We start from the raw sequence: 57,548 nt of genomic DNA, 5'->3' as shown, positions 1-57,548 counted from the left end.
ATAGGTTTTGAATTCCGGCTGCAACGCTTCACCGAATGCCACAGCTTTGGCTGCGATTACGTGCATAAGTGGGCCGCCTTGAATTCCAGGAAAAATGGTTTTATCGATTTTTTTCGCAAATTCCTCATTGCAGAGAATCAACCCGCCGCGTGGTCCGCGAAGTGTCTTATGCGTAGTCGATGTAACAAAATGGGCATGAGGGACAGGGTTAGGATGAGCTCCAGTAGCGACCAGACCGGCAATGTGTGCCATGTCGACCATCAGGTATGCTCCGACTTCGTCAGCGATTTCACGGAATTTAGCGAAATCCAATTTGCGCGAATAAGCACTTGCTCCAGCAACGATCATTTTCGGTTTGTGTTCCAATGCTGCCTGGCGAACTGCTTCATAATCGACCAATTGTTCTTCTTCTGTAACGCCGTACTCAACAAAATTATACTGCATGCCGCTGAAATTCACTTTACTGCCATGTGTTAAGTGGCCGCCATGATTAAGGTTCATCCCAAGGATTGTATCGCCTTTTTCCAAAACTGCTGTATAGACTGCCATATTGGCCTGTGATCCGGAATGCGGTTGAACGTTCGCATGGTCGCCGCCAAAAATTTCCTTCAGGCGGTCGCGGGCAATGTTTTCAACAACGTCCACAAATTCGCAGCCTCCGTAATAGCGTTTGCCCGGATAGCCTTCTGCGTATTTGTTGGTCAATACTGATCCTTGTGCATCCATTACGGCTTGTGAGACAAAGTTTTCAGAAGCGATCAATTCGATATTCGCTTCCTGTCTTCCTTTTTCTGCGTTCATCGCTTCATATACTGCTGGGTCTTGCGACTTAATCAATTCCATCTGTATATCCCTCCCGTGATTGAACAAGCTCACGATCATAGCTCGCACGTTCACCGCCGATCAATTTCGGCCGTGTTGTTGCAGCTGCTACAATCGCTTCACCTACTAGTTTAACAGAAGTTCGGAGAGGAACGGCAACTCTTTTCAAATGCATACCGATCATCGTTTGTCCAATGTCGATTCCTGCATGAGCCTGAATCTCTTCCACTACAACTGGATCGGCCATATTGCTGAATGCATAGGCACTCATCGAACCGCCCGCTTTTGCAACCGGAATAACCGAAACAGGTTCCCAGCCATATTTGATGGCTGCCTGCCGCTCCACCGTCAATGCACGGTTGATATGCTCACAACCTTGAAATGCCAAAAACAAGTGATGGCGTGACGCGAATTTCTCCAAAGGTTCAAACAGACTTTCGGCAATATCCAATCCGCCGCCTGTTCCAATCCTTTTTCCTGCTACCTCTGATGTCGAACAGCCGACTACAAACACTTGGCCTTTCCTGAACTCGATCTGCTGCTCCAATTCACTTAAAACCTCTTCAAGTTGCAATTGCCATAAAGTTTGCATGCCGACTCCTCCTTATTTTTCGAGGTCAGTAATTTTTTGGATCCGCTTGCCGTGTCTGCCGCCTTCAAATTCCTCTGTCAGCCAAGTTTGGGCGATTTCACGTGCAAGCCCTGGGCCAATGACGCGCTCACCCATTGCTAAAATATTTGAATCGTTGTGCCCTCTGGTCGCTTTTGCACTGAACACATCATGGACAAGTGCACAACGGATTCCTTTGACTTTATTCGCAGAAATGGACATGCCGATGCCGGTGCCGCAAATCAGAATACCGCGATCAAATTCTCCGCTCGCTACGCGATCAGCCACCGGCTTTGCATAATCCGGATAGTCGACCGAATCGTCTGTATGTGGTCCAAAATCCTGATATTCGATACCAATTTCGTTCATTAGGTTAACGATTTCTTTACGCAGGTTATTGCCGCCGTGATCTGATGAAATTGCCACTCTCATGATATACCCTCTTTTCTTGAAATCAAATTTATTGTTCAGCAAAAGCGCCAATGTCGAATTATGCGAATTTCGATTACGCTTTTAATCAATTCTAACATTTTTACGCAAAAAAGACAGGCACAGCCTCGAAAGGCCTGCCTGTCTTTTTCATTCAGTTGACTTTATCGATTAATTTATCAATCAAATGCTTAAGTTCCTGGAAAGTCTGCTCGTAAAGTGCCAGTGGCCCGCCATAGGGATCACTGATATCTTCTGTCGAGCCTTCCGTAAATTCCTTCAGCGTATAGAGCTTTGTCGCCACTTCAGGATATGCCTGCATAAGCGTCACTTTATGGGAGGAAGTCATGGTTAAAATCAGTTCGGCCCATTGCATATCTTCCACATCAAGCGGCTTTGAGATGTGCGCAAAAGAAATTTGCTGCTGCTCCAGTACAGCTTGGGCATTTTTAGAGAGAGGCGCGACTCCGGCATAAATACCGGCAGAACGAGCTTCGATTTCCGGCAGGTTCCGGGCTGACAAGATGGCTTCAGCCATCGGACTTCGGCATGTATTGCCTGTACAGACAAAAAGAATTCTCATACAGCATCTCCTTTCAGCGATTCAGCTGAACCACTTATGGTCCGCCGCTTTTTCGAGTCTGTTCATCAAGGCATCATTCTCCTGCAATCCGGGTTCAACCGATGCCAAAATCAAATCAGCATCCGTTGAATCACATTTCCGCAAACTGGCATACAGGCTTTCCATCGACAGTGGAAAATTGAAATCAGCTGCAGGGTACTCGGTTTTGCTGAGAACAGCAACCGTTTTTCCTTTTTCCTGAATGTAGTCAATTGCTTTTTCAATCAATCCCTCTTCGTTTTCAATTAAATATAAAGGGGCAGTTGGTGCATAATGCATGTATTTCATTCCCGGTGATTTTGGAACATTGTTTTTGTTTCCGGACGAGGTTCGAACTGTTCCAATCACTCCTTCGATCTGCTCTTTCGAGACTTTCCCAGGACGCAAAATGACAGGCGGTTCGCAGGTCGTATCCAAAACTGTGGACTCAATGCCGATTTCCGTAGCGCCACCGTCCAGGATCAGCGGAATTCTGCCTTCCATATCATGATAGACATGCTCAGCCAAAGTCGGACTGGGCTTGCCGCTGGTGTTGGCACTCGGAGCAGCCAAAGGCAATTGAAGCTTGCGCAACAAACTTAAGGCAACCGGATGATTCGGCACACGGATGCCGACCGTTTCAAGGTCGGCAGTAACGTTTTTTGCGAATGCTCCCGGTCTCTCCTGCATGATCAGCGTTAATGCACCAGGCCAGAAAGCATCCATACATTGCAGCGCTTTCGGAGAAACTTCCTGTACATACTCCAGTGCCGTCTCTTTCGAATCAACGTGGACAATCAATGGATTATCCGCTGGCCGTCCTTTTGCTTCAAAAATTCTGCCTACAGCCTCCGCATTGGTGGCATCTGCGCCCAACCCATAAACGGTTTCAGTCGGAAAAGCGACAACTTCACCGGAAAGGAGGATTCCCACAGCCTGTGCATAACTTTCTTCTTCGTCCACATTATTATCCACAAAAATAATTTCCGTTTTCACATGAACAACTCCTATTTTTAAAGGTTTTTCACCTTTCTATCCACAATCAGTGGATAAACTCCACCGAATTGTGGGTATTTTGTGCATAAGTTAGTCTATTAACGCAAAAACCATTCGATCGTTTTTGTTGATATCTTTTTTACTATAGACTAAAGCATCCGGAAAAGCGTCTTTCAGCATTTTTTCAACTGCTTTTCCCTGTTGATAACCTATTTCGAAACCGATGATGCCTGGTTTATTGAGCATCTTCGGAAATTGCTTCGCCATCTTTTCATAAAGAGCCAAGCCTTCATTGTCGGCAAACAACGCATGATGCGGTTCGAAATCGCGGACACTGTCCGACAATCCAGGGGCTTCAGCATAAGCGATGTACGGCGGATTGGACAATAGTACATCCCATTTTTCGCCTTCAATCGGTTCAGCCAGATCCCCCAGCCGAAAATCGATGTCGGCATTTAAACGTTCAGCATTTTTCGCTGCCATATCCAGTGCCTTTTGCGAAATATCCGTCGCTACAACCTGTGCATCAGGCAATTCACATTTCAGCGTGATCGCGATAATGCCACTGCCCGTTCCAATATCGGCGATTGCCAGTTCTTTTTTCGATAGATGGCGATCAATCAGCTGCAGTGTTTCTTCTATTAACTCTTCTGTTTCCGGACGCGGAATCAATACATCCGAATTCACCAGAAAGTCTCTTCCGTAGAACTCTTCGCTTCCCGTCAAATGCTGGACTGGAATTCCTTTGGCATGCGATTCGATATTCGCCCAAAACCTTTCAAATTGCTGTTCACTGATTTCATCACGCATCGAAGAAATCAAACCCGAATACGACAGGCCCATTTCATGTTGAAGAAGAATGCGTGCCGCTCCTTCTTCGCGACCGTTCTCCTGTAAATAAGAAGAAGCCCTCTTGAGGGCCTCATAAACATACTTAAGCTTGGTCATTGTTCAGGCTTTCCATGCGCGCAGACTGCTCTTCCACAATCAAGGCATCGATGATTTCATCCATTTTCCCCTGCAAAATCTGGTCCAATTTCTGGATCGTTAAGCCAATGCGGTGATCTGTAACACGGTTTTGAGGGAAGTTATACGTCCGGATCCGTTCAGAACGGTCACCTGTTCCAACTGCGGATTTGCGGACTGCGTCGTATTCAGCTTGTGCTTCCTGCTGGAATTTTTCATAGACGCGGGCACGCAATACTTTCATCGCACTCGCTTTGTTTTTGATCTGTGATTTTTCATCCTGGCAGGTTACCACTGTATTCGTCGGAAGATGCGTCAGGCGGACAGCTGACATCGTCGTGTTGACCGATTGTCCACCAGCTCCGGAAGATGCATAGGTATCTGTGCGGATGTCGTTTTCATGTATATCAACTTCCACTTCTTCAACTTCCGGCAAACACGCCACCGTTGCAGTAGAGGTATGAATCCGGCCGCCCGATTCCGTTTCCGGAACCCGCTGTACGCGATGTGCGCCATTTTCGTATTTCAATTTTGAATAAGCGCCTTTTCCTGTAACCATAAAGACGATTTCCTTGAATCCGCCAAGGCCGGTCGGGTTTGAATCCATGACTTGGACTTTCCAGCCATTAGATTCGGCAAAACGTGTATACATGCGGTATAGGTCACCAGCAAACAAAGCCGCTTCGTCTCCGCCCGCTGCTCCACGAATTTCCATGATTACGTTCTTGTCGTCGTTTGGATCTTTTGGAATCAACAATTTGTGAAGGCGCTCTTCAACTACAGTAATCTGCCCTTCCAATTCATTGACTTCTTCTTTGACCATTTCGCGCATATCCGCATCCATCTTATCATCGAACATGGCTTTCGCTTCTGCCAATTGCGCAGTCAACTCTTTGTATTCGCGGTAAGTTTCGACTGTTTCCTGAAGGTCGGATTGTTCTTTGGAGTATTCGCGAAGTTTATTATTGTCGCTGATGATATCCGGGTCGCTCAATAATTCATTTAAACGGTCATATCTATCTTCCACTGATTGTAAACGATCAAACATGGGTGTCACCTCGAGTTCTATTTTTTTGTTGTTGTTGATTTGAAATTCCGCAAACCAGCTCCGCTTTCCTACGGGCTTGCGCCGAACTAACTCGGGCTATACGCCCGAGTGGATTTCGGCACTTCGCTATCCCGTGGGAGTCTCCACTGGTTTGCTCCATATCTTAATAAATGACGTTAATAATCAAAATCTTCACTAATGATTTAATGATAAGTCTACTGTAATTTTTAAATGGAGTTTCACTTTACATAATTGTTCACATGACTCTTAGAAGGAAGAGCGGAAGTTGGCGAAGGGCAAAGATCTGCTCCTGCATCGCTACGCTAGCTTCGTTGCAAACGAGTCAGGCACAGCCTGACTCGCTTCCTGCGGAAATAGCGCGAGCTGGAGCCACTGGACTGAGCACAGCGAGGGAAGCGGCAGAGGCCGTACCCGCGGAAAGCGTCCGCCTGTAGCAATTTCTTCAAAACCATCTCAATATTTATACTCTATTCACTTAACGGTAACGCCTGCCGGTACTTCGTGGTGATGGCGGCAGCGTGGTTCGTAGGCTTCTGATGCACCTACCAGGATTGTCGGGTCATCCGATCCTGCAGGCTTTCCGTCGATCAGTCGCTGGGTGCGGCTTGCGGGAGAACCGCAAACGGTGCAGACAGCTTGAAGTTTCGTCACTTGTTCGGCGATTGCCAATAATGCCGGCATCGGGCCGAACGGGCGGCCTCTGAAATCCTGGTCCAGCCCTGCCACGATTACCCGGAAACCATGATTTGCAAGCTTCTGGACATTTTCGATGATGTCTTCATCAAAAAATTGGGCTTCATCTATGGCAATGACATCAAATTCATCGGTAATGTACTCCCACATTTCGGTTGAACGGGAAATCGGCAGGGCAATCACAGTTGCACCATTATGGGAAACGACCGCTTCTTTGCTGTAACGGTCGTCGATTTTCGGTTTAAAGACAGCGATTTTTTGTTTGGCGAATTGGGAACGACGGACACGGCGGATCAATTCTTCTGATTTCCCGGAAAACATGCTGCCGCAGATCAATTCGACCCATCCAGTTTGTTTCATGACATACATAGGTGAGACCCCTTTCGAACTCTTGGTTGTTTTTTCATGCACGAATGTTTATAGAAATATGAAGCCCTTCCTAATTATATAAATTGAACTCAACTAACTATAGTAGCCGATATTCCGCAAAACAGCTCCGAAGACATTAGCCGTAGCTTGCGAGGACAATGTCTTTGCGACGTAGTGCGCAGCACGAAGGAGCACGGTTTTTAAAGCTACGCTATCGATAGGGATATAGCATAGCTGTTTTGCTCCATATCTCTAGAGATTTCTTTAACGCCGGCGCGGCACAGGAGCAGGCGAATGCCGAGCGGAGCAATAAGACGAGTGGTCTTCTCGGCTTATTGTGGGAGCCAATGAGGGACCAGGCATTCCTGGGACCTCATTGGCGACGAGCTTGCGCAGGAGCAATCGTCTTTGCTCTACCCAAAGCGCCGAAGCGGCTTATTTACGAGGATTCTTTAGTTCAACTTATATAGATGAAGTTTTTCTTTATCATACCAAAAATCATGCGATTGCTTGCTGTTTTTTGAAATATGTAAGGTGTTTTTCAGATAGAAGGCGAAAAAAAAATACCCGCCAGGCGTTTTCGCGCTAGGCAGGTATATTTTTATTTACTCGTTGATTTCTTCTTTTAGGCCGTATTTCTTGTTGAAACGATCTACGCGGCCATCTGCTGATGCGAATTTCTGACGTCCAGTGTAGAATGGATGACATTCAGAGCAAAGCTCAACGCTGATGTTTTCTTTTACAGAACCAGTTGTGAAAGAGTTCCCACATGAGCAAGTTACTGTAGCTTGTTTGTAATCTGGATGAATACCTGTTTTCATTGTAATTTTCTCCTCTCGCCCTGAACCATCTGGAACAGAGTTTACTCTATTTTACTATTGCCTTACACGGTTCTTCAGACCGTATATGCAATAGCTTTGCTTTGATTCACTCTCATAATCATAACAAATCCCCGTACCATTTGCAAGCAATTAAATCATCTTCTTATTGCTTCGGTGGGTCTTCATTTCCGTAGCCAATTGTTCAAAGAATTCTTCATTGGTATCCGTTTGGTTCATTTTTTTCAGGAAACGTTCGCCGAAGTCATGTGAATCCGAGAAGGTTTTCCGGATGGACCAAAGCTTTTCAAGCTGCTTCGGTTCGATCAGCAATTCCTCTTTGCGTGTTCCGGAACGGCGAATATCAAGTGCAGGGAAAATACGGCGCTCAGCCAAAGAACGGTCAAGATGCAATTCCATATTGCCTGTCCCTTTAAATTCCTCGTAAATGACTTCATCCATACGTGATCCGGTCTCTACTAAAGCTGTCGCTAAAATAGTCAAACTGCCGCCTTCTTCGATATTGCGGGCAGCTCCGAAAAAGCGTTTCGGCCGGTGGAAAGCTGCTGGGTCTATCCCTCCAGATAGTGTACGGCCACTTGGCGGAATAACCAAATTATATGCTCGTGCCAGACGCGTGATGGAATCCATCAAAATGACAACATCACGTTTGTGTTCAACAAGGCGCATCGCGCGTTCAAGAACCAATTCAGCAACCTTAACATGATTTTCAGGCACTTCATCGAAAGTTGACGACACGACATCGGCATCCACGGAACGCTCGATATCCGTCACTTCTTCCGGACGCTCATCAATCAACAGCACAATCAATTCCGCTTCCGGATGATTGGTCGTAATCGAATTGGCGATTTCTTTCAGCAGCATCGTTTTCCCTGCTTTCGGCGGTGCCACGATCAAACCGCGCTGGCCAAATCCGACAGGCGCAACCAAATCCATAATGCGCGTCGATAAATGCGCAGGTGTCGTTTCCAGGCGGATATGGCGGTCTGGATAAAGCGGCGTCAGCCCTGGGAAATGGACGCGTTCTTTTGCCACTTCCGGATCTTCGCCGTTTACCGCTTCCACTTGAAGCAAGCCGAAATAACGTTCGTTTTCTTTCGGCGGACGCACTTTCCCGGATACTTTATCGCCATTTCTCAAATCAAAACGGCGGATTTGGGAAGCGGAGATATAGATGTCCTGTGAACTCGGTGAATAGTTGATCGGACGCAGGAAACCAAAACCCTCCGATTGAATAATCTCCAAAACACCTTCCATAAAGAAGAAACCTTCCTGTTCCGCACGTGTTTTCAAAATCGCAAAAATCAGTTCCTTTTTGGTCAGCTTGCTGTAATTGCTCAGTTTGTATTCTTTTGCTAAATTATAAAGTTCTTTTAATGTCATGTTCTCCAATGCGGAGATCGTTATCGTTGCCATGTATCGGACACCACTCTTATTCGTATTATTTTTTGTAGATAAGTTGAATGAATGCAATAAATTTTCGCGGACTCGGGCTAAGCGATATGCAAAAAAAATTTTTTGATTCAACTTATAAGATTTGAGGATCAGCAGTGAATGATTGAGAAGATCGTAAAGAAGAAGTCCGGCAAGTTGCCGGACTCATTTTATGAAGTAGGATCGTTAATCGTTCATTACAAGATTCGGCTTTTTCTGCAGGCTGTGACGCCCTTCGATAAAGCGGATGGTTCCGGATTTCGCACGCATGACCAATGTATGGCTTTCGGCGAAACCGCCTTTCAGCTGGACGCCTTTTAATAGTTCGCCGTCTGTGACGCCTGTTGCCGCAAAAATGGCATCATCGCCTTTGACTAGGTCATCCATCATCAGGACTTTACTTACGTCAAGGCCCATATCGATGCAGCGCTGCGCTTCTTCTTCGTTCTGTGGAACCAGTTTCCCCTGGATCTCGCCGCCCAGGCATTTTAAGCCGACTGCAGCGATGACACCCTCGGGTGCTCCACCAGTTCCGAATAGGATGTCGACACCAGTTTGATCGAATGCAGTATTGATTGCACCGGCAACATCGCCGTCATCAATCAATTTGATGCGGGCTCCCGCTGCACGGATCTGATCAATGATCTCCTGGTGGCGAGGACGGTTCATAATGGTGGCCACGACGTCTTCGATGTTCTTGTTCTTGGCTTTCGCCACTGCACGAAGGTTGTCGATGACTGGCGCGTTGATGTCGATTTTGCCCACTGATTCCGGCCCAACCGCTATTTTCTCCATATACATATCAGGAGCATTCAGAAGGTTGCCGCGATCTGCAATCGCCAAAACTGCCAAAGCATTCCAGCCGCCTGCAGCGACAATATTTGTTCCTTCTAAAGGATCTACTGCAACGTCCACTTCCGGACCATTGCCAGTCCCCAGTTCTTCACCGATATACAGCATAGGAGCTTCATCCATCTCACCTTCACCGATGACGACAACACCACGCATCGGAATGGTATCAAATACCGTTCTCATTGCAGTGGTCGCTGCATCATCCGCTTCAATCTTCATGCCGCGGCCCATCCATTTTGAAGCAGCAATTGCTGCCGCTTCAGTGATACGCACTAATTCCATCGATAGACTTCGTTCCATACTATCAGTTCCTCCCGTTCAGCTATAACGCTATGTCTTCATTATTGTAGCACATATTTTTACGCTAAAAGAGAGTCAATTCGCGTCTTGGCTAAGGTCGGACTTCATGCTTGCCACCGGATCGATGGTCTCTCTCCGGATATCAGCGCCGAGGCCCTGCAGTTTTTCGATGATGGACGAATAGCCCCGTTCAATATGATAGATTTCACGGATTTCCGTTTCGCCTTCCGCCAATAATCCTGCAATGACCAATGCCGCTCCTGCCCGCAAGTCGGATGCAACGACAGTTGCCGATGTCAGCGGAGTCGGACCGGTAATAATCGCCGCTCTTCCTTCCACCCGCCCGCTCGCATTCATCCGGCGAAGTTCGTCGATATGCTTGAAGCGTGCCGAGTAGATGGTATCTGTAATCATCGAAGCTCCTTGGGCCTGAGTCATCAGCACAGAGAACGGCTGTTGAAGATCTGTCGCAAAGCCTGGATAGACCAGGGTTTTTACATCGATTGCATGCAAATCAACGGATTTTGGAATATAAATCGATTCTTCGCCTTCCTGAACATCAACGCCCATTTCACGCAATTTGGCAGTCAATGCTTCCATATGGAAAGGAATCACGTTATCGATCGTGACGCCATCCCCTATAGCAGCAGCCATAATCATGAAAGTTCCGGCTTCGATGCGGTCAGGAATGATCGTATGATTGGTGCCGTGCAATTCTTCCACGCCATCGATACGGATGACATTTGTTCCGGCTCCTTTGATTTTCGCGCCCATATTGGTCAATAAAGTCGCTACATCAATAATTTCCGGTTCTTTTGCCGCATTTTCAATCGTCGTCTGCCCTTTAGCCATTACAGCTGCGAGCATAATGTTTATTGTTGCGCCGACACTGACAACATCCAGGTAAATTTTAGCTCCACGAAGTTCATCTGCACGCAAATAAATGGCGCCATGTTCGTTCGTCACTTTTGCGCCTAACGCTTCAAAGCCTTTGATGTGCTGATCGATTGGACGGGGGCCTAAGAAACAGCCGCCCGGCAAGCCGATTGCTGCATGCTTGAAGCGGCCCAGCATCGCACCCATCATGTAGTAGGAGGCACGAAGCTTTTTCACATTGCCGTTCGGCAAAGGCATATCAATCATTTTTGTCGGATCGATATTCATCGTTCCGTCTTCGAATGTTACTTCTCCGCCGATTTCTTCCAAAATACTCTTCAGTGTCCAAGCGTCGGAAATTCCCGGCAATCCCTCAATCGTTACTGGCGAATTCGCCAAAATCGATGCAGGAATCAAGGCTACTGCACTATTTTTAGCGCCATTGACTTTAATTGTTCCGGAAAGGCGTTTGCCGCCCTTTATTTTATAAACATCCATTAAATTTCTCCTTTTTCTCCTTTTCGGACAGTTCGTTTCGTCCGAAAAGTTCCATTGCTTCGGCCTTTGGACTAGATGCCGATCACAATTTTAGTCTATCCCGCTTTTCAAACGGGGAAATCCACTGTTCTCTTTATTTTACGCCGTCTTCCACTGAACGTTTTTCCCAGTCAGCCAGGAATGCTTCGATTCCTTGATCTGTCAGCGGGTGTTTAAACATCTGGTGCATAACTTTAATCGGCATAGTGGCAATATGTGCACCATTCAAAGCAGCTTCTGTAACGTGCTGCGGGTGACGGATTGAAGCAGCGATGATTTCTGAAGAAATGTCATGGATGGCGAAAATCTCTGCGATTGTTGCGATCAAGTCCATTCCGTTATGTCCGATATCGTCAAGGCGTCCAAGGAACGGTGATACGTAAGACGCCCCTGCACGTGCTGCAAGCAATGCTTGGTTGGCACTGAAAATCAATGTGACATTGACTTTTTTGCCTTCTGAAGCAAGAACCGAGCAAGCTTTCAAACCGTCTGGAGTCATCGGCAATTTAACCGTAATATTCGGAGCAAGGTCTGCAAGTTCACGGCCTTCTTTAATCATGCCTTCTGCATCAAGTGAGATGACTTCGCCACTGATTGAACCGTCAACAAGTGCAGCGATTTCTTTCAGGCGGTCATGGAATGAAACATTCTTTTCTTTTGCAACCAATGATGGGTTGGTTGTAACACCCGATAGGATACCCCAGGCATGTGCTTCTTTAATTTCGTCAAAGTTTGCTGTGTCGATGAAAAATTTCATGGTTTTTTTCCTCCAGTATGACGGGAAAAAGAGAAGGCGCCTTGTGGACACTTCTCTCCCATCTTTTTTTGTCTCTTATTATGCTTTTCCTGAACTTCCAAATTCACGCATTTTGCCGATTACCGTCTTTTTGATTGCGTCGCGGGCTGGTCCCAGGTATTTGCGGGGATCATAGACATCCGGATCGCTGTTCAATTTGTCGCGGACTGCTTGAGCCGATGTAATCTGGCTTTCCGTGTTGACATTGATTTTCGATGTGCCAAGTGAAACAGAACGTTGAATATCCTTTAAAGGAATGCCTGTTCCGCCGTGCAATACAAGCGGCACGTCACACTGCTGAGAAATTTCTTCCATTTCTTCGAAGCCTAAATTCGGTTCTCCTTTATAAGGACCGTGGACCGAACCTAGAGCAGGGGCCAGGCAATCGATTCCGGTTTGTTCAACCATCTGTTTGCATTCCTGAGGATCTGCATAAATCACGCCATCTGCAATGATGTCATCTTCCTGTCCACCGACAGTTCCTAATTCCGCTTCAACGGAAACATTGTGCTTCCGTGCATATTCTACGACTTGTTTCGTGATTTCAATGTTTTCTTCAAAAGGATGATGGGAGGCGTCGATCATAACTGAAGTGAATCCAGCATCAATCGCTTCCTTACATTTTTCAAAGCTTGAACCGTGATCCAAATGAATCGCCACGGGAACGGTAATTTTATAATCATGCATCAATCCTTTGACAATATTAACAACTGTCGTAAATCCACCCATGTAACGGGCTGCACCTTCAGAAACTCCGCAAATGACGGGAGAATTCTCTTCTTGTGCGGCTTGAAGAATAGCTTGTGTGAACTCCAAGTTGTTTAAATTGAATTGACCGATTGCATATCCTTCTTGTTTTCCTTTTATCATCATTTCTTTCATTGAAACCAATGGCATTTAGAATTCCTCCTCAGCAATGTTTAAAGCGAATATCCTTTATACTATATCAAAAACCCAGTACTTACGCTACTTCTTCGTTGTTTACTCTTCTAATAACTGCTTAACGGCGTCACGCACTTCGAAGACATCAAAAGGCTTAGTGAAATAACGTTCCGCTCCCCAGTTCATGGATTCCTTAATGAGGTCAAGTTCACCGTAAGCCGTCATCATGATGACATGAACAGCCGACTGGTTTTTCTTCAAGCGCTTAAGGATCTCAATGCCATCCATACCGGGGATTTTCATATCCAACAGCACCAGATCCGGACAAACTTCCTGCACTTTTTCAAGTGCTTCTTTTCCGCTTCCCGCTGTAATCGCGTGGTATCCTTCTTTGCTGAATACTTCTTTCAACAACAGCCGGATTCCTGGCTGGTCATCGACAATTAAAATGGTTTTCAAGAAGAACCACTCCTTTATCTGCTATACTTTTTTCACGAGGTGAGTTTTATGGATCCATTAACTGCACAATTGACCCGATTGTTTGAGCGCCTGTCCAATCAGCAGCCTGCCATTGACGGCATTGCCGGTGTTTTGGCACAGGCCGCCGTTGCGGAAGGGACCATCTTCATCGCAGCCTTTGGTGAAATGAAAGCTGTGGTTGCCGCAGCATTGCATAGCGAAGTGCCGTTGATTGCTGCAGCCGAGTGGTCGCCGGCAAGCATCGTCACCAGTACCGACCGCGTCTGGATTCTGGCACCGAATAATGAGGGGGATGAACTTGCCGGGAGGTTAGCAGACGCCGGCATTCCATTCGCGTTTGTCGCATCCCATTCAGACGAAAGTGAATTGGCTGACGTCTTCCTTCCCTTAAGCAGCCACGAAGGCACCCTGTTACAGGACGACGGCTTGCCCCTGTTAGTTCCACACGCCATGGCCGCGCTCTATCTTTATTATGCGGTCAAGCAACAGATTGACCAACTTTTGAATGAATAAATTTATGCAAAAAGCCTTCCCATTTTCAGGGAAGGCTTTTGCCATTTATTTATTGGCAATGGATGCTTTTACAAATTCACGGAACAATGGCTGCGGACGGTTCGGTCGTGAAATGAACTCCGGGTGGAATTGGCATGCCACGAACCATGGGTGGTCAGCAACTTCAATAATTTCCACCAGGCGGCCATCCGGGCTGGTGCCTGTAAATTTGAATCCGGCATTCTCGAAAGCTTCACGGTATTCATTGTTGAACTCGTAACGGTGGCGATGTCTTTCGTAAACCAATTCTTCTCCATAAGCCTCATGCGCTTTCGAACCTTTTTCAAGTTTCGCCGGATACAAGCCAAGACGAAGTGTTCCGCCCAAGTCTTCGATGTCTTTTTGTTCAGGCAATAAATCAATGACTGGGTATGGTGTTTTAGCGTTCAATTCAGAAGAATGTGCGCCTTCCAGGTTCATGGTGTTGCGGCCGAATTCGACAGATGCCAATTGCATGCCCAGGCAAATACCGAAGAACGGTACATTGTTTTCGCGTGCGAATTGAGTAGCCGCGATTTTCCCTTCAACTCCACGGTCGCCGAAACCACCTGGAACCAGGATCCCATCACAATCTTTCAATTTTTCTGCAACATTGTCGGCATTGATGTGTTCAGCGTTGATCCAATCCACTTCGATTTCAGAATCAAATGCGAAACCAGCATGCTTCAAGGCTTCCACTACAGAAATATAAGCATCCTGCAATTCTACATATTTTCCGACAAGGCCGATGCGTACGCTGTTTTTAAGCGATTTTACTTTATCGACCAGCGTATTCCATTCCGTCATGTTCGCTTCAGGCGCTTCGATCCCGAAATGATCAAGGACGATTTGGTCCATATGCTGCTCCTGAAGGCGAAGCGGCATTTCGTAGATCACGTCAACATCGCGTGATTCGATTACTTCTTCCGGCTTAATGTCGCAGAATAATGCAATCTTGTCCTTCATGTCCTGTGGCACTGGGTGTTCTGTACGCACGACGATCAGGTTTGGCTGAATGCCGAGGCTGCGAAGTTCTTTTACACTATGCTGTGTCGGTTTTGTTTTCATTTCCTTAGCTGCTCCAAGATACGGAATCAAGGTACAGTGGACGTACATCACTTCATCGCGCCCAAGATCAGAACGCATTTGGCGAATTGCTTCGAGGAATGGCAATGATTCGATATCGCCTACGGTTCCGCCGATTTCCGTGATGACTACGTCCGCTTTCGCTGTTTTGGCAGCGCGCAATAGACGGTCTTTGATTTCGTTTGTGATATGTGGAATAACTTGAACCGTTCCGCCCAAGTAATCGCCGCGGCGTTCTTTTTGAATAACGGTCGAGTAGACTTTCCCGGTTGTTACGTTTGAGTATTTGTTTAAATTAATATCGATGAAACGTTCGTAATGGCCAAGATCCAAATCTGTTTCTGCGCCGTCATCTGTCACGAAAACTTCTCCGTGCTGATACGGACTCATTGTTCCAGGGTCGATATTGATGTACGGATCGAATTTTTGAATCGTTACATTCAACCCTCTGTTTTTCAATAAACGCCCTAACGATGCGGCTACAATCCCTTTACCTAGTGATGATACAACCCCACCGGTTACAAATATATACTTCGTCATGCCTGCTTCCTCCTCGAATGGTAAAAATAAAAAGCGCTCCACCTGCTGCATATGCAGGGGGAGCGCGTAAACTGTACGAATCATCTCTCCTATTTTAAGGAGCCCAGTAAAATCTTATCCAGTCTAGCCTCATAAGTCAAGGTGAAAAAATGTTCAGATTACTTCAAGTCATCTTCTTCATCGTCGTCTTCGTCGTCGTCTTCATCATCGATGATGTTGCCGTCGAGGTCTTCAACCAGAACGTCGACGTCTTCTTCGTCGTCGTCATCCGCATCGAAATCCAGGACTTCCACTTCAACCGGTGATTTAACCACTTCGTCCTCGTCGTCATCGTCATCGTCGTCTTCACCGAAGTCCTCAAACTCCAATTCATCTTCCAATGCCAATTCGTCCAAATCGTCAAAGCCTTCGTCGTCAGCCACTTTGGCTTTCTTCTTGCGTGCTTTAACGGTCGGCGCCGACTCTTCTTCAATCTGTTCAACCGGATACCATTCGCGAAGGCCCCAGCGGTTTTCGCCCAAAATCAAAAAGCGGCCATCAATATTCAGGTCAGTATAGAACTGCACAAGACGATCTTTCATTTCTTCTTTAGACAAATTCAGCAATTTTTCGATTTCCGCAACCAATTCTGCGTAAGTTCTTGTTTCGTGTGTTTCTTCCAGCATTGCATATGTCAAGTCAACGAATGACTCTTCTATCAGTTCTTCTTTAGATAATTCACGAATTTTCATTCCGTGCACGTCCCTTCTTCTTTCGTAACTTAATTCATTATATACAAACTACCTAGTCTCCGCTACCGTGTTTTCTTTTTTCTCGGATCTATTTGTCTCCATCCAAAATAAAACAAATAGAGCGCCAGAATCATAAATGGAATTGATCCCAAAGCTTTATTGTACAGGAAGAAAATCAGTATGACACAGATTGTGATGATTATGTAGTGGATAGCTTTGCGCATAGGATCCATCCTTCTTGGTTTCTGCGGTGCGTATTCTTCTATTATACAGAAAAAGAGCAGGGATATCGAATTGGCGTGTATAGTGAGGGATTGTTACGGGTTAACTTTTTGGAAATATTTTCTTTTATAAATAAGATACTAGATTTAATTTCTTTTTATCATATTTCCTTTTCCGTTTTCCTGCTGTTTGTGCGTATTTTTTCTTGAGCGTGCATATTTTTTTCTGAGCATGCGTATTTCCTGCTGAACGTGCATAACCTACTTAAAATCAACGAAAATCCAGTGTCTCAGCCTGCAAGTTAGATCTCTCTTTTCTTTTTCTTCTCAAAAAAGGTGATAAACCCGTCTTTTGACGGGTTTTCGCCTTCTTTCGTACTTTCATCCATCTGGCTCTTAGGTCTTAACTCAGCCGAACGACCATAAATTTTTTTGAGCGCCCATAAATTCCCGTGAACGACCACAAATCTGTTTGAACGCCCACAAATTCCTCTGAGCGCCCATAAATCTTTCTGAACGCCCACAAATTAAATCCATCTCGCTTTTTCGCCAAAAAAAGTAAGCGAAATCCGTTGGAAGACGGATTCCGCTTACTTTTATCGTGTTTTATACAGTTTTTCTTTATCCAAACCTTGATTTCGTGGGCGGATCCGCTTTTCCTTGTCCAGCTCCACCAGCCTGCTCCTCGGGTCGTAAGCTGCCTTGGCTGTGCGGCTGAAAACACGCCGCTTCGCCAAACCCTCTTACGCCTATCGGAGCAAAACGGCTGCTTCCGCTTTTCCTTGTCCAGCTCCACCAGCCTGATCCTCGGGTCGTAAGCTGCCTTGGCTGTGCGGCTGAAAACACGCCGCTTCGCCAAACCCTCTTACGCCTATCGGAGCAAAACGGCTGCTTCCGCTTTTCCTTGTCCAGCTCCACCAGCCTGATCCTCGGGTCGTAAGCTGCCTTGGCTGTGCGGCTGAAAACACGCCGCTTCGCCAAACCCTCTTACGCCTATCGGAGCAAAACGGCTGCTTCCGCTTTTCCTTGTCCAGCTCCACCAGCCTGATCCTCGGGTCGTAAGCTGCCTTGGCTGTGCGGCTGAAAACACGCCGCTTCGCCAAACCCTCTTACGCCTATCGGAGCAAAACGGCTGCTTCCGCTTTTCCTTGTCCAGCTCCACCAGCCTGATCCTCGGGTCGTAAGCTGCCTTGGCTGTGCGGCTGAAAACACGCCGCTTCGCCAAACCCTCTTACGCCTATCGGAGCAAAACGGCTGCTTCCGCTTTTCCTTGTCCAGCTCCTCCGCCCAGCCCCTCGGGGTCTTAAGACAACTCGGCTGTGCGGCTGAAAACACGCCGCTTCGCCAAACGCTCTTACGCCTATCGGAGCAAAACGGCTGCTTCCGCTTTTCCTTGTCCAGCTCCTCCGCCCAGCCCCTCGGGGTCTTAAGTCAACTCGGCTGTGCGGCTGAAAACACGCCGCTTCGCCAAGTCGCCTTAAGCCTGTCGGGGCTTTCATGGGCGGATCCACTTTTCCCACTACATATTCCGTCTATACTGCCCGCCGACTTCGTACAAGGCTGTTGTGATTTGGCCGAGGCTTGCGACTTTTACAGTTTCCATCAGCTCTTCGAAGATGTTGCCGCCGGTCTTGGCTGCCTGCTTGAGGCGCTCCAAGGCTTCGGTTGAGTCGTTGCGTTCCTGGAAGGCGCGCAGGTTGTTGATTTGTGTTTCTTTTTCTTCCACTGTGGCGCGGGCGATTTCCATCGCGTTGATGTCGTCGTCCGATTGCGGATTCGGGTTCAGGTAAGTGTTGACGCCAATGATCGGCAATTCGCCTGTATGTTTCTTCATTTCGTAATGCATGGACTCTTCCTGGATTTTGCCGCGCTGGTATTGTGTTTCCATCGCGCCCAGGACGCCTCCGCGGTCGTTGATGCGGTCAAACTCAGTCAGCACCGCTTCTTCCACCAATTGTGTCATTTCTTCAATGATGAACGCGCCTTGCAGCGGGTTCTCGTTTTTCGACAGGCCATGCTCTTTGGTGATGATCATCTGGATCGCCATTGCGCGGCGGACCGATTCTTCCGTTGGCGTCGTGATCGCTTCATCATAGGCATTGGTGTGCAGCGAGTTGCAGTTGTCCTGCAGCGCCATCAAGGCCTGCAATGTCGTGCGGATATCGTTGAAGTCGATTTCCTGCGCGTGAAGGCTGCGCCCTGAAGTCTGGACATGGTATTTCAGTTTCTGGCTGCGTTCATTGGCGCCATATTTATCGCGCATGACGACTGCCCAGATGCGGCGTGCTACACGTCCGATGACGGTATATTCCGGATCCAGCCCGTTCGAGAAGAAGAACGACAGGTTCGGCGCAAAGTCATCGATGTTCATGCCGCGGCTCAAATAATATTCCACGTACGTGAAACCGTTGGACAGCGTAAACGCCAATTGGGAAATCGGATTCGCGCCGGCTTCGGCAATGTGGTAGCCCGAAATCGATACAGAGTAATAGTTGCGGACTTTGTGGTCGATAAAGTATTGCTGGATATCACCCATCATGCGAAGCGCAAACTCGGTCGAGAAGATGCAGGTGTTCTGCCCTTGGTCTTCTTTCAGGATATCGGCTTGCACGGTTCCGCGCACAACTTGCAGCGTGCTTTCACGGACTTCCGTGAACTCTTCGACCGTCAATGTGCGACCCAGCTTTTCTTCGTTCAACTTGACCTGCTGATCGATGGCTGTGTTCATGAACATCGCCAAAATGATCGGCGCCGGTCCGTTGATCGTCATGGAGACGGATGTCGATGGTGCACACAGGTCGAACCCTGCGTACAGCTTCTTCATATCATCAAGCGTACAGATCGACACGCCCGACTCTCCGACTTTTCCGTAAATGTCCGGACGGTGATCCGGGTCTTCGCCATAAAGCGTTACCGAGTCAAATGCTGTCGACAAACGTTTTGCATCATCATCTTTCGATAAATAATGGAAGCGGCGATTGGTGCGTTCCGGTGTTCCTTCGCCGGCAAACTGGCGCTTTGGATCTTCTCCAGCCCGTTTGAACGGGAATACCCCTGCTGTATAAGGGAATGAACCCGGAACGTTCTCGGCATAGACCCACGACAGGATTTCGCCGTAATCGACGAATTTCGGCAATACGACGCGCGGCACTTTGATGCCTGACAGGCTTTCTGTACGCAGGATCGTACGGATTTCCTTGTCGCGGACCGATGTGACGAATTCGTCGCCAGCATACATTTCCTTCAATGCATCCCAGTTCGCGAGAATGCGTTTGGATTCTGTAGTCAGTTCATCACGGACGCCGTCAGCCAGCGATTCGAGCGAAGCGACTAATGCATCATCCGGCGCTTTTTCTTTTACCGCTTCGATGGCGCCTTCCAATTGGAACAGGCGGCGCGCAAAGGCGGATTGTTCTTTAGCTTTAGCATGATAGCCGCGGACTGTGTCCGTCAGCTCGCGCAAATAATAGCGGCGGTCATTTGGAATGATCAGATTCTCTTTCTGGGTTTTGACGAATTTATCGTAATCCGTTTCCCAGTCGGTTCCGACTTTTTCATTGACCGTAGCCACTAATGCAGCAAACAGGGAATTGGTCCCTTTATCATTGAACTGGCTGGCGATTGTCCCGTAGACCGGCATTTCGTCCAGGTCTTTGTCCCACAGCAGGTGGCTGCGCTGATACTGCTTCTGCACTTGGCGAAGCGCATCCTGCGAACCGCTGCGTTCGAATTTATTGATGACAATCAAATCGGCATAATCGATCATATCGATTTTCTCAAGCTGTGAAGGCGCACCGAATTCGCTGGTCATGACGTACATGGAAATGTCCGAGAAATTAGCGATTTCCGCATCTCCCTGGCCAATTCCGCTCGTTTCAACGATGATTAAGTCAAAGTCGGCCGCTTTCACGACATCCAACACGTCGCCAATGGCCCCAGACAACTCAGAGCGTGAACCACGCGTTGCCAGACTTCTCATAAAGACGCGTTTGTTGAAGATGGCGTTCATGCGAATCCGGTCACCAAGAAGTGCACCGCCCGTTTTTTGCTTGGTCGGGTCTATTGAAAGAATCGCGATTTTCTTGTCCGGCAGTTCAGACAGGAAGCGGCGAATCAATTCATCCGTCAATGAACTTTTACCGGCTCCGCCTGTTCCTGTGATGCCAAGAACCGGCGTGTTTTTCGTCTGTTCCCGAACCGCTCTCAACAAATCGTCGGTATCGGTATCGCGCGTGTGGGCTTCTTCCGCTGCTGTGATGACGTGGGCCAACACAACCGGCTCATCGGCTGACAGGTTTTCAACCTTCACATCCGGTTTCGCCGTCGAGAAATCACATTCTTCCACAATTTCCGTAATCATGCCCTGGAGGCCTTTTTTGCGGCCGTCTTCCGGCGAGAAAATACCGGCAATGCCGTATTCTTCAAGCTCTTTGATTTCGCGCGGCAAAATAACGCCTCCGCCTCCGCCGTAAATGCGGATCTGCGAAGCGCCTTTTTCCTGAAGCAAGTCGTGCATATACTTGAAGTATTCCATGTGGCCGCCCTGATAGGACGAAATGCAGATCCCCTGGACATCTTCCTGGATCGCGGCATTGACCACTTCTTCAACCGAACGGTTATGGCCCAAGTGAATTACTTCGGCACCGCTCGCCTGCAGAATCCGGCGCATGATGTTGATGGACGCGTCATGGCCGTCAAACAGACTGGAAGCTGTGACAAAGCGGATATGGTTTTTTGGCTGATAGGTTTTCGTTTCTTCGATTGTAGCCATTATGATCAAGCCCCCTGTATTGAGATGTTTTCCCCTGCCATCCCCTGCAAAAGAAATTTGGTTTGCATGTCGATAAATTGTTGGATGGTGAAATCGTTTAACGCCCACCGTCTGAAAGCCCACATCTGTCCCTGGACGAATAAATGATGGGAAGCCATGACCACTTCTTCCGGAGTCATCTTGATTTCCCCGTTGTCGACGCATTGCGTCAACAGGCGCTCGAAAATCGCCACCATTTCAAGTTCTTTCTTCAACACGTAGCTTAATGCGTCTTTCGGCAAGGATTTGGATTCCTGGTACATGACCACGAATTCATCCTGCATATCGTCGATCAATGTGTAATAATGTTCGATCGCCGTCACCAATACGCTGACCGAGCCCTGTTCGATATCGAGCCGGTCCAGACGCGTGTGCACTTCATCGTAGATGGAGTCACAGACGAGATACAGCACATCTTCTTTGGTCCGGATGTATTCGTATAACGTACCGATGCTGAAACCGGCTGCTTTTGCAATTTCCCGCGTCGTCGTCCGGTGAAAGCCTTTTTCTTTAAAAAGCGTGACAGCCCCGCGAATCATTTGTTCGCGGCGCTTTTCAATCAGGCTTTCGTCTTTCACGGAGGACTCAATCTCACGCTTTTTGTTCATAAGGCAACCCTCCGCTTATTTCGTGACCATCCGGGAAATAACCAGACGCTGGACTTCCTGCGTGCCTTCGTAAATTTGCGTAATTTTCGCGTCGCGCATATAGCGTTCGACCGGATAATCTTTCGTGTAGCCGTAGCCGCCAAATACTTGAACCGCTTCGACTGTCACTTTCATAGCTGTATCGCCGGCCATCAATTTCGCCATCGCCGACTCTTTGCTGTAGGATAATTTATTTGATTCCAACCAAGCTGCCTGGTAAGTCAACAGGCGGGAAGCTTCGATCGAAGTCGCCATATCCGCCAATTTGAATGAAACCCCTTGGTTTACTAAAATCGGCTTTCCGAATTGCTCACGCTCTTTGGCATAGTCGATTGATGCGTCAAGCGCGCCTTGTGCGATGCCCACAGCCTGTGCTGCGATGCCGTTGCGTCCGCCGTCAAGCGTCTGCATCGCGATCTTGAACCCTTGGCCAAGCTCGCCCAAAACGTTTTCTTTCGGTACACGGCAGTTATCGAAAATGATTTCTGTTGTCGGACTTGAACGAATGCCGAGCTTGCGTTCTTTTTTGCCGACCGAAAAGCCTTCGAAATCTTTTTCAACGATGAATGCTGTCGTGCCTTTATGTTTCGATTCCGGATCCGTTACCGCGAATACGATATAGATATCCGCAATGCCGCCATTGGTGATGAAGATCTTCGAACCGTTCAGCACATAATGATCGCCATCTTCTTTTGCAGAAGTGCGCATCGCGCCCGCATCTGATCCTGAAGCCGGTTCTGTTAAGCCGTATGCACCAATTTTTGTGCCTTCAGCCATCGGGCGAAGGTATTTTTGCTTTTGCTCTTCTGTTCCGAATGTGTAAACCGGCCATCCGGCAAGTGAAGTATGTGCAGATAATGTAACTCCCGTTGACGCGCAAACACGGGACAATTCTTCAACTGCGATGCAATACGCCAAATAATCCGAACCGATTCCGCCGTATTCTTCCGGCCATGGAATTCCTGTCAGGCCCAGTTCAGCCATTTTGTCGAAAATTTCACGGTCAAAGCGCTCTTCTTCGTCGCGTTCTTCCGCGGTTGGCGCCACTTCTTTGTTAGCGAAATCTCTTACCATTTTGCGGATCATTTCGTGTTCTTCAGACAGTTGAAAATTCATTTTCCATTCCTCCAATTAATTACTTGATTAGTTGTTTACTGATGACGATGCGTTGAATCTCGCTGGTGCCTTCGTAAATTTCGGTCACTTTTGCGTCGCGGAACAGGCGCTCGACTGGATAATCTTTCGTGTAGCCGTAGCCACCGAAAACCTGGATAGCTTCAATCGTCACATCCATTGCGGCTTTCGACGCGAAAAGTTTCGCCATGGAAGCCTGTTTATTGCAATCTTTGCCTTTGGAATAGAGGTCCGCAGCGTTGTAGACCAGCAGTTTCGCTGCTTCCACCTGCGTCGCCATATCTGCCAGTTTAAAGCCGACGCCTTGTTGCTGTGCAATCGGTTTTCCAAATTGCTCACGCTCTTTGGCGTAGGCGACTGCATACTCGTATGCCGCTTCGGCGATGCCGAGCGCTTGTGCCGCGATACCGATCCGTCCCACATTCAAATTCGCCATCGCGATGCTGAATCCTTTATTTTCTTCGCCTAACAGGTTTTCAGCCGGTACCCGCATGTTTTCGAAGGTCAATTGGACCGTCTTCGAACCATTAAGGCCCATTTTCTTTTCATTTTTTCCGATGATCAAGCCCGGCGTATCCTTTTCAACGATGAAAGCCGAGATTCCGCGAGAACCTGCGGAAGGTTTTGTAGACGCGAATACGATATACGTATCGGCCTCGCCGCCATTGGTGATAAAGACTTTCGAGCCGTTCATGACATAATCATCGCCGTCCAGCACAGCTTTTGTCTTAAGGCTGGCTGCATCCGATCCTGCCGAAGGTTCTGTCAGGCAAAAAGCGCCCAGATATTCCCCGCTCGCCAGTTTTGGTACGTATTTTTCGATTTGCTGCTGTGATCCGAAATTAAGGATCGGGTTGGTGCCGACAGACGTGTGGACTGATAAGATAACCCCAACCACACCGCTCGCTTTTGATAGTTCATGGATAGCTGTGATATAAGAAGTAAAATCCATTTCCGAGCCGCCGTATTTTTCCGGTGCCGTTATGCCCATCAATCCAAGCTCGCCCATTTTCTTCAGAATAGCTGTTGGAAATTCGCCGTTTTCCATGTTCTCGATAAACGGTGTAATCTCCTCTTTCGCGAAATCTCGCACCATGTTGCGCATCATAAGTTGTTCATCTGTAAAGTGCAAATCCATTGCGGTTCCCCCTAATAATTAAGTGTATTCATAGAAACCGCGTCCGGTTTTCTTGCCGAGCCAGCCTGCTTTGACGTATTGCCGCAATAATGGGCTTGGGCGGTATTTGCTGTCTCCAAATCCTTCATGCAGTACTTCCATAATGTACAGGCAGGTATCCAATCCGATAAAATCAGCCAATTGCAGCGGCCCCATTGGGTGGTTCATGCCGAGTTTCATGATGTCATCGATCGCTTCTTTGGTCGCAACACCTTCCTGAAGTGTGAAAATCGCTTCATTGATCATCGGCATCAGAATGCGGTTCGCGACAAATCCCGGGAAGTCGTTCACTTCCACAGGTGTTTTCGACAATTGAACCGTCATTTCTTCCACTTTTTTGTAGACTTCATCGGAAGTTGCCAAACCGCGGATAATTTCCACCAATTTCATCACCGGTACCGGATTCATAAAATGCATGCCGATGACCTGCTCCGGGCGATTGGTGACTGCCGCGATCTCTGTGATTGGAAGTGACGACGTGTTCGTTGCCAGGATCGCGTGCTTTGGCGCCACTTCGTCCAGCGTTTTAAAGATGCTGTGCTTGATGGCCATGTTCTCGACAGCCGCTTCGATGACGATATCGACGTCATGCGCATCCTTCAGATCAAGCGATGCGGTGATGCGGCCGAGGACTGCTGTTTTTTCTTCTTCGGTCATGCGCCCTTTTTCAACATTGCGGGTCAGGTTTTTGGTGATGGTCCCGATTCCCCGCTCGTAGGCTTCTTGTTTCATATCATTCAATTTCACATTCAATCCTGCTTGTGCGCAAACCTGCGCGATGCCGGAACCCATTTGTCCGGCGCCAATGACCATTACATTTTGAATCGACATGCTTATTTTGCCTCCTTAGGAACTTCGATCATGACCGCGTCGCCTTGACCGCCACCTGAACAGATGGCTGCGATGCCGATACCGCCTCCGCGGCGTTTCAACTCGTAGGCTAATGTCAGGATGATCCGTGCACCGCTCGCCCCGATTGGATGCCCAAGTGCAACTGATCCACCGTTGACATTGACTTTTTCAGCGTCCAAACCAGCGATTTTCGAACTCGCCAGCGCAACCGCCGCGAATGCCTCGTTGATCTCAAACAGATCGATATCATCCAGCGATTTACCGGTTTTCTTCAGTAATTCATTAATGACGATACCAGGCGTTTCCGGGAAACGATGCGGCTCGATCGCCACTTCGGTGTGAGACAAAATATGCGCCAAGACGTTTTTCCCTTCATTCTGTGCACGTTCTTCACTCATCAGCACAAGCGCCACCGCCCCATCATTGATGCCGGGCGCGTTTCCTGCAGTGATTGTTCCGTCTTTGCCGAATGCCGGCTTCAGTTTCGCCAATGCATCGATGGTAGAATTGGCGCGTGGCGCTTCATCAACATCAACTGTAATGGGATCCCCTTTGCGCTGCGGAATGTCGATGGCGACGATTTCTTCAGAAAATAGATCCTTCGCTTTAATGGCGCGTTCATGTGAACGGGCGGACCATTCGTCCTGCGCTTCACGCGTCAGGTTAAAATCTTCTGCGGTCGAGTTTCCGTATGTCCCCATATGGACTTTGTCGGGATGAAATGAGCAGGATAAACCGTCATGGACCATGCCATCAACGACTTGAGCATCGCCCATGCGAAGGCCCCAACGCGCTTTCGGAAGATAATAAGGTGCATTGGACATGGACTCCATGCCGCCTGCAACGATGACTTCTTCATCACCTAAGCGGATGATCTGGTCTGCCAATGTGACGCTGCGCATGCCGGATGCACATACTTTATTGATTGTTTCGGATTTGACGTTGTAAGGAATCCCTGCTTTTTTCGCTGCCTGGCGTGAAGGGATCTGCCCTTGCCCTGCCTGCAGAACATTGCCCATGATGACTTCCTGGACATCTTCCGGCTGGATATCTGAACGGCTCATTGCCGCTTTGATCGCTTCTGCCCCGAGTTCGCTTGCCGTCAATGTGCTCAAGTTTCCTCCGAATTTCCCGAATGCTGTGCGTGCCCCATCGATGATGACTGTTTTTGCCATGAATATTTTCCTCCCCTTTTCGTTTTCGTGTAAACGGTTTCAAATGTATTAAAAAAATATAATTGGTGAGTTAGGTTGATTTGACTTTTTGTCATGACTCTATCCCACCGTGGATATTCCACAAACCAGCTCATAAAAACCCGGTGCTCCTGCATCGCTTCGCTAGCTTCGTCGCAAATTTTTTTGAGCTGAATTTCATTCAACTCATAAAATTGACTGAACGCTCGCTCGGTTTGATTCCAAAAGAAAAGGGAGCATTCACTCCCTTCCTTCTTTTGCTTATGCTGTTATTCTACTCAATTTTCTGTCATTAAGCAATTATTAATTATTGAAGCGTTCTTGTGGATGTTTACTGGACAATCGCTTCCGGTTCTGGTGTTTCGTTTCCGAGAACGGCCATTTCCAACAGTTCAGCCACATCGTATGTGCCAACCTCGTCTTCGACTTCTTTGGCTTTCGTTCCATCTGACAGCATCGTCAGGCAGTATGGACAACCGGAAGAAATCATTGTCGGGCTGACTTCGAGTGCCTGTTCAGTACGGGCCACATTGACGCGATGGCCTGCGTCTTCTTCCATCCACATCATTCCGCCGCCGGCTCCACAGCACATGCCGTCTTGTCGGTTACGGACCATTTCGACCAATTCCACGCCTTCGATCGCTTTCAATATCTCGCGCGGTGCGTCATAGACATCGTTGTAGCGGCCGAGGTAACAGGAATCGTGGAACGTGATTCGTTCGTTCACCGGGAATTGCGGTTTCAAACGTCCGTCCTGCACCAGTTCGAACAGCATTTCGGTATGGTGATAAACTTCAGCTTTGAAACCGAAATCCGGGTATTCATTTTTGAAGATATTGTAAGCATGCGGGTCAATCGTGACGATTTTCTTGACTTCCGCTTTTTCAAATTCTTTGATATTGCCTGTCGCCAGTTCCTGGAACAGGAATTCGTTTCCGAGGCGGCGCGGCGTATCTCCAGAGTTCTTTTCTTTGTTGCCGAGAATCGCGAATTTCACACCGGCTTCATTCATCAGACGGGCAAATGACAAAGCGATTTTTTGTGAGCGGCTGTCGAATGAACCCATCGATCCAACCCAGAAAAGGAATTCGAATTCTTCGCCTGCTTTGTTCATTTCTTTTACTGTCGGAATCGAGATATCTGGACGTGCATCTCTCCAGTTCTCTTTTTCTTTGCGGTTAAGGCCCCAAGGATTCCCTTGCTTTTCGATGTTTGTCATCGCGCGCTGCGCATCTTTGTCCATTTTTCCTTCCGTCATTACCAGGTAACGGCGAAGGTCGATGATTTTATCGACGTGCTCGTTCATAACCGGACATTGGTCTTCACAGTTACGGCAAGTCGTACATGCCCAGATTTCTTCTTCTGTGATGACGTCTCCGATCAAGCTCGGGCTATATAGTTCGTCGATGCTGATTCCTTCAGCACCGGCAGCCATCGCCAATTGGTTTCCTTGTGTATTGCTGAATGCCATTGCCGGCACCCATGGTTTTTTCTGTGTCATGACCGCACCTGTGTTTGTCAGGTTGTCACGGAGTTTTGTAATAAGATCCATCGGAGACAACATTTTTCCTGTCCCGGTTGCCGGACACATATTCGTACAGCGTCCGCATTCTACGCAGGCGTAAAAATCGATCATTTGCCCCTGAGTGAAGTCGGTAATTTTTCCAACACCGAATGAAGGCATGGCATCCGGATCTTCTTCATCTTCCATTTCTTCAAAGTTGATCGGCTTCAAGCGTCCGACATGATCAACTCGGTGGAACCAGGTGTTGACCGGCCCGAAGATCAAGTGAGCGTGCTTGGATTGTGGAACATAAACCAGGAACGTCAGCAGGAACAATAGATGCGCCCACCACATAACGTAGAAAATCGTTACAGTTGCAGCTTCAGGCAACCAAGCGAAGGCAGCCGCCACAAGTGAAGCAACGGGTTCTGTCCAGGCACCTTCGTGGCCGTGCCAGATCATGTTCATTCCGTTGCCGATTAACACAGTCACCATCAGTCCACCAATAAAAATAAGGACAAGCCCCGATTTCCATCCGCGCTTCAAGCGAACCAATTTTTCGATATAGCGTCTATAGAATGCCCAGACCACTGCAACCAAAATCGTCAACGTCACGATTTCCTGGAAAAAAGTGAAGGCCGGGTAAAGCGGGCCGAGCGGCAAATGTGAATCCGGAGATAGGCCTTTGATGATGAAATCAATGGCGCTCGCCTGAACCAGCAGGAAGCCGTAGAAGAACATGACGTGGATCGTACCGCTCTTCTTATCTTTCATTAATTTCTTTTGTCCAAAAACATTGACCATAACTTTGCGCAATCGCTCGTTGAAATTCTCTTCAAACTCAACCTTTTTCCCGAGTTTGATAAAATCATATCTCGACTTCAATAAATAAATGAAGAGATAGATGGCGTAAGCGGTTACAGCTATGAATAAAATCCAGTTGGCAATAAGCAATGGCTCCATCGTGATATCCCCCTTGTGTGTATATTCTAAAAATTCCATACCCAAAGTCTACGTGAATGAGAACAACTTGTCGATACTATGTTCTATATTAAAATATGAATGAGCATTCAGTCAACAATTATTTAAAAGAGTTTTCAAATTTCGGCTTTTGACTATTTACTATCCATAAGATACCAGTTCAAGATTGTAAAATCTACAGTTCTTTTGCTCCTCGAATAAATTTTTCCTCGACAAAAAAACATCATCCACTCATGGATGATGTTTCTGCTCTATTGGAATTCGATCGGAAAAAGTTGTTCTTTGAAATAATCTTGAACACGTCCTCTATTTGACGGCAGGACACCGATCAGGACGCAGGTCGCCGGCCCAGCGGAGCTGTCGACGTCAGGAACTGTGGAAAATCCCTTTGACTTGCCCATCAACAATTCCACTTCATGCGCGATGCCTTTCGATCCGACTGGCCAAACACGTTCAATCAGCTCCGATTCAAAAGCTTTCTTGATGGCAGCGAGATTGGCGACTTGATCTGCCTTCGCCAGGACATCTTCCCCGACTAGTGGAACACCGTAGACGAACCACTGCAGCGATTCGGCAGGCGGCTGTGTCCGTTGCTGTTTGCCGATCATTGTCACAGCGATGCCGGATTGCAGCGTCGGCATATTGGTTTCTGAGCTTCCTGAAACTGGCGGCACTGGCGTTTCTGCTTCAGCGAAAAGATTGACGATGCCGTGCATATAGACATCCCATCGATCGGCCCCGCTGAAGTTGTGCAGCAGTATTGCCTGCGCTTCGCTGCCCGCCGCCCATTGCTCAAGGAGCGCAACCCGCGCCGCAAACTTAGCCGTTATGGCATCGGGAGCGTAGACCACATCCTGCTGCTTTTCACCGATTGCAGCTGAATTATCTGAAGTGATGACAAAGCCATCGATCAAAAGTTCATGACGCATGCAGAGACCCTCCACGAACTTTTAGCACATAAGGCATCAGCATCGCTGCAACCCCGACATTGATCGCGGCCGCAATCACCAGCCCGGGCACCGACGCATAGAAAAATGCCGGTGACAGCAGGAAATAGAACGGGATTGCCGCAAGCACTCCGTTGCCGATGATGAATGCCGGCCATTTCAGCCATTGGTTGCCGGACTGATGCAGCTTCGCGAACAGCCACACCACTGCCCACATTTCAAACGCGATGATCAGATGAAACGGCCCGAGTGGCATGCCCCCGAACAAAGCTGAAATCAAATGGCCGAATGCCGCAATCGTTCCGGCGAGCGGCGCTGAAAAGAACAGCACGGCCACTAGTGCCGGCATCGAATCGAGCGCGATGGACGCGATGCCGAGCGGAATCTTGATCATGCCTCCGATTGCGGATAAGCTGATGAAAAGAGCCGCAAGTGCCAATTTTCTCGTCGACAACTCAATCCACCGACTTTTTGCTGCGCCCGCCATTCTTGAACACTTTGGCGCTGCGCACATATTCGTTATCCGGCACATTCGCACGCGAATTGACGACGCGTGATGCGGCGAACAGGTAATCAGACAAACGGTTTAGATAGCGCTGAACTACAGGCGGAAAATCTTCTCCTGCTCTCATCAATGTCACTGTCTGGCGTTCTGCACGGCGTGTGATGGTGCGCGCAATATGAAGCGTTGCTGCTGCAGGAGATCCCCCAGGCAGGATAAAGCGTTCCAGCAAAGGCGGTTCCTCCATCAATTCATCGATGCGCTTCTCCAGAACTTCTACCGGCTCTTCCGTCATTTTGTAATTGGGTTCTTTGCGGACATCGGCCAAATCGCCGCCACAGTCGAATAATTCATTTTGGATTGCTTCCAGATCCGCCAGCAGATCGGCATATGTCTCCGGCTCCAATTCAGTCATCGCCTTGCCGATAAATGAATTCACTTCGTCAATCGTGCCGTATGCTTCAACGCGCGGCGCATCTTTATCTGTACGCGCTCCGATTAAACTGGTTTGCCCTTTATCTCCTGTTTTCGTGTAAATCTTCATCTTTATCCGCCCCTTTAATTTTTTCTGGTATGCCGTACCAAATCCGTGTAATTTCTTCAGCTTCGGAAAATAAAAACTGATACAGCCGTCCGATAACATCGCGTATTTCGCGCTCGATGCGTTCGGTCGGTACGATGCCCCGGTTCAGATCCGTTAAAACCCAAATTTGCTGTGCTTGGCCATGGCCAGCTGTTCTCCTCACTTGCCCGATCAGTTGTTCTTCTGACAGCCCCTGTTCAAGCTGCTGTTTCACCCAAAGCTCCAAACCGGCGATGACAACAATGGTTTCAGCAGCTGCCGGTGCAGGTAACCGGCCTTCATTCCAGTCGATATCCTGTTTTTTCAATTGCTCTTTCACATAGTGCCGTTTGCCGTTAAAGGCTCCACCGAAAACGATGTGCATAATTCCCGCTCCTCGAATGCCTGTCGGCTTTGCCAGGTCAAAATGTGGCAGCCGCCGTGCAGCGCAATTTGATCTTGAAATCTTTCACCCAACGCCTGAGCCATCAGGTAGCGAATCGGGCCGCCATGGAGAACCAGCGTCACTTCGCTGTCATTCGGCAGCTTACGTATGCCCTGTTCGACCCGCTTCGCCATGTCGTTCAAACTTTCACCGCCAGGGGGCCGGATATTCCATGGTTCGTCTATCCAATTCCGGTACAACTGAATCTCTTTCAGTTGTTCATAGGTTTTCATTTCCCATTCGCCGAAATGGCATTCCCGCAAATCCCGGTTTGCCCGGTAGACCGCATTTGGAAATAGCACCTCAGCCGTCTGCCGGCAGCGTTTCAAGTCACTGCCGATAACATTCTTCAATGCCAGGTCAGGTTCTGCCTGAAACGGCAAGATCGACTCGTCCGTCCAGCCGATATAGCGTTTTTGTTGATTGCCTCGTGTAGGGGCATGACGGATTAAACGAAGAACAAAAGGCTGATCCATAATAGAATCTCCACTCCTTCCACATAAGCACCAAACAAGTCACCCGTCACCCCACCGAAATTCCGCAAGCACCAAGCGCGGAATAGCCAGAGCGAAACGAGCAGGAGCACCAGCAATATAAAGGCGATTCCGAAACTCGTGCTCCAAGCCAGGAAGGCAAAACTGACAGCCAATAAACTAACAGCTGCGAGCTTCAGTCTCTTATGATCCGCATGCTGCTGAAAGAATGCCGCCAAACCTTCCCGCTTCGCTGATTTCGTGGAGCTGAATAGGATCAACAAACCGATTCTGGATAAGATCGGAACAAATAAAACCAGCACCAGCGAAACAAGTTCTATGGATTCTGCTACGATAATGATTTTCCCGACAATCGACAGCAGCAAAACCATGGAACCGAACGCGCCAATCCGTGGGTCGCCCATAATATCAAGTCGTTTTTCCCGGTCCTGGTAAGAGAAAAAAGCATCTCCTGTATCAGCCAGGCCGTCCATATGCAACCCACCGGTCAGCACGATACTGATGACAACAACTACAAAACCGATCATCAGCGAACTGGTGTCAGTTGTTTCCCGCAGCAGCCAGACCGCCCCTGCCAGCGTGCTGCCAAATAACAGGCCCAATAAAGGCAACATGGCATACATAGCCGTGATAGGGGCTTTTTCCATCGGCAGCTGCTTTTTCACAGGAATCACCGAGAAAAATTGAAGCACCAACAGAATTCCTGTTCCCAGAAGGCGGATCATCGGCTTCCCTCCATTATTTCTTCGACTTTCTGCCAGTTCAGATGCCGCCTGACATGCTTTGCCCAGCGGTCAAAAGGATCCTCCAGCTTTTCAGGCGCGGGCAATGGCAGGTTCTTCTGCTTTCGGATCGGTGCCAGGAAAGCGGTACGGCAATGGGGCTCACGGAAAAACCCATGCAGATGCGTGCCCAGCAGATGGCCGTGGAAATAACCTTCGACAGAACGTTCACAGCTTATAAGCGGGTGTTCCGTCCCAGACACGTTGCCGTGATGAATCTCGTAGCCGGACACGCTGATTATTGCTTCTGCAAACTTCACCGTTCCGCTCTGCCTTTGGACTACTTTCTGTTCTTGAAAATGGACACGCATATTCGGCACCAAACCAAACCCTTCTTCGCTTTCTGCAGCAAAGCCGTCATGGCCTTCCGGGTCCGACAGGGTTTCGGCAAACATCTGATAGCCTCCGCATAAGCCGACAATCCAGGTATCCTCCTTCAAGGTTTGCAGTTTGGCGCTAAGCCCCTGCTCCTTCCAATAGCGCAGATCAGCAATCGTGCTTTTGGTGCCCGGCAGCAAAAGGATATCCGGCTGTCCGATGTCTTCGACCGTTTCCGCCCAGCGGATCGTCACATCCGGCTCATTCAGGAAGGGTTCGATATCCGTAAAATTCGAGATATAAGGATGCCGGCAGATCACCAGTTCAATCGCATCTTCTACGCTAGATACCCGCTGCACCGCCTGAACACCGAGTGAATCTTCCTGTTCGATTTCATGGCTGGCCATATAGGGGACGACACCGAGCACGGGAATGCCCGTATAGGATTCCAAGAAACGGACACCGTCATCAAAAAGTCGGGCATCCCCGCGGAATTTATTGATGATCAGCCCTTTCACACGCTCCCGTTCCGGAATCAAGGCGAGCGTTCCGACAATCGAGGCAAACACGCCGCCGCGTTCAATGTCGGCAACGAGAATCACCGGTACATCCGCACGTTTCGCAACTGTCATATTGACCAGTTCCCGGTCGTTCAAATTGACTTCGGCCGGACTGCCGGCTCCTTCGATGATTAAATGGGTAAAATCTTTTGCCAGATTGCCCAGTGCCTGATCGATTGCAGCCAGCCCTTTTTCATAAAATTGTGCCCGGTAGTCCATGCCGTCCATCGTTTCCAGTTTATTGCCGAAGAGGACCACTTGCGATTTCATGCCGCTTTCAGGCTTTAAGAGGATTGGGTTCATATCGGCAGTCGCCACTGTACGGGCAGCTTCCGCCTGCACGCCCTGCGCACGGCCGATTTCTTCGCCCAGCACGGTCACATAGGAGTTATTCGACATGTTCTGTGATTTGAAAGGAGCTACTTTCAGTCCCTCATCAGAAAGTATTCGGCAAAAAGCTGTACAGATCATGCTTTTACCGACATCTGAAGCGGTGCCTTGAATCATTATTCCGCGCATCTTTTCACTTCCTTCTGAATGCCAGCCCATTTTCCATTTCGATAGCCTGATCTGCTTGCTGCACGAGCCAAATATGGATGCGCCCGAGCCAGCTTTGGTAAAGTTCGTCGCGCACGAAGTCGTCCAGCACTTCGTTCGAGACGACTGTCAATAAATCAACGGTTTCCAGCATTTCGAGAATCGTCTTTTGGAGGCTGTTCCATTTCTGTTCCATGCACCCTGGCTTTTCGGCACACACGCTGCCTGTCTCCCACCCTTCGTACAGTTCATTGGCGAGCCAAGTCGTCACACAATCCCATAGTACCAAGTCTTCCGCTTGCAGTTCATCCAGAACACTGTCCATACGATAGGCCTTTTCGATTGTCTGCCAGCCATCTTCCTGACGATCTTTCCGGTGGCGTTCAATGCGGTCTTTCATTTCTTCATCGTAAGCCCGTCCGCTCGCCAAATAGATTTTCCGGCGGTTGCCGGCTGCGCAGACGATTGACTCTGCATAAGCGCTTTTGCCGCTTCGGACCCCTCCGCTGATAAAAATCAATTGCCCTCGAGCCATTCCTTAATCGCCTCCCGCAATATGTTCATGTTTTCGGTTGACTTCATACCAATTCGGAACCATTTGCCATCCATCCCCTGGAACGATTCGGTATGCCGCAGGACGACTCCTGTTTTCAGGAGCTCCCTAAAAAATGCAGCGGATCTATCCGGGTCCGGCAGTTGGAAGGCCAGGAAGTTGACTACAGAATCACTTGTCCGGCATTGGTTCCTCGCCAAAAACTGCTGCATCTTCCGACGTTCTTCCGTTGCAGCCGTAATGACTTTGCTGCGGTAAGCCGCTTCGGCCAAGCATTGGGCACCGATGGCCGCAGATAAGGCGTTGACGTTCCAATGCGCCGCCCCCTGCTTCAGTTGGCCAATCGTTTCGGCCTGGCTGATCACATAACCGAGGCGGAGTCCTGGTATCGCATACATTTTAGTCATCGACCGAACGATGATGACATCCGGAAAGCTCATTAAAAATGGCATAAAGGATGCTTCTTCTCCAATAAAATCGATAAACGCCTCGTCGATGACGAGTTCGCAGTTATTTTCCAAGCAAATCTGCGCGATCTCCTGAAGTTCACCCAGGTTCAGCAATGTACCTGTAGGATTGTGCGGGTTGCAGATATACAGAGCCGCACAACCTGAAATTGCCTCCTGAACGTTTTGGGCCGTCAATCGCCAGCCGGTTTCCGGTTGCAATTGAATCTCTTTAATCCGGACATTTTCCGCTTCCAGTGACTGGCGATATTCGGAAAATGCCGGTTCGACCAAGACCACCTGCTGGCCACGGTATCTTCTGGCCAGCCAAGTGAAAATCTCGGCCGCGCCGTTTCCTGCAGCCACTTGATTGGCTGCGACCCCATGGTATTCTGCAGCGGCCGTACGGAACGGTTCTCCGTCCGGATCCGGATAGGAACGGGTTAAGGCCAGCATTTCCGGCCATTGCTCCACCAGAAAATCCGGCGGTCCGAATGGGTGGACGTTTTCACTGAAATCCAAAATATGTTGTGGCGGACTGATGCCTGCCTGTTTGTATAAACGCAGCGGATTGGCTCCGTGATTAGGCAACTCCAAGCAAAATTCCTCCTAAGGCAAATAAAATGAAAAAACCCATGGTGACCGTCTGCATATGGCTGACGGCATCCTTGATATGATGCGCTTCCAGTGGATGAATCGGTCTTCCCATACGCGCACGGTCCGACTCGACTCCCTTGTAGCGGTTCACTCCACCAAGTTCTACCCCCAATTGCACGGCAGTCGCCGCTTCCAGCCAGCCGCTGTTCGGGCTCGGGTGCTTCGGAGCATCCCGCAGCCATTCTGAAAAACGCTGACGCATGGTCAGTGAACGCTTATTTTCCGTCATCAATAAAATCAACATCCCCGTCAGTCGGCTCGGAATAAAGTTCAAGACATCGTCCGCTTTTGCGGAGGCAAAGCCGAATTTCTCATACTCCTCATTCTGGTAGCCGACCATCGAATCCAGCGTATTGACCGCTTTGTAAAGCCATAAGCCGGGTGCGCCTAAAAGAAATGCCCAGAACAACGGAGCTGTTACCCCGTCACTGGTATTTTCTGATACCGTTTCTACGACGCCTCTCGTAATTTCGCTTTCACTTAACCCAACGGTATCTCTGCCGACAATCCATGACAATTTCTCTCGTGCCAGTTCCATGTGTTTGTTCGTCAGCGGATTGTAGACATCCATCGCTGCATCCTTCAGGCTCTTTTGGGCCAGGCCCGAAGCGATGAGCAGTGCTTCAACAGCAATTCCTGCAAAGACATTCAGTGAATAGGCCAAAAAAACAATCGCGTATACGATCAAAAAGGACGAAACTGCAATCGTCGCCAGCAGCAGGAAACCGTTTCGGAAGGCGTTCGGCCCGTGGTTCCATCGTTTGGTCAGCTTGGTGATGGCTGTGCCGATCCAGCGAACCGGATGCGGCCAATTCGGTGGATCACCGACGATGCGGTCGATGGCCAATCCCAGCGCAATGGCACTCAAATGAGGAATCATATGCTTTTCGCTTTCGCCTGCTGGTAGAGTTTGAGCGCTTCGATGGTGCATTCAAAAACACCGACACCGATCAATTTTCCAAGTTCGGTGATAGGTCCCGCGTAAGGCAATTGTTCGCCCTGCTGCGTTGCCGCCACCAGGCAGCTGTCCGTAGATGTGCCCGTTGCGATCGTACCCGTCAACGGATCTTTGACCTGTTCCTGCTGGAGTGCTTTTGTTTTGGCTTCTGTCGCGGTGATCATCGCCTGGATAAAAGCTTCATCTGATAATACACCATTGACCAGTATCCATGTGTTGATGGTCCCGACGCGCAATGTACGCTCCACGGCTTTCGAGACATCCACGCCGTTGCCGACGCCCGCCGTAACAGCAATCACGACTGAACCGAATGGACCAAGGTATTCTTTGATGATGGCGTCCTGCGTCTGGACAGCGGTCATCATCCCTACCGTATCCGTCGTCTTCAATCCGCTCAGTTCAATGAAATCGGACATTTCCTGGACGCTGTCATTGATATTATAAAAAGCATCCACATGGCGGTTCATAAAGTTACGGAACCATCCGGAACCCGCGTTGACAACCGCTGAAGAAACCGTCTTTAACGGAATCGGGCTTTCATAAAGGACCATATCTTTGGAAATCTGAAATTCCTCAGCGCGTATGGTGTGGAAATCGGCTTCACGTTCGATCCCAGGCAATAAAGTGATCTGCGGCTTCGGCAATTCAGGATGCGGATGATTGCTGACGCGTGTATGATAGACCGTTTCGATGTCCTGTTCCCGAACCACTTCATGCGGTTCGCCGATCCGGACAACCTGTCCCCGGTCCAGCAGCAGCAATTGATCGCAATACATCGACGCCAGGTTGATATCATGAAAAATGGAGACAATCGTCAAGTCTTTTTCGATGGCCTGCTTTTTGATGGTGTCGAGTAATTCCTTCTGATGGTTGATGTCCAGATGGTTGGTCGGCTCATCCAGCAACAGAATTCCTGCATCCTGCGCCAGTGCCTGAGCCACAAAGACGCGCTGTTGTTCGCCGCCCGACATCCGGTCGATCTGAGTTTTTTCGTAATGGCTGATGTCCATCAGGCGCATCGCCTGCAGTACGGCCTGCTCATCTTCTTCCGACCAGGAAGAAAACCAGCCGCTTTGATGTGGGTATCTGCCAAGTGAAATCGTTTCCCGGACGGTATGGGCAAAAGCGTGGGCATGCAATTGAGGCAAGACCGCCATTTTTCTGGCCAAATCCTTTGCCGGAAAATCAGCAACCGATACACCGTCTATCCGGACATCCCCTTTTGCTGCCGGCAGCACGCCGCTGATCAGTTTCATCAGGGTCGATTTGCCGCTCCCGTTTGGTCCTAAAATACCGAGAATTGAGCCTTTATCGACAGTAAACGATACGTCTTTGACGATATCCTGATCGCCGTAACCGCCTGTCAGCCCTTTTATTTCAAGCATAGTTAAGCTCCTCCTTTGCGTTGTCGGAAAAAGATGAATGCAAATACCGGCGCTCCAATAAAGGCGGTAATGACACCGATCGGCAATTCCGTCGGTGAAATGATGGTTCGTGATACCAAATCACAGACAATCAAAAGAGCTGCTCCGTTGATGAACGATAAAGGCAAAACGTGCCGATGGTCCGAACCCCACAGCAACCGGGTCATATGCGGAACGACCAAGCCGACAAAGCCGATGGTTCCTGAAACCGAAACAGCTGCTCCCGTCAGTACCGAACCACCGATTAAAATCGTCATTTTGCTCTTTTTGACATCCACACCTAAATGCTGCGCGCGCTCTTCCCCGAACAGCATGGCGTTCAACTCACGGCGCTTCAGCCATAAAACGAAAGAGCCGATCAAAACGAAGGGCAGCGCCATCCGTACGTATGGCCAGCCCCGCATCGACACACTGCCGAGCAGCCAGCCGATGATTTGGCGCAATTCTTCCCCGGTCAACGCGATCATCAGGGAAATGATCGATCCGAGAAATGAACTGAAGATGATGCCTGTCAAAATGACCGTTTCCATTTTCATGGAGCGGTCCACCAGCTTGGCGAAGCTCATGACGGCAAGCATCGTCAAAAGCGCACCGATCATGCTCATGACCGGTAAGGTGAATGGTCCCAGAAACGGAATCGAAATACCAAAAAAGAGCGTCATCACAGCGCCGACTGAGGCACCGGAAGACACTCCCAAGGTGTAAGGATCGGCCAGTGGATTCTTCAGAAGCCCCTGAAACGCTGCACCGGCAATCGCCAGCGCCGCACCGACAAGCCCTGCTAAAATGACACGGGGCATGCGGATGTTCCATAGTATATTGGCAGCTGCTTCATCCGCTGACGGATTCCACAGCACGACCGGTGAAATGGAGACCGTTCCGACCGTTACTCCCAGCAGTACGGCTCCTGCTAAAATCAGCAGCGAGACGCTGTATGCCAGTACATTCTTAGTCATTGAAAACTTCAGGGTAAACAGCTTGCGCCATTTCCATCAGCCCTTCTGATAAGCGTGGGCCTGAACGGGTGAGCATATCCGAATCCAGGTTATAGACAGCTTCTTCTTTAACAGCAGTCACTTCTGCGAAGCCGCTGCGTGATTTGATCTGTTCGACAGCGTCTTCTACATAGGCACCCTCAGTTGTAATGATCACATCTGGATTAGCCGCAACGATGGCTTCCGGATCCATGCTTACCCAACCTTCCAAATCGCCGGCTACATTTTCAGCGTTGATGAGTGTCAGCATTTCGTCCATAAATGTCCCTTTACCGGTCGTATAGATGTCCGGCTGGCTGCCAACTTCCAAAAAGACTGTTTTCGGCTCTTCGATTGTACTTGCCAGTTCCTCGATTTCCGCCACTTGTACTTCCATTTCTGAAACAATGCTTTCCGCTGCTTCCATCGTACCGGTCGCTTGCGCGATAACCGTGATGGAATCATAGACTTCTTCAAAACTGATCGCATTATTGACGACGAATACATCAAGTCCCGCATCACGCAATTGCTGTAAGCCTGCGTCTCCGACACCCAGTCCGGATTCATGGGCCAGCACCAAGTCCGGCTGAAGGCTGATGATTTTCTCCACATTGAATTCCTGGCCGCCGATTTTCTCGACTTCTGTTGCCTCTTCCGGGTAATTGTCAAAATCCGAGACCCCGACCATTTTGTCGCCCGCCCCTAACTCATAGACGATTTCCGTATTCGACGGCACCATTGAGACAATAGCTTCCGGTTCTTCCTCAATGACCACTTCTTCCCCGACTGCATCCGTCATGGTCACTGGAAATTCAACATCCACCACTTCTGTCGGCGGTTCTGCCGGTGTTTCCACGTCTTCTTCCACCGGTGTTGCCGTATCTCCGCACCCTGCCATTAAAACCGCGGCCAACCCTGCTGTTGCTCCAAATTTCCAAATCTTCTTCATGAATAAAACCCCCTTGTTGTTTGTAATGCTTTATCTATATAAATTGAACTAATAATTTGTAGTAGTAGATATTCCGTAAAACAGCTACGCTTTCCAGCGGGCTCGCGCCCAATCCTCCTCGTCCGCTGCGCTCCCTGCGGTGTATCGGTCGTCTCGCTAAGCCGCAGGAGTCTTCGCTGTTTCACTCCATATCTTTAGAGTTTTCTCTGATAGTCGCAGCGATATATAAAATGCTATTTCTTTAGCTCAACTTATCTAGCCATTTTATTAAATGATAGAAATAACTCCTTAAACAATTCAGGTACAAAAGGTTGAAAAATTTTCTTGGGAACACAAAATCCCCCGCAGCAAACTGCGAGGGATGGAAAGGACGCCATAAAAAAGCATGCGCATCCAGCCTTTCCTCGCAGGCGTTTGGGTGTGTCGTCATAAAGGCAGGTCTCCTGGCTTGTGGTCGTCGGTTTCTGCACCTTCCCAAAGCATCGCTTCAGTGGCATCTAGCAGATTCCTCTCACATACAGTGGCGGGACCGCGCCGGAATTGAACCGGCTTCCCTTTTAACTCATGTTCTTAGACATAAGCACCTTTATGAATTGTTATCATATTCTGTTACTTCTCTATTATTATACACCTAAACGCGGGTGTGTTTCTTACATTTTTTCCGGAGCTGCAACGCCGACTGTTTTCAATGCATTGGCTAAAGTCGTTTTCACGGCTGTGATCAATGCGAGACGGGCGCCAGTCAATTCCGGATTCGACGCGTCCAATACTTTATTGGCATTGTAGAAGCTGTGGAAATTGGATGCCAATTCATGGATATAGGTCGTAACTCTATGAGGCGCGCGCTGCTTCGCTGCATCGGCGATCACTTGCGGGAAATCCCCAATTTTCTTCAGGACATCGATTTCTTTTTCAGAAGTCAATAAGTTCAACTGTCCTTCTGAAGCCAACAGACCTTGCTCCTCTGCCTGGCGCAGAATTGAAGAGATGCGGGCATGGGCATATTGCGAGTAATAGACCGGATTTTCATTGGACTGTGAAACGGCCAAATCCAAATCAAAGTCCATATGCGTATCGCCTGAACGCATCGCGAAGAAATAACGCACCGCATCCAAGCCGACGAGTTCAACCAGTTCGCGCATCGTCACCGCTTTACCGGTACGTTTGCTCATCTTCATCTTTTCGCCGTCTTTGTACAATTGCACCATCTGGATGATGCTGACTTCTAGCGTGTCGCGATCATAACCAAGTGCCTGGATCGCCGCCTTCATGCGCGGGATATAGCCGTGGTGATCAGCTCCCCAGACATTGATGAGCTTGTCGAATCCGCGCTGCAATTTGTCTTCATGGTAAGCGACGTCGGGCATCAAATATGTGTACGTGCCGTCATTCTTGATCAACACGCGGTCCTTGTCATCTCCAAAGGTCGTTGAACGGAACCAAGTCGCCCCATCTTCTTCGTAGACATGTCCATTGGCACGGAGTTTAGCCAGCGCATCATCAATTTTGCCATTTTTGTAAAGGGACGATTCAGAATACCAAACGTCGAATTCCACACGGAAGTCCGCCAGATCCTGCTGCAATTTCGCCAATTCCACTTTCAATCCGTGCTGGCGGAATGCTTCAAAGCGCTCTTCGTGGGTCATGCTGACGAATTTATCGCCATGTTCCTGGACTAGCGCGTCCGCGATGTCTTTGATGTCCTGTCCGCGGTACCCGTCTTCCGGCATGCTTTCTCCCTTGCCGAGTGCTTCAAAATAACGGGCTTCGATCGACAAAGCCAAATTATTGATTTGATTGCCGGCATCGTTAATGTAATATTCGCGTGATACTTCGTATCCTGCCAAGTCCAATACATTGCACAGCGAATCGCCGACTGAAGATCCCCGGGCATGGCCCAAGTGCAGATCGCCTGTGGGATTGGCTGATACGAATTCCACCTGGATGCGTTCACCGCCACCTGCTGTTGAACGGCCATAATCGGCTTTCTGCTCCAGCACGGTTTTGATGACATCCTGCAAATAATCCTTTTTGATGGTGATGTTGATGAAGCCTGGTCCGGCAATTTCAACTGTCTGGATATTTGCTGCATCTTTATCGAGGTTTTCGACAATCGCTTCGGCAATGGCGCGGGGCGGCTTTTTCGCCAAGCGCGTCAATTGCATGGCAATGTTCGTGGCGTAATCGCCGTTCGCTTTGTCTTTCGGTGATTCAAGTTGGACTTCAACCGGCTCGGTCGTCAATTCCGCTTTTTCGATCGCTTCTTTAAACGCTGTTTTAATCGCATGTTGAACTTTTTCTACTGCATTCATCATTTAGCCTCCATAAACTGTATTTCCATTTCGTATTCGCCGACATGATCCGCACCAAGCGTAAGGTCGTAGCGGACCATGAACCGCGTATCGCTGACCGACAGCTCGTGTGCTTTTGTCGTCAGCATGAATGACCCCTGTTCATTGGTCAGATTGCCGGTTTGTTCTTTATGTAATAAAAAAGGTAGCCGCATCTGCAGGCCGCCGCTTCTCATGATCACCGCTTCATCGTCTTGAATTTTGACCGTCGTCCGGATTTCAAGTTCGTCCTGCTGCTCCGCATATTGCAGATAGCGCAGCTCGTTTTTCTCCGTCAAGGTTCCTTGGGATTCCAACGTCATCACTTGCTCGTCCATATCCGGCTGGCGGATCGTCGTCGTCAGTTTGATCGTCACTGTCTTTTGCATGGCTCTCCGCCTCCCCGTCCTTTGATAACCTTTATATTATAGCTCGACTCGACTGTTTTTTTCAATGAAGGATTGGCAGGAACTGCAGATTAGACAAAAGACCACATATTTTGGCCTCAGCCAAAGCTACGTGGTCTTTGATCCTGTTCATTGCAGTGCGCATCTGTTCATCTCGTATAAGTCGTCACAAAAGAAGGGCGCGGGAAAATATTCGGGCGTTTGTCGATGCCTTCCGCCGTGCCACGTTTTGCATGTGCATGGCCGTATGCCTGTGATTCCTGCCAGTCTTTGAATGATTGCTCGTCTTTCCAAATCGTCAGAATCGCATAGGTATCCGAATTCAGCGGACGCAATACGCGAATTGCTGCAAAGCCGGGTTCCTTTTCAACCATCCCTGCCCGATTTTGGAAGCGTGATTCAAACAGCTCACGGCCTTCCTCCGTCACCGGAATATTATTGAATACGGCGTAGTAACCGTCGTTGATATCTCCCACGGCATTCAATACTCCATAAGCTTCTGCCCCCTGCAATCCTGGGCCGCCTTCTGTTTCATAAAGCAGAACCGCTTCGTCGCCGTTCACCAAGTAAATCAGCCGTGCATTTGCCAAGTTCGCCATCAACGTCACCGCCTGATCGCGATGGCCCGTCCATTTATACAGTTCCATTGTCAGCACCTCTTCCAGATAATTAGTCTCTATTATCTTAACGGTTTTAAATCAAAGATTCTATTTTGGAGGGCTTCGACCGGTTTTGTGGTTCTCTCAGCATTCCTTCTGATTTACGGTTTCTGTACTTTAACATGAAATTGAAAAAGCCGATCTGGGAAATTCCAGACCGGCTTGGTTTTTTGTCATTCAAATCCAGATGTTCGCTTGCGCTTGTCACGGCTAGACGGCTGCCTTCGCTTTTCTTTGTTGTCCAGACTCCAACGGCCAACTCCTCGGGTCATAAGCCACTCTGACTATGCGGCAAAGGACGCCGCTTCGTCAGATCATCTTATGCCTGTCGGAGCTGAACGGCCGTTTCCGCTTTTCTCTACTTTACCCAACCCAAAATCATCTCACGCATCAGCTTGCTTGCTGTGTTTGCGGTTTGGTCGGAATGGTCGTAGACAGGTGCAAGTTCTACTAAGTCGAAGCCGACGACGTTGACGCCTGACGCTGCGATGGCATGTATGGAAGCCAGCAATTCGCGCGACGTGATGCCGCCTGCGTCGACAGTGCCTGTTCCCGGTGCGTGTGCCGGATCCAACACGTCCATATCGATCGTCACGTAGACGTTGCGCCCTTCGAGGGTCGGCAATACTTCTTTCAACGGCTCCAGCACTTCAAATTTCGAAATGTGCATGCCTTGCTCTTTGGCCCATTCGAATTCTTCTTTCATGCCCGAACGGATGCCGAATGAATAGACGTTCTTCGGTCCGATATGGTCCGCGATTTTACGGATCGGCGTCGAATGTGAATATTCTTCGCCTTCGTAGTTTTCACGAAGGTCGGTGTGTGCATCAAAATGGATGATCGCCAAGTCGTCGTATTTGCTGGCGACCGCTTTCATGACCGGCAATGACACTAAATGTTCGCCGCCCATGCCCATTGGGATTTTATCATCAGCTAAAAGCGTGTGCACGTAAGTTTCGATTTCAATCAGACTTTTTTCCGGATTGCCGAACGGCAAGGGAATATCGCCTGCATCGAAAAACTTCACGTCCCCGAGTTCACGGTCGAGATACGGGCTGTATTCTTCCAGTCCGATTGACACTTCCCGGATTTTGTTGGGGCCGAAACGGGATCCCGGACGGTAGCTGACTGTCCAGTCCATCGGCATGCCGTAAAGGACGGCTTTTGACTCTTCGTAATTCGGATGGCTTTTGATGAATATTTTTCCTGAATAGGTTTCGTCAAATCTCATCGTTTACTCTCCTGTCAGATCTTTCACGAATTTAGGCAACACGAAAGCGGCGTTATGCAGCTCAGGCGTATAGTATTTTGTATCGATTTCATGGAAACGCTCAGCCGGAACTTCCAGCGGGTTGTATTTCTTCGAACCGATTGTGAATGCCCACAGACCGCTTGGGTAAGTCGGGATGTTCGCCAAATACAGCTTGGTGATCGGGAAGATTTCCTTCACATCGCTCTGTACCTGCTTGATCAGATCCGCTTTGAACCAAGGGTTGTCGGATTGCGCCACAAAGATGCCGTCTTCTTTCAAGGCTTTCGAAATGCCTGCATAGAAGCCTTTCGAGAACAGGTTCACTGCCGGTCCGACCGGTTCGGTTGAATCCACCATGATGACATCGAATTCGTTTTCAGATTCCGCGATGTGCATGAAACCGTCGCCGACAATCACTTCCACGCGTGAATCTTCCAAACCTGATGCAATGCTTGGCAGGAATTTTTTCGAGTACTCGATCACTTTTCCGTCAATGTCCACGAGCGTCGCTTTCTTGACAGACGGATGCTTCAGGATCTCGCGGATGACACCGCCATCACCGCCACCGACAACCAATACATTTTCCGGGTTCGGATGCGTGAACAATGGCACGTGTGCCACCATTTCATGGTAGACGAATTCGTCCTTTTCAGAGGTCATGACCATGCCATCCAAGAACAGCATATTGCCCCATTCTGCTGTTTCCGCCATTTCAAGGTATTGAAATTCCGTTTGCTCCGTATGAAGCGTCTTGTTGATTTTCATTGTAATCCCGAAATTCTCTGTCTGTTTTTCTGTATACCAAAATCCTGCCATCTATAATCAAACTCCTTTTCAATCTAAATCAAATCCACCTTAAAAAAGTATAAGTGTTTTCGGTGAAAGTGCAATATTTTTTTATACTCCTCTTTACCCGTTGAAAGTGGCGTTACACTCCAACTAAAAAGGTTTCCTGTACAGGGAATGTTTTTCCCTTCACAGAAAACCTTTTTAAAGCCTGATGGTGCAGAGAAAGAGACATGAGGCATTGGGCTTGGGTTTTAATCTCAATGGCTCATGGCACTTGCTCGCTACCAGGTGTCCTAGCTTTCTATTGAAAAGCTGTATTTCTAGTGTACTGCCTTTTATAGACAACTTCAACCATCCATTGGAAGCAAATAGAAATGTCACATTCTGTTCAAAAAACTGCATTTTTAATAGATATTCTGCTTTGACATTCTCATCTTTTATTGGCCAAGCTGTGTTCTTTACTTTCGGCCAAGGTCCTGATGAAGCTGTTCTGAGCTACGCTGCCACATTTCGGGGTTATGGCTCTCCAAGTATTCAGCAAGCACTTTTTTCGATGGTTCATCCATTTGTTCAACAAGGATTTTGCGCTTCATCGACTTGTCCATGCGATTGACATGATCAGCCAGAATTTTATAACCACGCCGTTTCTCACGGTTGACCACCATTTCGCATGCTGCAACTCCCGCGTAATAAGGACCTTCCGGATTGTAATCGATGGTGATCCACACGAGCCAATAATCTTTGCCGCCGGCAGAATCTTCCGGGTTGGTGGTGAACTTGATGCCGCGCTCCACTTCACTGCGGGCATGCATGGCACCGATATCAATAAAAGCTTCCTGTTCTTCCACATCGATGAATAGTGGTGATACGTTTTCCAGTGACAAGGAACCGATGCCGTAGCCTTTATGGCCGTCCGTTGGATCGTTCTTTATGATGGTGAAGCCTACTTTTTGTTTTGGTTTTTCTTCATTCGCCATTGTCTGAATCCTCCGTTCTGCTATGATGATAGTATTCTCAAGAAAAGGAGCTGTATCCATTATGCCATACGTAACTGTAAAAATGCTCGAAGGCCGCACAGAAGACCAAAAACGCGCACTAGTCGAGAAGGTATCTGAAGCTGTTTCTGAAACAACAGGCGCACCGATCGAAAATGTCACCGTCTTTATCGAGGACATGAAAAAAACCGATTACGGCACAAAAGGCAAACTGTTCAGCGATCAGTAAGAGGAGCGGAAATGGCCGTTCAGCTCTGAAAGGCATAAGGCAGACCGGCGAAGTGGCGCTCTTTGGCACACAGCCGGGTTGACTTATGACCCGAAGAGTTGGCCATTGCAGCTGGACACCAAAAGAAAATCAACCTCTATTACTCAAAAGCTCCCATAACGGGAGCTTTTTTCATTTCCAATTCTCTTAAGAGCGCAATCCTTCAATAAAAGCGAATGCTTCATCGATTTCCTCTGCCGTAAAGTTCAATTTCCCTTTGACGACATGCAGCTTGTCGATTTGTTCCTGACGATTCAAATTGTCGAAATACAGGAGAGTCGCGGTCAATTCCAGGAATCGCCCGCTTTTGGCATTCAGTTTCCCTGCAGTCGATGGATTATCCAAAACGGATTTGCCCAACACTTTGCGGAATTCCATGCCTTCTGCTGTAACGGTGTATTTATATTGAACGTACGAGCCTTTGTCCTCCAACGCTTCCGTCAAAAAACCCATATCGCATAATTCGTGTACACGGGCAGTCAATTCTTCCGAGTACGGCCCATAAATATGAAATTCGTATTTTTCCTGAAACGGCAGGTCCATCTTTTTCATTATGTAGATCATTTTCTGTAGTTTCTTGCGGCCGGTAACACCTTCCGCTGCGGCAATAAAGTCCACAATTTTTGCATGTTCCTGGAGCAACTAGAGCCCTCCTTCTCGAAGCATTTCCAAAATCTGCTGTTTGATGGCTGTTTTCTTGCCGTCGATCAATAGCTCAGCTGGAAAATACAATTTATAATCGGTTCTGCGCTTGCCTGAAATGGCATCTACAATCTGGGACAAGCGCGATAATTCCTTGATGTCGCCATTCGGCATCAACAAATGGATCGGCAGGCGCTCTTCTTCCTCTCCCGGACGATAGAAATCGTAGGGCAGGTCGGATGTCGAGTCGTCTATCAAATAATATTCCGGGTCGATGCCGGCAGAATGGAACAGCTGAGCCAACTCGCCAAGCTTTTTATAGTCCTTGCCCGGGTCAAAATCGACATACTGGAACAGGCGCCGGTTGACGAAGCGGTCGCACAGGTCTGATAGAATCGGATCGCGTTCGGTCATCCACAATTGGAAATAGGTCATCAGCACGCCTTCATCGAGCGCCAAATATTCTTTCAGCGTAAAGCTCCGGTCGAAAAATGCCAAAAAATGCGTCGGCGGCTGTTCGAATTTATAGCCGCTTTCACTCAATTCCTTCGCGCGCTGCAGAATCTTGCGCAAAATCACTTCTGCACTGCGGGCAACCGGATGGAAATAGACTTGCCAGTACATCTGGTACCGGCTCATGATGTAATCTTCGACAGCGTGCATGCCGCTCGACTTGATGACCACCTGGTCATCCAGCGGACGCATGACGCGGAGAATCCGTTCCATATCAAAATGTCCGTAGGAAACCCCTGTATAATACGCATCCCGCTGGAGATAATCCATGCGGTCTGCATCGATCTGGCTGGAAATCAATGAAACGACTTGTTTATTCGAATACGTTTTGGCAATGACTTCCGCAACTTTTTTTGGAAATTCAGCGGACACCTTCAACAGGATTTCATTGACCTCGGTATCCCCAAGCAGGATTTCCCGCGTGAATTCCTCATGGTCGACAGAAAAGACTTTTTCAAATGAATGCGAAAACGGGCCATGGCCCAAGTCATGGAGAAGCGCCGCACACAAAACCACCAAGCGTTCGCTTTCATCCCATTCTGGACGGCCGTGGAAAATATCATCCGAAATCCGGCGGACAATTTCGTAAACGCCCAGCGAGTGGTTGAAACGGCTGTGTTCCGCGCCGTGGAATACTAAATACGAGGTGCCCAATTGCTTGATCCTGCGCAAACGCTGAACTTCACGCGAATTGATCAGATCCCAAATCACTTGGTCGCGCACGTGGATATATCGGTGAACCGGATCTTTGAAGACTTTTTCCTCAGCTAACTTTTGCGTTGCGTAGCTCACTTGCGCACCTCCAGATTTTTCATGTACCAGCTATTCTACACCAGCGCCTCTCTTCTATTCAAGAGGGCGTTCCAGCATTTTGCTATTGCGTTCGACAACGCGTTTCAAATAAAAACCGTACAGTTCCGTCTCATCCTGCTGCAGGGGCATCGGTGCGGGTTCTCCCATTAAAGCATGGAGGTCCAGCACCACTTCCTGAACGGTAATGTTTCTTTCCAGCAGCTCACTGAGCGATGCCATCGTCTCCGGTTTTATTTCCGGGTAAGTGAATTTCGTTTCTTCTCCCTGCAGTCCCGCTTCGTAAAAATCGCGGATGACTTCTGCGCGTTCTGAACCGCTGCCTTCAACGCACAGGTAAACTTGTACGGCAATTCCGCGGCGAATCCGGCGCTGCGAGATGCCGGCGAACTTCCGGCCGCCAATGCTCAGGTCATAGGACCCCGGACAGTACGAGCCGACGATTTCGTAGGCATCGATTGTGGCTTCCGGAAACAGCTCACGCACCAAGTCAAGCATCAATTCGTACCCTGCTGGAATGTCGATGGCGTTGTCCTTTTCCGACAGAACGAGCGAAATGTTCAGGACACCAGCGTCCAGCACAACCGCGAGCCCGCCTGAATTGCGGATAATCGGGGAAAACCCACGTGCTCTCAAAGCGTCCATCCCTTCATCAATGTGCGGCAGCCGGTGATCCTGGATGCCCAATACTACAGTATCGTCGTGCACCCATGTGCGGACGGTCGGGGCGCTTTTTCCCGATCCAACCAATTCACATAAAGTGTCATCCGCTGCGAACGACTCGAGTGCAGAGCGGTTTTTGGCGCTGAGGGACTGGTCCCAAAAACGCCAGGCTGTTTCTTCAAAAAATAACGGCATGCTTCCTTCTCCTCTTTCTGCAATTGCTTGTCTTCAGTTTACCCTTTTCGGCTGTTGCTGAAAACCCGTGCGCGTCATGTCAAATTGGTGACAGCCATTAGTTTTAAAGGAAGTTGATGAGGGGTTGTGATAAACTGAGTGGTGAGAGATTTACATTAAAAGGAGTGTTTGAGTAATGAATGAAGCAGCGATTACATTAGACGGCTGGTACGTCCTGCACGATTTCCGGTCGATGGATTGGGTAACGTGGAAAATGCTGACGGAAGAAGAGCGCCAATTCGCGATCGACGAATTCCAGGCATTTATGGACAAAATCAACCAAGCCGATGAAAATAAAACCGGCGCACATGCTTTGTATTCAATTGTTGGCCAAAAAGCTGACTTGATGCTGATGATGCTGCGTGAAACAATGGACGAATTGAACGAACTTGAAACGGAATACAATAAGCTGACATTGATCGCTTATACAGTTCCTACCTATTCATACGTTTCAGTTGTCGAGCTTTCCAACTACCTGGCTGGAAAATCCGACGAAGATCCTTACCAGAATGCACATGTCCGTGCGCGTCTGTACCCAGAACTTCAGCGTTCACAGTACATCTGCTTCTACCCGATGGACAAACGCCGCGATGGTGACGACAACTGGTACATGCTTCCAATGGATACACGCAAAGAATTGATGCTGTCACACGGCAAAATCGGCCGCAGCTATGCCGGCAAAGTAAAACAGATCATCTCTGGATCTGTCGGCTTTGACGACTACGAGTGGGGCGTTACTTTGTTCGCAGACGACGTTCTTCAATTCAAGAAACTGATCTACGAGATGCGTTTTGACGAAGTCAGCGCGCGTTACGCAGAATTCGGTTCATTCTATGTCGGTACAAGACTAGATGCCGAAAGAACCGTTAAATTTTTAGAAGTTTAATGAACGCATGCTGAAAGCCGCCTTTTGGGCGGCTTTTTTTGTTTGATTTGTATGCGACCGCACTTCGAATGGCTGCGACCGCACCTTGAGGAGTGATTTCCTCACCTCAAGCGGGTGTAACCGCACCTCGCCGACCCATTTCCGCACCTCAAACGTCCTAGACCGCACCTCGACGCGAAATCAGCGGCAGTTTCATACGCCGAATTCCCAATTAATTGGATATACAGTCCGACTTGAGCAATATACAGTCCATTCGACCACAAATACTGTCCGCGACCTAAAAAAAAGGGCAATCCGCATAAAACAGATTGCCCTTCCCCTATTCTTACAACGCTTTTACTGCAGCAATGATGACCATTACCCAGGCGGCGATAAAAGCGACGCCGCCGATTGGCGTGATGGCACCGAGAATGCTGATGCCCGTTAAACTCAGGACATATAAACTCCCTGAAAAAATGACGATACCAGCAAGCATCAAATAGCCAGCCCAGTTCAATGATCCGAGTGGCCCAAGCAGAGACGAGCTCATGAGGATCGCGATGACCATCAAGCCGACTGCATGGAACATCTGATATTGTACGGCCGTTTGCCATGTATCCAAATATTTATCTGCAACACGCCCTTCCAGCAGATGTGCGCCAAACGCGCCAAATGCGACAGACAGAAGAGCGTTAACCGCTCCGGCAATCAAGAAAAACTTCATATTCCATTTCCTCTTTCCCTTTAAAATTCAAACAGCGAATCGCCGTTCGCGTCTTCTTCTTTCAGCTTATTGACGGCAGATACCGTCTGCGGCTGAGGGGAAGCAAGCGGCACGGCGCGCGGTGTTTCCTTGTCGACAGCCGGTTGATCGTCCTCCAGCAGCAGGTCGCATAATGCACGGATGGCCGCGACAGATTCACGCACCTTCGCCGGATGGCCGCCTCGCGCACGCGTCGTGTGCTTGTCGATTTCATTTAAAATACGCATGGTATCGATGGCCATGTTACAGCCCCCTCTCCTTTTTTGGATTACTTCCAGTTTACCACGACGCTCTGCTGCAGGTCAGTCCAAACAGAAATCGATGGGCGTTTGGCCGCGGCTTTGTAACAGACTGTTCACTTTTGAATACGGCCGGCTGCCGAAAAAACCGCGGCTCGCACTGAGCGGACTTGGATGAGGCGCTTCGAGAACCTCATGCTTTCCGAGGTCGATGAGCCGCTTCTTCGTTTGGGCAGGTTTTCCCCACAACACAAAAATAATCGGCTCTTCGCGCTCGGACAATTTGCGGATGACTTCATCCGTAAACGTTTCCCAGCCTTTATTGCGATGCGAATTCGCTTCTCCGGCTCTGACCGTCAGGACGGTGTTCATCATCAGGACGCCCTGGTCGGCCCATTTCGTCAACGTGCCGTCTTTCGGCTTGTCGCAGCCGATATCCTCCTTCAATTCCTTGAACATATTGCGCAGGCTCGGCGGATGCGGCACTCCCGGCTGTACGGAAAAACTTAGGCCATGCGCCTGGTTTGGGCCATGATACGGATCCTGCCCCAAAATCACGACTTTGATATCCTGATACGCCGTGTGTTCAAAAGCCGACCAAATATTTTCTTTTGCAGGATAGATTGTTTTATTGGCGTATTCTTCTTTTAAAAACTCGCGCAGCTCCAAATAATACGGTTTATCGAATTCTTCGCCCACGACGTCCTGCCAATCGTTGTTGAAAATCTGTTTGCCCATATCCATCACTCCTCGAACTCTACTGTGACATCATAATCGACCAAGCCGAACATCTCCTGGACCGAACGCGCTGCATTAGCCTCTGCCGTCTGCAGCACGCCCTGGCCTTCCGTCTCCACCAACATCAGGTTCTTGGCCTCTTCCGCCAGTTCGTAGGCCTCAGAAAAGTCCGTTCCGCTGCGAAACAGCCCTTCATACGAATAAACCTCCACCTGGTCCATGAACAGTTCCGGTCCTCCCAGAAACTCTGCCGGCGGCAACGTCAATGTTGCGGTCTGGGCTTCTTCGTCAAGAATGATATCGTCTTCGGATACTTTGGAGAAATCAATGCCGGCGCGGACCGATCCCGGTATGACGACCAGCAGTTGCCGTTTCGTTCCCGGCAGGTCCAAGCCGATTTCCTGCCCGAATACTGCATTATCTTCGCGTTCAATGATGACTTTCGAAAAAGCTTCTGCTGTGGACAGCTCGTTCAATTCCTGGATCTGTTCCAGAAAGGCACCTTTGCTTTCAGTCGCTGTGCTGCCTTTGATCATCCAAAAAGTGCCCAATGGAAGAGCCACAAGCAGCAACAGCAAAACCGCTATCAGCACCAGAAACGTATTGCGCCAGACACTCATCATCAATTTGGTGCTTTTCCAAAAGCCTGATTCTTTCGTCGTTCCCTGCTCTTTCATTTCTGCCAATAACCGTTCGATTTCCGTCATTTTCGGATCTTTCGCCAATAAAACCCCTACTTTCTTATATTCTCTTCATCTCTGCTTCATGGTACGCTTATCTAAAGGAGCGATCAGCATGGCCGATTGGCGCGAAAAAATAACCAGTGTTTCAAAAACTAAAGGAGCGACTGCTCCAGAAGGCGCAAAACGGGCCGGATTGGGCTGTCTCGGCCTGATAATAGTAGCTGTTTCCATTCTAACATTACTCATTACGATTGGTCTTTTCAAAAGCGGCTTTGCATTAATGGGGATTTTCACCACTGTATTTCTGCTTATCTGCCTCGCGACTGCAGCTCTTCTGCTGGTACCGAATAAGCGCAATCCGTTGTAAATGTTCGAATTTTTGTTAAAATGAGAGCAATGACATAATCCACTTAAAGGAGATTTACGCATGACACTCAAAAAAACCTTAACCATCGCCGGTTCTGACACTTCCGGCGGAGCAGGCATACAAGCAGACCTTAAAACTTTCCAGGAACATGGAACATATGGCATGAATGCATTGACTGTCATCGTCACCATGGATCCTGAAAACGGCTGGAGCCACGGCATCCATCCGATTGCGTTGGATACGCTCGATGCCCAGTTGACAACAGCGTTCTCTACTGGCGTTGACGCCTTGAAGACCGGCATGCTGCCGACTGTCGATATTATCGAAATGGCTGGAAAAGCGATTGCTGATTCTGGCATCACAGACGTGGTCATCGATCCGGTAATGGCGTGCAAAGGCGAAGACGAAGTTTTATTTCCTGAAAACGTTGACGCCATGATCAAGTATTTACTGCCGAACGCTAAAGTCGTTACGCCGAATCTGGTGGAAGCTGGTCAATTATCAGGCGAAGGCACCTTGCAAACAGTGGAGGACATGCAGACAGCTGCTGAAAAGATCCACGCGCACGGCGCTGAGTTTGTTGTCATCAAAGGCGGCAAGCAATTGAAGCACGAAAAGGCGGCAGATTTGCTGTTCGATGGCAAAACGCATTATTTGCTGACATCCGAAAAAACGGATACCACATACAACCACGGCGCAGGCTGCACATTCGCAGCAGCGATTACGGCGAACCTGGCAAACGGCCAGTCGGTTAAAGACGCTGTCCTCAACGCCAAAATTTTTGTCGCAACAGCGATCCAGCACGGCTGGAAGCTGAATGAATACGTCGGCCCTGTCATGCACGGTGCCGCATCGAAATTCACAAAACCTGAAGTTGAAGTAACTGAATTATAAAATGTTCCAGTCCAGACCGCCCCGGAAGATCATGAAAATGATTTTCCGGGGCGGTCTTTTTTGTTTAAATGAAAATGACTGAACCGACACAAAGCATCCTAATCGCATTCTTCCCCACATTTCCCTATACTGAAAGAATACCGATTCAATAGGAGGAACATCATGGAACTAGTCGAAGTAAAAAAACTACAGGTTGAACTGGATGCTTTTGCAGGCAGAGATGTCTACCTTCATTTGGAAACGACGAACGGCTCGTATGCCACCCATTTCAATGAAGGCTTTTTCAATGCTGGTGCATTTATCCGAAACGTCGTCATCAATTACGAACTCGGAAAAGTGGTTGGGGACAGCCCCCATCGTGTCGGACTGAAATTGCCGCATGGCTGGGTCTACGCGCAAGGCATTACACATTATGAATTGGACGAACAAGGCCGCCTGCTCCTTGCAGGACACGACGGCTCTGGAAAATTGGCGGTCGCGCTGCAAATCAGCGAAACACCGTTCAGTTATTAAGGGAGGAACTTACGATGACAATTCCACAAGAACGACATGTCCTGGTCGTCTTCCCTCACCCGGATGATGAAGCATTCGGCGTGTCCGGAACGATCACGACACATATCCAGCAAGGCACCCCGGTTACATACGCGTGTCTGACACTTGGCGAAATGGGCCGCAACTTGGGCAACCCGCCATTTGCCACAAGAGAATCATTACCGATCATCCGCAAAAAGGAGCTTCAGGCTTCTGCAGATGCAATGGGATTGACCGACCTTCGGATGATGGGGCTGCGCGATAAAACCATTGAATTCGAAGATGACGAGAAGATGGTCGGCTTGATGACGGACCTGATCGAAGAGCTGAACCCTTCGAAGATCATCACCTTCTACCCTGATTTCGCTGTCCATCCGGACCATGAAGCGACTGCCCGTGCCGTTGTGCGTGCCGTTCGCCGGATGAAGGATCGTCCGACATTGCATGGCGTCGCGTTTGCGAACAATACAGTGGAAATGCTTGGTCAACCCGATGTCATCTACGATATCCAGGAAGTCCGCGACCAAAAAATGAATTCCATGAAAGCCCATATTTCTCAAACGGCCTGGATGCTTGAGGAGATGGAACATAAACTTCAACAGGGCGATAAAGAGACAGAAAACTGGTTGACGAAAGAACGTTTCTACAATTATCGTTGGCACGAAGATTTTGAAAAATCCTTTTAAAAATATACCCCTCAACTTTTTCTCTGTTGGGGGGTATTTTTTATGGACATTTTCAGATAATATAAACATTGGCTGTTAAGCGTTTTCATGGGGAAAAACGCTGTATAATCAGTTAGTATCATGTGTATTCATACACTCAGAAAAGGGGAATTAGTTGTGAAAAAGTTTTCTGCTTCAACTTGGTTATTGTTCTTGATTCCTTCTTTACTTGGAATCCTGCTGTTTTTAATACCGATTCCAACCGAAGATGGCTGGATGGTAACAATTGCTGTGCTTGCCAATTTGTTGGCCGGATCTATTGAATCCATTGTACCGTGGATAATGATGGTCATTTTAATCGTGGCCGCTTTAGGTTCATTGTTCTTCATCACAAAGAAAGTCAACGAGAAAGAATCCGTTTCATTTGTCGATAAGCTTTTCAATGTCAATCTCTTCTGGACCATCGTCCGGATCCTGGGAGCTGCATTTGCAATTATGGTGCTTTTCCAAGTCGGTCCTGAACCGATCTGGAACGAAAATACCGGCGGACTTCTTCTGGCTGGAGACGGTTTACTGTCATTCCTTTTCACCATTTTCCTCTTTGCCGGATTATTCCTTCCCCTCTTGATGAACTTTGGCTTGCTTGAGTTTTTCGGAACCATGATGGTGAAAATCATGCGTCCGCTTTTCCGTTTGCCTGGCCGTTCTTCCATTGACGCCTTGGCTTCATGGGTCGGAGATGGCACCATCGGGGTTCTACTGACAAGCAAACAATATGAAGCAAATAAATACACGCAACGTGAAGCAGCAATCATCGGAACCACCTTCTCGGTCGTTTCCATCACATTTGCGATTGTGGTCATTCAGGAGATTGGTCTTGGCAGCTACTTCCTGCCTTACTACGCTACTGTCATTCTAGCGGGTATCATCTTGGCGCTGATCATGCCGCGCATTTATCCACTTTCGAAAAAACCGACTACATTCATGGACGGTTCGCCACAGGAGTCTCAAACTGAGGATGTTCCAGAAGGCTATAACGTCGCTTCCCACGGCATTGAAAACGCCTTGACGAAAGCCGATGATAATCGCTCTATCAGTAAATTTTTCCGAGACGGCTTCAAAAACGTGTTGGATATGTGGATTGGGGTCGCGCCGGTTGTTATGGCTTTTGGTACGGTCGCATTGATCTTGGCTGAATATACTCCTATATTTACGATTCTGGGTACGCCATTTGAACCGTACTTACGATTGCTCGGCGTTCCGGAAGCAGCAGAAGCTGCACAATTGATGGTCGTCGGTTTTGCCGATATGTTCCTGCCAGCTATTCTTGGCGCAGACATCGAGTCTGAAATGACACGTTTTGTTGTCGCCACTATGTCTGTAACCCAACTAATTTACATGTCCGAAGTCGGTGGATTGTTGTTGGGTTCCAAAATACCCGTCAACATCTTTGACCTAATCGTCATTTTCCTGCTTCGTACAATCATTGCTTTGCCGATTGTTGTCGGTGTCGCACATTTGTTATTTTAATCAAACCAAAAACGCCATCCGCATGCCGCGGATGGCGTTTTTATCATTTCGGCTTTTTTAATGGGATTCACTCAAACGGGTTGAAGCTTTTTTTTTAATTTTTCCAGCATATCGAAAGTCATCGCGTCCAGATCGTAAGAAGCTTTAAAGCCCCATTCTGATTTCGCTGCCGATGCATCAATATTATCTGGCCAGCTGTCTGCAATTTCCTGTCTTGCCGGGTCAACAGCATAGGACATCTTGAAGTCCGGAATATGCTTGCGGATCGATGCTGCAATCTGTTCCGGCTCAAAGCTCATCGCCGTCACGTTGAAAGCATTGCGGTGAATCAATTTGGCGGGATCTGCTTCCATCAAGTCGACGATGGCCTGCAGTGCATCCGGCATATACATCATATCCATGTAAGTGCCTTCTGCAATATAAGAGGTGTAACTGCCTTGCTCAATTGCTTTGTAATAGATGTCGACAGCGTAATCGGTCGTGCCTCCGCCCGGTTGTGCAACGTTTGAAACCAGCCCCGGGAAACGTACGCCGCGAGTATCAACGCCGAATTTTGTATAGTAATAATCACATAGCAACTCGCCGGCTACTTTGTTGACCCCATACATGGTGGTCGGGCGCTGCAATGTGTCCTGCGGTGTGTTC

Annotated in this window: 60 protein-coding genes and 1 riboswitch (2 of these 61 running past the window's edge); of the genes, 8 read left to right on the top strand and 52 right to left on the bottom strand. The window is 48.6% G+C overall.

Annotated features, from left to right (window positions below; all coding sequences use genetic code 11):
- From glyA to K8U60_RS13140, 15 genes are all read right to left on the bottom strand, one after another.
- Positions 1-843, bottom strand: the 5' portion of a protein-coding gene (gene glyA, locus K8U60_RS13210) for a serine hydroxymethyltransferase (RefSeq protein WP_223640315.1). Its footprint begins 393 nt before the window's first position; the window shows 843 of its 1,236 coding nt (coding positions 1-843); its start codon is at positions 841-843; the stop codon falls past the left edge of the window.
- Positions 830-1,414, bottom strand: a complete 585-nt coding sequence (locus tag K8U60_RS13205; protein WP_223640312.1) for a TIGR01440 family protein — start codon at positions 1,412-1,414, stop codon at positions 830-832. The genes glyA and K8U60_RS13205 overlap by 14 nt, the downstream gene beginning before the upstream one ends.
- Positions 1,415-1,426: 12 nt before the next feature.
- Entirely contained in the window at positions 1,427-1,864 is a 438-nt protein-coding gene (rpiB, locus tag K8U60_RS13200) for a ribose 5-phosphate isomerase B (protein ID WP_191713552.1), read from the bottom strand.
- A gap of 151 nt (positions 1,865-2,015) precedes the next feature.
- Positions 2,016-2,444, bottom strand: coding sequence for a low molecular weight protein arginine phosphatase (locus tag K8U60_RS13195; protein WP_223640309.1), 429 nt, complete (start codon positions 2,442-2,444; stop codon positions 2,016-2,018).
- 21 nt (positions 2,445-2,465) lie between these two features.
- Positions 2,466-3,458, bottom strand: coding sequence for an L-threonylcarbamoyladenylate synthase (locus K8U60_RS13190; RefSeq protein WP_223640306.1), 993 nt, complete (start codon positions 3,456-3,458; stop codon positions 2,466-2,468).
- A gap of 90 nt (positions 3,459-3,548) precedes the next feature.
- Complete coding sequence (prmC, locus tag K8U60_RS13185) at positions 3,549-4,406, bottom strand: peptide chain release factor N(5)-glutamine methyltransferase (protein ID WP_223640303.1); 858 nt, start codon at positions 4,404-4,406, stop codon at positions 3,549-3,551.
- Positions 4,393-5,472, bottom strand: a complete 1,080-nt coding sequence (prfA, locus tag K8U60_RS13180; RefSeq protein WP_223640300.1) for a peptide chain release factor 1 — start codon at positions 5,470-5,472, stop codon at positions 4,393-4,395. The genes prmC and prfA overlap by 14 nt, the downstream gene beginning before the upstream one ends.
- 492 nt (positions 5,473-5,964) lie before the next feature.
- Positions 5,965-6,555 carry a thymidine kinase gene (locus tag K8U60_RS13175; protein ID WP_215100529.1) on the bottom strand — a complete coding sequence of 197 codons (591 nt, stop codon included), beginning with the start codon at positions 6,553-6,555 and terminating at the stop codon, positions 5,965-5,967.
- Positions 6,556-7,160: 605 nt separating this feature from the next.
- Entirely contained in the window at positions 7,161-7,376 is a 216-nt protein-coding gene (gene rpmE, locus K8U60_RS13170; RefSeq protein WP_006829249.1) for a 50S ribosomal protein L31, read from the bottom strand.
- Positions 7,377-7,526: 150 nt separating this feature from the next.
- The gene (gene rho / locus K8U60_RS13165; protein ID WP_223640296.1) at positions 7,527-8,810 is read right to left on the bottom strand and encodes a transcription termination factor Rho; all 1,284 of its coding nucleotides are present in this window, start codon (positions 8,808-8,810) and stop codon (positions 7,527-7,529) included.
- Positions 8,811-9,014: 204 nt separating this feature from the next.
- Positions 9,015-9,980 carry a class II fructose-bisphosphatase gene (gene glpX, locus K8U60_RS13160; protein WP_223640293.1) on the bottom strand — a complete coding sequence of 322 codons (966 nt, stop codon included), beginning with the start codon at positions 9,978-9,980 and terminating at the stop codon, positions 9,015-9,017.
- 75 nt (positions 9,981-10,055) lie between these two features.
- Entirely contained in the window at positions 10,056-11,354 is a 1,299-nt protein-coding gene (locus K8U60_RS13155) for a UDP-N-acetylglucosamine 1-carboxyvinyltransferase (protein ID WP_223640290.1), read from the bottom strand.
- Positions 11,355-11,487: 133 nt separating this feature from the next.
- The gene (fsa, locus tag K8U60_RS13150; RefSeq protein ID WP_223640287.1) at positions 11,488-12,150 is read right to left on the bottom strand and encodes a fructose-6-phosphate aldolase; all 663 of its coding nucleotides are present in this window, start codon (positions 12,148-12,150) and stop codon (positions 11,488-11,490) included.
- Between the two features lie 78 nt (positions 12,151-12,228).
- On the bottom strand, positions 12,229-13,086 hold the full coding sequence (locus K8U60_RS13145; RefSeq protein ID WP_223640284.1) for a class II fructose-bisphosphate aldolase: 858 nt from the start codon (positions 13,084-13,086) through the stop codon (positions 12,229-12,231).
- A gap of 84 nt (positions 13,087-13,170) precedes the next feature.
- On the bottom strand, positions 13,171-13,530 hold the full coding sequence (locus K8U60_RS13140; RefSeq protein WP_223640281.1) for a response regulator: 360 nt from the start codon (positions 13,528-13,530) through the stop codon (positions 13,171-13,173).
- 48 nt (positions 13,531-13,578) lie between these two features.
- On the opposite strand from K8U60_RS13140, the gene K8U60_RS13135 reads away from it, so the two are divergent.
- Positions 13,579-14,064, top strand: a complete 486-nt coding sequence (locus K8U60_RS13135; RefSeq protein ID WP_223640278.1) for a DUF2529 family protein — start codon at positions 13,579-13,581, stop codon at positions 14,062-14,064.
- A gap of 45 nt (positions 14,065-14,109) precedes the next feature.
- On the opposite strand, the gene K8U60_RS13130 is transcribed toward K8U60_RS13135, so the two are convergent.
- The 29 genes from K8U60_RS13130 to K8U60_RS12990 all read right to left on the bottom strand — a co-directional run bounded on the left by K8U60_RS13130 (position 14,110) and on the right by K8U60_RS12990 (position 46,480).
- A complete protein-coding gene (locus tag K8U60_RS13130) occupies positions 14,110-15,708 on the bottom strand; it encodes a CTP synthase (RefSeq protein WP_223640274.1) in 1,599 nt (532 codons plus the stop codon).
- A gap of 158 nt (positions 15,709-15,866) precedes the next feature.
- Positions 15,867-16,439, bottom strand: a complete 573-nt coding sequence (gene rpoE, locus K8U60_RS13125; protein WP_223640271.1) for a DNA-directed RNA polymerase subunit delta — start codon at positions 16,437-16,439, stop codon at positions 15,867-15,869.
- Positions 16,440-16,962: 523 nt separating this feature from the next.
- Positions 16,963-17,184, bottom strand: a complete 222-nt coding sequence (locus tag K8U60_RS13120) for a hypothetical protein (protein ID WP_223640268.1) — start codon at positions 17,182-17,184, stop codon at positions 16,963-16,965.
- Positions 17,185-18,179: 995 nt separating this feature from the next.
- Positions 18,180-21,431, bottom strand: coding sequence for a fused isobutyryl-CoA mutase/GTPase IcmF (gene icmF, locus K8U60_RS13115; RefSeq protein ID WP_223640265.1), 3,252 nt, complete (start codon positions 21,429-21,431; stop codon positions 18,180-18,182).
- A 5-nt stretch (positions 21,432-21,436) separates the two neighbouring features.
- Positions 21,437-22,078 (bottom strand): TetR/AcrR family transcriptional regulator, encoded by a 642-nt coding sequence (locus K8U60_RS13110; RefSeq protein ID WP_223640262.1) that lies wholly within the window; start codon positions 22,076-22,078, stop codon positions 21,437-21,439.
- A 15-nt stretch (positions 22,079-22,093) separates the two neighbouring features.
- Positions 22,094-23,233 (bottom strand): acyl-CoA dehydrogenase, encoded by a 1,140-nt coding sequence (locus tag K8U60_RS13105; protein ID WP_223640259.1) that lies wholly within the window; start codon positions 23,231-23,233, stop codon positions 22,094-22,096.
- Positions 23,234-23,252: 19 nt separating this feature from the next.
- The gene (locus tag K8U60_RS13100; protein ID WP_223640245.1) at positions 23,253-24,389 is read right to left on the bottom strand and encodes an acyl-CoA dehydrogenase; all 1,137 of its coding nucleotides are present in this window, start codon (positions 24,387-24,389) and stop codon (positions 23,253-23,255) included.
- A gap of 18 nt (positions 24,390-24,407) precedes the next feature.
- Positions 24,408-25,259 carry a 3-hydroxybutyryl-CoA dehydrogenase gene (locus K8U60_RS13095; RefSeq protein WP_223640242.1) on the bottom strand — a complete coding sequence of 284 codons (852 nt, stop codon included), beginning with the start codon at positions 25,257-25,259 and terminating at the stop codon, positions 24,408-24,410.
- A 2-nt stretch (positions 25,260-25,261) separates the two neighbouring features.
- Positions 25,262-26,455, bottom strand: a complete 1,194-nt coding sequence (locus K8U60_RS13090) for an acetyl-CoA C-acetyltransferase (protein ID WP_223640239.1) — start codon at positions 26,453-26,455, stop codon at positions 25,262-25,264.
- 349 nt (positions 26,456-26,804) lie between these two features.
- A complete protein-coding gene (locus K8U60_RS13085; RefSeq protein ID WP_223640236.1) occupies positions 26,805-28,940 on the bottom strand; it encodes a (Fe-S)-binding protein in 2,136 nt (711 codons plus the stop codon).
- Between the two features lie 269 nt (positions 28,941-29,209).
- Complete coding sequence (locus K8U60_RS13080; RefSeq protein WP_223640219.1) at positions 29,210-29,887, bottom strand: alpha-ribazole-5-phosphate synthase; 678 nt, start codon at positions 29,885-29,887, stop codon at positions 29,210-29,212.
- Positions 29,877-30,359 (bottom strand): ECF transporter S component, encoded by a 483-nt coding sequence (locus K8U60_RS13075; RefSeq protein WP_223640215.1) that lies wholly within the window; start codon positions 30,357-30,359, stop codon positions 29,877-29,879. Before K8U60_RS13075 ends, K8U60_RS13080 begins: the two co-directional genes overlap by 11 nt.
- A 1-nt stretch (position 30,360) precedes the next feature.
- The gene (locus K8U60_RS13070; protein WP_223640212.1) at positions 30,361-30,951 is read right to left on the bottom strand and encodes a cob(I)yrinic acid a,c-diamide adenosyltransferase; all 591 of its coding nucleotides are present in this window, start codon (positions 30,949-30,951) and stop codon (positions 30,361-30,363) included.
- The gene (locus K8U60_RS13065; RefSeq protein WP_223640210.1) at positions 30,923-31,354 is read right to left on the bottom strand and encodes a bifunctional adenosylcobinamide kinase/adenosylcobinamide-phosphate guanylyltransferase; all 432 of its coding nucleotides are present in this window, start codon (positions 31,352-31,354) and stop codon (positions 30,923-30,925) included. Before K8U60_RS13065 ends, K8U60_RS13070 begins: the two co-directional genes overlap by 29 nt.
- Complete coding sequence (locus K8U60_RS13060) at positions 31,306-31,890, bottom strand: histidine phosphatase family protein (protein ID WP_223640207.1); 585 nt, start codon at positions 31,888-31,890, stop codon at positions 31,306-31,308. Before K8U60_RS13060 ends, K8U60_RS13065 begins: the two co-directional genes overlap by 49 nt.
- The gene (cobS, locus tag K8U60_RS13055; protein WP_223640189.1) at positions 31,863-32,633 is read right to left on the bottom strand and encodes an adenosylcobinamide-GDP ribazoletransferase; all 771 of its coding nucleotides are present in this window, start codon (positions 32,631-32,633) and stop codon (positions 31,863-31,865) included. The genes K8U60_RS13060 and cobS overlap by 28 nt, the downstream gene beginning before the upstream one ends.
- The gene (locus K8U60_RS13050; protein ID WP_223640186.1) at positions 32,630-34,087 is read right to left on the bottom strand and encodes a cobyric acid synthase; all 1,458 of its coding nucleotides are present in this window, start codon (positions 34,085-34,087) and stop codon (positions 32,630-32,632) included. Before K8U60_RS13050 ends, cobS begins: the two co-directional genes overlap by 4 nt.
- A 4-nt stretch (positions 34,088-34,091) precedes the next feature.
- Positions 34,092-34,640 carry a bifunctional adenosylcobinamide kinase/adenosylcobinamide-phosphate guanylyltransferase gene (locus K8U60_RS13045; protein ID WP_223640183.1) on the bottom strand — a complete coding sequence of 183 codons (549 nt, stop codon included), beginning with the start codon at positions 34,638-34,640 and terminating at the stop codon, positions 34,092-34,094.
- Positions 34,622-35,701, bottom strand: coding sequence for a pyridoxal phosphate-dependent aminotransferase (locus K8U60_RS13040; protein WP_223640180.1), 1,080 nt, complete (start codon positions 35,699-35,701; stop codon positions 34,622-34,624). Before K8U60_RS13040 ends, K8U60_RS13045 begins: the two co-directional genes overlap by 19 nt.
- A complete protein-coding gene (gene cbiB / locus K8U60_RS13035) occupies positions 35,688-36,641 on the bottom strand; it encodes an adenosylcobinamide-phosphate synthase CbiB (protein ID WP_223640177.1) in 954 nt (317 codons plus the stop codon). Before cbiB ends, K8U60_RS13040 begins: the two co-directional genes overlap by 14 nt.
- Positions 36,638-38,104 carry an adenosylcobinamide amidohydrolase gene (locus tag K8U60_RS13030; RefSeq protein ID WP_223640172.1) on the bottom strand — a complete coding sequence of 489 codons (1,467 nt, stop codon included), beginning with the start codon at positions 38,102-38,104 and terminating at the stop codon, positions 36,638-36,640. The genes cbiB and K8U60_RS13030 overlap by 4 nt, the downstream gene beginning before the upstream one ends.
- Positions 38,105-38,106: 2 nt before the next feature.
- Positions 38,107-39,099 (bottom strand): FecCD family ABC transporter permease, encoded by a 993-nt coding sequence (locus tag K8U60_RS13025; protein ID WP_223640169.1) that lies wholly within the window; start codon positions 39,097-39,099, stop codon positions 38,107-38,109.
- Positions 39,092-40,066: an ABC transporter substrate-binding protein gene (locus tag K8U60_RS13020; protein WP_223640166.1), complete on the bottom strand. Its 975-nt coding sequence runs from the start codon at positions 40,064-40,066 to the stop codon at positions 39,092-39,094. Before K8U60_RS13020 ends, K8U60_RS13025 begins: the two co-directional genes overlap by 8 nt.
- A 416-nt stretch (positions 40,067-40,482) precedes the next feature.
- Positions 40,483-40,669: riboswitch (cobalamin riboswitch) on the bottom strand.
- A gap of 47 nt (positions 40,670-40,716) precedes the next feature.
- Positions 40,717-42,378, bottom strand: coding sequence for an arginine--tRNA ligase (gene argS / locus K8U60_RS13015; RefSeq protein ID WP_223640361.1), 1,662 nt, complete (start codon positions 42,376-42,378; stop codon positions 40,717-40,719).
- Positions 42,378-42,785: a YwiB family protein gene (locus K8U60_RS13010; RefSeq protein ID WP_223640162.1), complete on the bottom strand. Its 408-nt coding sequence runs from the start codon at positions 42,783-42,785 to the stop codon at positions 42,378-42,380. The genes argS and K8U60_RS13010 overlap by 1 nt, the downstream gene beginning before the upstream one ends.
- Positions 42,786-42,952: 167 nt before the next feature.
- Positions 42,953-43,450 carry an antibiotic biosynthesis monooxygenase family protein gene (locus K8U60_RS13005; RefSeq protein ID WP_223640159.1) on the bottom strand — a complete coding sequence of 166 codons (498 nt, stop codon included), beginning with the start codon at positions 43,448-43,450 and terminating at the stop codon, positions 42,953-42,955.
- 370 nt (positions 43,451-43,820) lie between these two features.
- The gene (gene speB / locus K8U60_RS13000) at positions 43,821-44,693 is read right to left on the bottom strand and encodes an agmatinase (RefSeq protein ID WP_223640156.1); all 873 of its coding nucleotides are present in this window, start codon (positions 44,691-44,693) and stop codon (positions 43,821-43,823) included.
- Between the two features lie 3 nt (positions 44,694-44,696).
- Entirely contained in the window at positions 44,697-45,530 is an 834-nt protein-coding gene (speE, locus tag K8U60_RS12995) for a spermidine synthase (protein ID WP_223640153.1), read from the bottom strand.
- Between the two features lie 431 nt (positions 45,531-45,961).
- Positions 45,962-46,480: a YwhD family protein gene (locus tag K8U60_RS12990; RefSeq protein ID WP_223640150.1), complete on the bottom strand. Its 519-nt coding sequence runs from the start codon at positions 46,478-46,480 to the stop codon at positions 45,962-45,964.
- 61 nt (positions 46,481-46,541) lie between these two features.
- On the opposite strand from K8U60_RS12990, the gene K8U60_RS12985 reads away from it, so the two are divergent.
- A complete protein-coding gene (locus tag K8U60_RS12985; RefSeq protein WP_038704761.1) occupies positions 46,542-46,727 on the top strand; it encodes a 2-hydroxymuconate tautomerase in 186 nt (61 codons plus the stop codon).
- Positions 46,728-46,913: 186 nt separating this feature from the next.
- Here the strand turns inward: K8U60_RS12985 and K8U60_RS12980 are convergent, their stop codons facing one another.
- From K8U60_RS12980 to K8U60_RS12970, 3 genes are read right to left on the bottom strand one after another with little or no spacing between them, the layout of a single operon-like run.
- Positions 46,914-47,408, bottom strand: coding sequence for a YwgA family protein (locus K8U60_RS12980; protein WP_223640147.1), 495 nt, complete (start codon positions 47,406-47,408; stop codon positions 46,914-46,916).
- Positions 47,409-48,713 carry an HD domain-containing protein gene (locus K8U60_RS12975; protein WP_223640144.1) on the bottom strand — a complete coding sequence of 435 codons (1,305 nt, stop codon included), beginning with the start codon at positions 48,711-48,713 and terminating at the stop codon, positions 47,409-47,411.
- Between the two features lie 54 nt (positions 48,714-48,767).
- Entirely contained in the window at positions 48,768-49,589 is an 822-nt protein-coding gene (locus K8U60_RS12970) for a lipoate--protein ligase family protein (RefSeq protein ID WP_223640141.1), read from the bottom strand.
- A gap of 175 nt (positions 49,590-49,764) precedes the next feature.
- Here K8U60_RS12970 and hemQ point away from each other — a divergent pair, with 175 nt between their 5' ends.
- Complete coding sequence (hemQ, locus tag K8U60_RS12965; RefSeq protein WP_223640138.1) at positions 49,765-50,514, top strand: hydrogen peroxide-dependent heme synthase; 750 nt, start codon at positions 49,765-49,767, stop codon at positions 50,512-50,514.
- A 325-nt stretch (positions 50,515-50,839) separates the two neighbouring features.
- Here the strand turns inward: hemQ and K8U60_RS12960 are convergent, their stop codons facing one another.
- Genes K8U60_RS12960 through K8U60_RS12945 form a run of 4 tightly spaced genes read right to left on the bottom strand, consistent with a single transcriptional unit; the run spans position 50,840 to position 52,958 of the window.
- Entirely contained in the window at positions 50,840-51,217 is a 378-nt protein-coding gene (locus K8U60_RS12960) for a DUF423 domain-containing protein (RefSeq protein ID WP_223640135.1), read from the bottom strand.
- A 20-nt stretch (positions 51,218-51,237) separates the two neighbouring features.
- Positions 51,238-51,498 (bottom strand): YwdI family protein, encoded by a 261-nt coding sequence (locus K8U60_RS12955; RefSeq protein WP_223640131.1) that lies wholly within the window; start codon positions 51,496-51,498, stop codon positions 51,238-51,240.
- A 60-nt stretch (positions 51,499-51,558) separates the two neighbouring features.
- Positions 51,559-52,233, bottom strand: a complete 675-nt coding sequence (locus K8U60_RS12950; RefSeq protein ID WP_223640128.1) for a uracil-DNA glycosylase — start codon at positions 52,231-52,233, stop codon at positions 51,559-51,561.
- A gap of 5 nt (positions 52,234-52,238) precedes the next feature.
- Positions 52,239-52,958 (bottom strand): DUF4230 domain-containing protein, encoded by a 720-nt coding sequence (locus tag K8U60_RS12945; protein WP_223640125.1) that lies wholly within the window; start codon positions 52,956-52,958, stop codon positions 52,239-52,241.
- Positions 52,959-53,028: 70 nt separating this feature from the next.
- On the opposite strand from K8U60_RS12945, the gene K8U60_RS12940 reads away from it, so the two are divergent.
- From K8U60_RS12940 to K8U60_RS12920, 5 genes are all read left to right on the top strand, one after another.
- Positions 53,029-53,283, top strand: coding sequence for a hypothetical protein (locus K8U60_RS12940; RefSeq protein WP_223640123.1), 255 nt, complete (start codon positions 53,029-53,031; stop codon positions 53,281-53,283).
- A 60-nt stretch (positions 53,284-53,343) separates the two neighbouring features.
- A complete protein-coding gene (gene pdxK, locus K8U60_RS12935; protein ID WP_223640120.1) occupies positions 53,344-54,177 on the top strand; it encodes a pyridoxine/pyridoxal/pyridoxamine kinase in 834 nt (277 codons plus the stop codon).
- A 162-nt stretch (positions 54,178-54,339) separates the two neighbouring features.
- Positions 54,340-54,690: a YojF family protein gene (locus K8U60_RS12930; protein WP_223640104.1), complete on the top strand. Its 351-nt coding sequence runs from the start codon at positions 54,340-54,342 to the stop codon at positions 54,688-54,690.
- Between the two features lie 14 nt (positions 54,691-54,704).
- Positions 54,705-55,394: a bacillithiol biosynthesis deacetylase BshB2 gene (bshB2, locus tag K8U60_RS12925; protein WP_223640101.1), complete on the top strand. Its 690-nt coding sequence runs from the start codon at positions 54,705-54,707 to the stop codon at positions 55,392-55,394.
- Between the two features lie 156 nt (positions 55,395-55,550).
- Entirely contained in the window at positions 55,551-56,903 is a 1,353-nt protein-coding gene (locus K8U60_RS12920) for a YjiH family protein (RefSeq protein ID WP_223640098.1), read from the top strand.
- Positions 56,904-56,974: 71 nt separating this feature from the next.
- Here K8U60_RS12920 and K8U60_RS12915 read toward each other — a convergent pair whose 3' ends face one another.
- Positions 56,975-57,548 carry the 3' portion of an L-threonine 3-dehydrogenase gene (locus tag K8U60_RS12915; RefSeq protein ID WP_223640082.1) on the bottom strand. The gene runs 371 nt beyond the window's last position, so 574 of the gene's 945 nt are visible here — the last part of the coding sequence; the start codon falls outside the window, past its right edge; it ends in the stop codon at positions 56,975-56,977.

Source organism: Planococcus circulans, assembly GCF_020023385.1.
In the GTDB taxonomy this organism is placed as follows: Bacteria; Bacillota; Bacilli; order Bacillales_A; family Planococcaceae; genus Planococcus.
Note: the sequence above shows the minus strand (reverse complement) of the source record. Positions and strands in the feature narration are given on the sequence as shown.

Excerpts from the sequence above, each read along its gene's own strand:
- K8U60_RS13205 (WP_223640312.1), bottom strand. The coding sequence starts at position 1,414 with ATGCAAACTTTATGGCAATTGCAACTTGAAGAGGTTTTAAGTGAATTG.
- rpiB (WP_191713552.1), bottom strand. The coding sequence starts at position 1,864 with ATGAGAGTGGCAATTTCATCAGATCACGGCGGCAATAACCTGCGTAAA.
- K8U60_RS13195 (WP_223640309.1), bottom strand. The coding sequence starts at position 2,444 with ATGAGAATTCTTTTTGTCTGTACAGGCAATACATGCCGAAGTCCGATG.
- prmC (WP_223640303.1), bottom strand. The coding sequence starts at position 4,406 with ATGACCAAGCTTAAGTATGTTTATGAGGCCCTCAAGAGGGCTTCTTCT.
- prfA (WP_223640300.1), bottom strand. The coding sequence starts at position 5,472 with ATGTTTGATCGTTTACAATCAGTGGAAGATAGATATGACCGTTTAAAT.
- K8U60_RS13175 (WP_215100529.1), bottom strand. The coding sequence starts at position 6,555 with ATGTATGTCATGAAACAAACTGGATGGGTCGAATTGATCTGCGGCAGC.
- rpmE (WP_006829249.1), bottom strand. The coding sequence starts at position 7,376 with ATGAAAACAGGTATTCATCCAGATTACAAACAAGCTACAGTAACTTGC.
- rho (WP_223640296.1), bottom strand. The coding sequence starts at position 8,810 with ATGGCAACGATAACGATCTCCGCATTGGAGAACATGACATTAAAAGAA.
- glpX (WP_223640293.1), bottom strand. The coding sequence starts at position 9,980 with ATGGAACGAAGTCTATCGATGGAATTAGTGCGTATCACTGAAGCGGCA.
- K8U60_RS13155 (WP_223640290.1), bottom strand. The coding sequence starts at position 11,354 with ATGGATGTTTATAAAATAAAGGGCGGCAAACGCCTTTCCGGAACAATT.
- fsa (WP_223640287.1), bottom strand. The coding sequence starts at position 12,150 with ATGAAATTTTTCATCGACACAGCAAACTTTGACGAAATTAAAGAAGCA.
- K8U60_RS13145 (WP_223640284.1), bottom strand. The coding sequence starts at position 13,086 with ATGCCATTGGTTTCAATGAAAGAAATGATGATAAAAGGAAAACAAGAA.
- K8U60_RS13135 (WP_223640278.1), top strand. The coding sequence starts at position 13,579 with ATGGATCCATTAACTGCACAATTGACCCGATTGTTTGAGCGCCTGTCC.
- K8U60_RS13130 (WP_223640274.1), bottom strand. The coding sequence starts at position 15,708 with ATGACGAAGTATATATTTGTAACCGGTGGGGTTGTATCATCACTAGGT.
- rpoE (WP_223640271.1), bottom strand. The coding sequence starts at position 16,439 with ATGAAAATTCGTGAATTATCTAAAGAAGAACTGATAGAAGAGTCATTC.
- icmF (WP_223640265.1), bottom strand. The coding sequence starts at position 21,431 with ATGGCTACAATCGAAGAAACGAAAACCTATCAGCCAAAAAACCATATC.
- K8U60_RS13110 (WP_223640262.1), bottom strand. The coding sequence starts at position 22,078 with ATGAACAAAAAGCGTGAGATTGAGTCCTCCGTGAAAGACGAAAGCCTG.
- K8U60_RS13105 (WP_223640259.1), bottom strand. The coding sequence starts at position 23,233 with ATGAATTTTCAACTGTCTGAAGAACACGAAATGATCCGCAAAATGGTA.
- K8U60_RS13100 (WP_223640245.1), bottom strand. The coding sequence starts at position 24,389 with ATGGATTTGCACTTTACAGATGAACAACTTATGATGCGCAACATGGTG.
- K8U60_RS13095 (WP_223640242.1), bottom strand. The coding sequence starts at position 25,259 with ATGTCGATTCAAAATGTAATGGTCATTGGCGCCGGACAAATGGGTTCC.
- K8U60_RS13090 (WP_223640239.1), bottom strand. The coding sequence starts at position 26,455 with ATGGCAAAAACAGTCATCATCGATGGGGCACGCACAGCATTCGGGAAA.
- K8U60_RS13085 (WP_223640236.1), bottom strand. The coding sequence starts at position 28,940 with ATGGAGCCATTGCTTATTGCCAACTGGATTTTATTCATAGCTGTAACC.
- K8U60_RS13080 (WP_223640219.1), bottom strand. The coding sequence starts at position 29,887 with ATGCGTCATGAACTTTTGATCGATGGCTTTGTCATCACTTCAGATAAT.
- K8U60_RS13070 (WP_223640212.1), bottom strand. The coding sequence starts at position 30,951 with ATGAAGATTTACACGAAAACAGGAGATAAAGGGCAAACCAGTTTAATC.
- K8U60_RS13065 (WP_223640210.1), bottom strand. The coding sequence starts at position 31,354 with ATGCACATCGTTTTCGGTGGAGCCTTTAACGGCAAACGGCACTATGTG.
- K8U60_RS13060 (WP_223640207.1), bottom strand. The coding sequence starts at position 31,890 with ATGGATCAGCCTTTTGTTCTTCGTTTAATCCGTCATGCCCCTACACGA.
- cobS (WP_223640189.1), bottom strand. The coding sequence starts at position 32,633 with ATGATCCGCCTTCTGGGAACAGGAATTCTGTTGGTGCTTCAATTTTTC.
- K8U60_RS13050 (WP_223640186.1), bottom strand. The coding sequence starts at position 34,087 with ATGCGCGGAATAATGATTCAAGGCACCGCTTCAGATGTCGGTAAAAGC.
- K8U60_RS13045 (WP_223640183.1), bottom strand. The coding sequence starts at position 34,640 with ATGGCTCGAGGGCAATTGATTTTTATCAGCGGAGGGGTCCGAAGCGGC.
- cbiB (WP_223640177.1), bottom strand. The coding sequence starts at position 36,641 with ATGATTCCTCATTTGAGTGCCATTGCGCTGGGATTGGCCATCGACCGC.
- K8U60_RS13030 (WP_223640172.1), bottom strand. The coding sequence starts at position 38,104 with ATGCTTGAAATAAAAGGGCTGACAGGCGGTTACGGCGATCAGGATATC.
- K8U60_RS13025 (WP_223640169.1), bottom strand. The coding sequence starts at position 39,099 with ATGACTAAGAATGTACTGGCATACAGCGTCTCGCTGCTGATTTTAGCA.
- K8U60_RS13020 (WP_223640166.1), bottom strand. The coding sequence starts at position 40,066 with ATGAAGAAGATTTGGAAATTTGGAGCAACAGCAGGGTTGGCCGCGGTT.
- argS (WP_223640361.1), bottom strand. The coding sequence starts at position 42,378 with ATGAATGCAGTAGAAAAAGTTCAACATGCGATTAAAACAGCGTTTAAA.
- K8U60_RS13010 (WP_223640162.1), bottom strand. The coding sequence starts at position 42,785 with ATGCAAAAGACAGTGACGATCAAACTGACGACGACGATCCGCCAGCCG.
- K8U60_RS13005 (WP_223640159.1), bottom strand. The coding sequence starts at position 43,450 with ATGGAACTGTATAAATGGACGGGCCATCGCGATCAGGCGGTGACGTTG.
- speB (WP_223640156.1), bottom strand. The coding sequence starts at position 44,693 with ATGAGATTTGACGAAACCTATTCAGGAAAAATATTCATCAAAAGCCAT.
- speE (WP_223640153.1), bottom strand. The coding sequence starts at position 45,530 with ATGGCAGGATTTTGGTATACAGAAAAACAGACAGAGAATTTCGGGATT.
- K8U60_RS12990 (WP_223640150.1), bottom strand. The coding sequence starts at position 46,480 with ATGGCGAATGAAGAAAAACCAAAACAAAAAGTAGGCTTCACCATCATA.
- K8U60_RS12985 (WP_038704761.1), top strand. The coding sequence starts at position 46,542 with ATGCCATACGTAACTGTAAAAATGCTCGAAGGCCGCACAGAAGACCAA.
- K8U60_RS12970 (WP_223640141.1), bottom strand. The coding sequence starts at position 49,589 with ATGCCGTTATTTTTTGAAGAAACAGCCTGGCGTTTTTGGGACCAGTCC.
- hemQ (WP_223640138.1), top strand. The coding sequence starts at position 49,765 with ATGAATGAAGCAGCGATTACATTAGACGGCTGGTACGTCCTGCACGAT.
- K8U60_RS12960 (WP_223640135.1), bottom strand. The coding sequence starts at position 51,217 with ATGAAGTTTTTCTTGATTGCCGGAGCGGTTAACGCTCTTCTGTCTGTC.
- K8U60_RS12955 (WP_223640131.1), bottom strand. The coding sequence starts at position 51,498 with ATGGCCATCGATACCATGCGTATTTTAAATGAAATCGACAAGCACACG.
- K8U60_RS12950 (WP_223640128.1), bottom strand. The coding sequence starts at position 52,233 with ATGGGCAAACAGATTTTCAACAACGATTGGCAGGACGTCGTGGGCGAA.
- K8U60_RS12940 (WP_223640123.1), top strand. The coding sequence starts at position 53,029 with ATGGCCGATTGGCGCGAAAAAATAACCAGTGTTTCAAAAACTAAAGGA.
- pdxK (WP_223640120.1), top strand. The coding sequence starts at position 53,344 with ATGACACTCAAAAAAACCTTAACCATCGCCGGTTCTGACACTTCCGGC.
- K8U60_RS12930 (WP_223640104.1), top strand. The coding sequence starts at position 54,340 with ATGGAACTAGTCGAAGTAAAAAAACTACAGGTTGAACTGGATGCTTTT.
- bshB2 (WP_223640101.1), top strand. The coding sequence starts at position 54,705 with ATGACAATTCCACAAGAACGACATGTCCTGGTCGTCTTCCCTCACCCG.